Source organism: Pseudaminobacter salicylatoxidans, from assembly GCF_003148475.1.
Taxonomy (GTDB): Bacteria; Pseudomonadota; Alphaproteobacteria; order Rhizobiales; family Rhizobiaceae; genus Pseudaminobacter; species Pseudaminobacter salicylatoxidans.
Window position 1 is genome coordinate 1 of sequence record NZ_QGGG01000022.1, and the last position, 56544, is coordinate 56544.

The window sequence follows — 56544 nt, forward strand, 5'->3', positions numbered from 1 at the left end:
AGGCCTTCGCTAAAATCAAGCATTGGATGCGAATGGCCCAGAAGCGAACTATCGAGGACACCTGGCGCCAGGTCGGACACCTCGTAACAACCATCAAAGCTGACGAATGCCAAAACTATCTCGCAAACGCCGGATACGCTTCCGTCAAAACGTGAAGGACTCTAGCACGCATACGCTCACGCGAGCGTGTTCCGGCTTGATTTCCAATCCTGCCGCCCATCCTTTACTGGTGGAGGCAGGAGGAACGAGCCATGTTTCGCCACATCCTCGCAACCGGGGCGGCCGTGATCGCCTTCACCTTACCCGACGGTGTTGCGCTGGCGAAGGCGCAGACCGCCATCTTCGCCGGCGGCTGCTTCTGGTCGGTCGAAAGCGATTTTGGCCATGTGCCGGGCGTGATCTCGATGACGGCCGGCTATATCGGCGGCACCAGCGACCATCCCACCTATGAGGATCACGAAAACGCCGGCCACCGCGAGGCGGTCAAGATCGAGTTCGATGACACCAGGATCAGCTATGCGCAGATGCTCGACGCCTATTGGCATTCGATCGATCCGACCGACCGCGGCGGCCAGTTCTGCGACCGCGGCCACAGCTACACGACCGCGATCTATGCCACCGGCAAGGAGCAACTGGCGCTGGCCACGAAGTCCAAGGCGGTGGCCGCGACCCAGCTGAAGCAACCCCTCGCCACCGAGATCGCGATGGCGCCGACCTTCTGGCCGGCGGAGGACTATCACCAGCACTATGCGCGGAAGAACCCGGTCCGCTACTCGAACTATCGCGTCGGCTGCGGCCGCGACGCGCAGGTCGAGCGGGTCTGGGGGGCGACCGCCTATCACGGCATGGAGGCGGGGCACTGACCAGAGCATTTCCAGCAAAAATGCGAAGCGGCCTTGCGCCCGCAAATGCGTAAAAACAACGGACGGCCCGGTTCCAACGAATCGCAAACAGGAACCGCTCCAGGTTCCAAACAAAAACGGGCGCCACGCGGGCGCCCGTTTTCACATCAGCCGAAGCTGTCGGCAATCACATATGGATCGGCTTGAAGAAGGTGGCGAGTGCCGCCTCCTTCACCGCTTCCGACATGGTCGGATGCGCGTGGCAGGTGCGGGCGAGGTCTTCGGCCGAGCCGCCGAACTCCATCAGCACTACCGCCTCGTGGATCATCTCGCCGGCGCCGAAGCCGACGATATGCGCGCCGAGCACCTTGTCGGTGGCCTTGTCGGCCAGCACCTTCACGAAACCGTCGGTGTGCAGCATGGCGCGCGCGCGGCCATTGGCGGTGAAGGGGAACTTGCCGACCTTGTAGTCGATGCCGGCCTTCTTCAGCTCCTCCTCGGTCTTGCCGACGGAAGCCACTTCAGGGCTCGTATAGACGACGCTCGGGATGACGTCATAGTTCACGTGGCCGGCCTGGCCGGCGATGATCTCGGCAACCGCCACGCCCTCGTCCTCGGCCTTGTGTGCCAGCATGGGGCCGGCCACCACGTCGCCGATGGCATAGATGCCCGGCACGTTGGTGCGCAGATGGCCGTCGGTCCTGACGCGGCCGCGCTCGTCCATCTCCACGCCTGCTTCCTTGAGGCCGAGACCCTCGGTGTAGGGGCTGCGGCCGGTCGCCACCAGCACGACATCGGCCTCGATGGTTTCGGCATCGCCGCCCTTCACCGGCTCGAATGTCACCGAAGCGCCCTTCTTGCCCTTGGCCGCGCCCGTTACCTTAGAGCCGAGCTTGAAGGCGATGCCCTGCTTGGCCAGCATGCGCTGGAACTGCTTGGCCACCTCGCCGTCCATGCCGCCGAGAATGGTGTCGAGATATTCGACCACCGTGACCTTGGCGCCCAGGCGCGCCCAGACCGACCCCAGCTCCAGCCCGATGACGCCGCCGCCGACAACCACCAGCGTCTCCGGCACCTTGGGCAGCGACAGCGCGCCGGTGGAGGAAACGATGACTTTCTCGTCGAACTCGACCTTCACGCCCGGAATGCCGGCGACGTCCGAGCCGGTGGCGATGACGATGTTCTTCGCCTCGATCTCCTCGACCTTGCCGTCCTCGGCCGTGACCGCCACCTTGCCGGCCGCAACCACCTTGCCGGTGCCGCGAAAACTGTCGATCTTGTTCTTCTTGAACAGGAAGCCGACGCCGTTGACATTGGCCGAGACGGTGGTGTCCTTGTGCGCCATCATCTTCGAAAGATTGAGCTTCGGTTCCACCTCGACGCCCAGCGTGTCGAAGGAATGCTGCGCCTCGGCAAGCATTTCGGAGGCATGCAGCAGCGCTTTGGAGGGGATACAGCCGATGTTCAGGCAGGTGCCGCCGAAGGTCTCGCGCTTTTCGACCACGGCCGTCCTGAGGCCGAGCTGGGCTGCCTTGATGGCGCACACATAGCCGCCGGGTCCCGATCCGATCACCACCACATCATAAGCCATTTCGTCTTCCTTCTAGCTGATGTCAGCGTCCGCCGCTCACGTTCAAGATTGCGCCTGTCGCATAGGATGCCTTGTCCGACAAAAGCCAGAGCACGGCCTCCGCGACCTCCTCGGCCTTGCCTTCGCGCTTCATCGGCACGAGGCCGCGAATGGCCGCTATGCGATCCGGCTGGCCGCCGGAGGCATGGATTTCGGTATCGATGATGCCCGGCCGCACGGCGCTCACGCGCACGCCCTCCGTGGCGACCTCTCGGGCAAGCCCGATGGTGAAAGTGTCGATCGCGCCCTTGGAGGCGGCGTAGTCGACATATTCGCCCGCCGAACCGAGTTGCGCGGCGGCCGAAGAGACGTTGACGATCGCCCCGCCCGTGCCGCCATGCAGCGTCGACATGCGCTTCACCGCCTCGCGGGCGCACAGCATCGAGCCGATGACGTTGATGCGCATCATGCGCTCCAGCCGTGCCGCGCTCATCTCGTCCACGCGCGCCCTGGCGTCGACCACGCCGGCATTGTTGACCAGTGCGTCGAGCCGTCCGAAGCGCGCATCGACGGCCGCGAACATGGCCAGCACATCGGCCTCGCTGCCGACATCGCCTTTCACGGCGAAGGCTTTGCCGCCTTCGGCTTCGATCTCGCGCACCAGTGCCGCTGCCGCCGCTTCGTTGGAAACGTAGTTGACCGCCACGCGGTAGCCGGCCTTGGCGGCCAGCCGGCAAATGGCCGCGCCGATGCCGCGTCCGCCGCCCGTCACCAGCAGAACCCTTGCCGCGCCGCTCATTCCTGGCACCCCTGCAGGGTGAACACGTCCCAGGGCAGCCTGGAGAACCCGCCTTCGCCATAGGCCGACGAGAAGCGCAGCGAATAGGCCAGGTCGGGAAAGATCAATGTCTCGGGCGCATCGGCGCGCTCGGCCGGCAGGAGCCCGATCCTGCCCGACTTGTCGGCGGAATAGATGACGCCCTGCCATACCGTGCAGGCTTCAAGCTCCTCGCCGGTGACGTCGCCTTCCGGACATTTGTACATCAGCATGCCGTTGGGCCGCTCAACGTCGTCGGTCCACATGACGAGGCCGTCCAGCACGACACCCTTGTCGAGCGCCATGCGAAACTGGTTGGTGATCGCCGCCCCTTCCCCGCGTGGCGTGAAATCGACGGTTGCGGCCTTGTCGCGGTCACCATAGACGGCCAGTTCCATCGGGCAGGCGGCCTGCGCGGACGCGGTCGCCGCCAGCAACACCGGAACCGCCGCCGAGACGAAATGCGGGCAAAGGCCGGCCATGCGTCCCCTCAAAGCCGCTGTCGCGCGGAAGGCACGATGCCCGGCTTCACGGCTGCTGCTCCAGCGGCGCGTTGAAGGCCCAGACATGGCCGAAGGGATCGGTGATCTTGGCGTAGCGCGCGCCCCAGAACATATCATCGGCCGGCATGGTGACGGCGGCTCCGGCCGCCACCGCCTGCTCGACGGCGTGATCGACATCGCCGGGCTTTGGCAGGTTGATGTTGATGGTCAGCCCCGCGCCGCCGCGGCTGAGCGGCGACAGCACGTCGCTGGAAAATTCGGGGAACTCGTCATGCAGCATCACTTCCGAGCCGAACATGGAGAGATTGGCATGCAGCACGCGCTCGCCGTCCTCGGCCATCTGCTCATAGGTTTCGACCGCGTCGAACGCCTTTTCATAGAAGGCGATGGCCTCGCGGCCGCCCTTGACGCACAGATGCACCTGAATGGGGGGAATGTTCGGTTCGAAGGCCATGGGTCCGCTCCTTTCGGCGGCAGCCTAACGCATGGCTCCGCAAACCGAAATCGGTTTTGCGCAAGAGAGCCATGCGCCGTTTCGGGATACGCAAGCGCGGATGCCTTGCGTCACAAGGCATCCGCGTTCGTGGAAAAACGGATCTCAGAGATCCAGAACCAGACGCTCCGGGTCCTCCAGGCTTTCCTTCACGCGCACCAGGAAGGTCACGGCCTCCTTGCCGTCGACGATGCGGTGATCGTAGGAGAGCGCCAGATACATCATCGGGCGGATGACGATCTGGCCGCCGACCACCATCGGGCGCTCCTGGATCTTGTGCATGCCGAGAATGCCCGACTGCGGCGCGTTGAGGATCGGCGTCGACATCAGCGAGCCGTAGACGCCGCCATTGGAGATGGTGAAGGTGCCGCCCTGCATGTCGGCGACCGAGAGCTTGCCGTCGCGCGCGGCCACGCCCAGGCGGCCGATCTCCTTCTCGATCTCGGCGATAGACATCTGGTCGGCGTCACGCACCACCGGCACGACGAGGCCCTTCTCGGTGCCCACCGCCACGCCGATATGGGCGTAGTTCTTGTAGATGATGTCGGTGCCGTCGATCTCGGCGTTGACGGCCGGGATTTCCTTCAGCGCATGCGTCACGGCCTTGGTGAAGAAGCCCATGAAGCCGAGCTTCACGCCGTGCTTCTTCTCGAACACGTCCTTGTACTTGGCGCGCAGGTCCATCACCGCCTTCATGTCCACCTCGTTGAAGGTGGTCAGCATGGCGGCGGTCGACTGCGCATCTTTCAGGCGGCGCGCGATGGTCTGGCGCAGCTTAGTCATGCGCACGCGCTCCTCGCGCACCTCGTCGGCGCCCGAGGACGGCGCACGCGCGGCGGCGGGGGCCGCAGCCGGCGTGGCGGCCGGAGCCGTGATGCCCCTGGCGACGGCGTCAAGCACGTCGCCCTTCAGCACCTGCCCGCGCTTGCCCGAGCCCGCCACCTGATCGACCGACAGATTGGCTTCGGCGAGCAGCTTAGCGGCCGAAGGGGCCGGCGGCATCTTGCGTTCCTCGACCGGACCTTCGCCGGCGATGCTGGCGGTCTTCTCCGCCGCTTCCCTGACGGTGGCGGCACCGGCAGCACCGGCCGCCTGCGCGACCGCCTCGAGCTTCGTGGCCGGCTTGGCGGCAGCGCCCGCACCCTCGGCGATGGTGCCGAGAATGGCGCCGACGCCGACATTCTCGCCTTCCGGCGCGGCGATTTCCGACAGCGTGCCGGCGGCGGGCGCCGGCACTTCGATCGTCACCTTGTCGGTTTCGAGCTCGACCAGTGGCTCATCGACGGCAATGGCGTCGCCGACCTTCTTGAACCATTTGCCGATGGTCGCCTCGCTGACGGATTCGCCGAGGGTCGGGACGCGGATTTCGGTAGCCATTTTTCTTTGCCTATCCGTTTCTTGATCTGAAAACTATTCGCCGAGCGCATCGTCGAGGAACGCCTGGAGCTGGGCCAGGTGCTTCGACATCAGGCCGGTAGCCGGCGAAGCGGCGGCCGGCCGGCCGGTGTAGCGCACGCGCTGATGCTTGGCGTCGATATGGGCCAGCACCCATTCCAGATACGGGTCGATGAACGACCACGCACCCATGTTCTTGGGCTCTTCCTGGCACCATACCATCTCCGCATTGCGGAAGCGCGACAGCTCGGTGATGAGCGCCTTGGCCGGGAACGGGTAGAGCTGCTCGACGCGCAGCAGGTAGATGTCGTCGATGCCGCGCTTCTCGCGCTCCTCGTAGAGGTCGTAATAGACCTTGCCGGTGCACAGCACGACGCGGCGGATCTTGGAATCCTTCTGCAGCTTGATCGGCTGGTCCTTGAGATACTGCGCATCGTCCCACAGCAGGCGGTGGAACGAGCTTTCGCCCGACATCTCGGCCAGCGTCGAGACCGCGCGCTTGTGGCGCAGCAGCGACTTCGGCGTCATCAGGATCAGCGGCTTGCGGAAGTCGCGCTTGAGCTGCCGGCGCAGGATGTGGAAGTAGTTGGCCGGCGTCGTGCAGTAGGCGACCTGCATGTTGTCTTCCGCACAGAGCTGCAGGAAGCGTTCCAGGCGCGCCGACGAGTGCTCCGGCCCCTGCCCCTCATAGCCATGCGGCAGCAGGCACACGAGGCCCGACATGCGCAGCCACTTGCGCTCGCCCGACGAGATGAACTGGTCGAACACCACCTGCGCGCCGTTGGCGAAGTCGCCGAACTGGGCTTCCCACAGGGTCAGCGCCTTCGGGTCGGCAAGGCTGTAGCCATATTCGAAGCCGAGCACGGCTTCTTCCGACAGCATGGAGTTGATGACCTCGTAGTTCGCCTGCGCGGGCGAGAGGTTGTTGAGCGGAATGTAGCGGTTCTCGTCGCGCTGGTCGTAGAGCACCGAATGGCGCTGCGAGAAGGTGCCGCGCTCGGAGTCCTGGCCAGACAGGCGGATCGGGTTGCCGTCGAGCAGGATCGAGCCGAAGGCCAGCGCCTCAGCGGTCGACCAGTCGAGGCCTTCGCCCGATTCGATCATCTTGCGGCGCGCGTCGAGGAAGCGGCCTATGGTCCTGTGCGCCTCGAAGCCGGCCGGAATGTCGGTCAGCTTCTTGCCGATCTCCTTCAGCGTCTTGACCGGCACGGCGGTCTTGCCGCGGCGCAGCTCGTCCTGATTGTCGGCGGCGCGCAGGCCCGACCATGCGCCGTCCAGCCAGTCGGCCTTGTTGGGCTTGTAGGACTGGCCCGCCTCGAACTCGGCTTCCAGCGTGGCGCGCCACTCGGCGCGCATCGCGTCGACCTCGGCTTCGCTGACCAGCCCCTGGGCGATCAGCTTGTCGGCATAGAGCTGCACCGTCGTCTTATGGACGCGGATGTTGCGGTACATGATGGGCTGCGTGAACGCAGGCTCATCGCCCTCATTGTGGCCGAAGCGGCGATAGCAGAACATGTCTATCACCACCGGCTTGTGGAACTTCATGCGGAACTCGGTCGCCACCTTGGCCGCGAAGACCACGGCTTCCGGATCGTCGCCGTTCACATGGAAGATCGGCGCCTCGATCATCTTGGCCACGTCCGACGGATAGGGCGAAGAGCGCGAGAAGCGCGGATTGGTGGTGAAGCCGATCTGGTTGTTGATGATGAAATGCAGCGTGCCGGCAACGCGGTGGCCGCGCAGGCCCGACAGGCCGAGGATTTCGGCAACCACGCCCTGCCCGGCGAAAGCGGCGTCGCCATGGATCAGCAGCGGCAGCACCTTGGCGCGCTCCTCCAGCGGCACGATCTCGTGGCGCGGCGTGCGGTGGTGAAGCTGGTCCTGCTTGGCGCGGGCCTTGCCCATCACCACCGGATCGACGATTTCCAGATGCGAGGGGTTGGCGGTCAGCGACAGGTGCACGCTGTTGCCGTCGAACTCGCGGTCGGAGGAAGCGCCCAGATGGTACTTCACGTCGCCGGAGCCCTCCACATCGTCGGGCGCGAAAGAACCGCCCTTGAATTCATGGAAGATGGCGCGGTGCGGCTTGCCCATGACCTGGGAGAGCACGTTGAGACGGCCGCGATGGGCCATGCCCAACACGATCTCCTTCATGCCGAGCTGGCCGCCGCGCTTGACGATCTGCTCCAGCGCCGGGATCAGCGATTCACCGCCGTCGAGGCCGAAACGCTTGGTGCCCTTGTACTTGACGTCGATGAACTGCTCGAAGCCCTCGGCCTCGATCAGCTTGTGCAGGATCGCCTTCTTGCCTTCGGAGGTGAAGGCAATGCCCTTGTCCGGCCCCTCGATGCGTTCCTGGATCCAGGCCTTTTCCTCGGGGTTGGAGATGTGCATGAACTCGACGCCGAGCGTCGAGCAATAGGTGCGCTGGAGGATGTCGAGCATCTCGCGGATGGTCGCATATTCCAGCCCCAGCACGCGGTCGATGAAGATCTTGCGGTCGTAATCGGCCTCGGTGAAGCCGTAGGACGACGGCGACAGCTCGTCATAGTCCTCGATCGGATTGGCGATGTCGAGCGGATCGAGCTTGGCATGGAGATGGCCACGCATGCGATAGGCACGGATCATCATGATGGCGCGCACGGAATCGCGGGTCGCCTGCATGACGTCAATGTCGGACAGCGCCTCGCCCCTGGCGGCGGCCTTGTCCTTCACCTTCTTTTCGATCGTCTTTTCGACCAGCGCCCAATTGCCGTCGAGCGCCGAAACCAGCTCGCCATTGGCCTGCAGCGGCCAGTTGGCCCGCGCCCAGGAAGCGCCCCGCGCGTTCTTCTTCACATCGGCCGCATCATCCTTCAGCGACGCGAAGAAATCCTGCCATTCGGGATCGACGGAAGACGGATCGTTCTCATAGGCAGCATAAAGCGCGTCGATATAGTCGGCATTGCCGCCATAGAGAAACGAAGTGAGGGAAAACTGATCGTTGGCCTGATCTTGCCGTGCCATTTTTCTCATGCGGGGTCTGCCCCCGCCTCCTTTTCAAGAATGGTGAACAGTGGATGGTCAATGGTGAATGGCATCGGCCTCGAGACTCCGGGTGATGTCCATTCACCATTCACAATTCACAATTCACTTCATCCCTTGATCGCCTCGACCAGCGTGGTGCCGAGCCGCGCGGGCGAAGGCGACACGCGAATGCCCGCGGCTTCCATCGCCGCGATCTTGTCTTCCGCGCCGCCCTTGCCGCCGGAAATCACTGCGCCGGCATGGCCCATGGTGCGTCCGGGAGGGGCGGTGCGTCCGGCGATAAAGCCGGCCATCGGCTTGCTCCGGCCGCGCTTGGCCTCGTCGATGAGGAACTGCGCGGCGTCTTCTTCCGCCGAGCCGCCGATCTCGCCGATCATGATGATCGACTTGGTCGCGTCGTCGGCCAGGAACATTTCCAGGACGTCGATGAACTCCGTGCCCTTCACCGGATCGCCGCCGATGCCGACCGCCGTGGTCTGGCCAAGGCCGGCATTGGTGGTCTGGAACACCGCCTCATATGTAAGCGTGCCCGAGCGCGAGACAACGCCCACCGAACCCTTGCGGAAGATATTGCCGGGCATGATGCCGATCTTGCACTCGTCGGGGGTGACGATGCCGGGGCAGTTGGGGCCGATGAGGCGCGACTTCGACTTTTCGAGCCGGGCCTTGACCTTGACCATGTCCATGACCGGGATGCCCTCGGTGATGCACACGATCAGCGGGATCTCGGCCTCGATCGCCTCGATGATCGCGGCGGCCGCGCCTGCCGGCGGCACGTAGACGACGCTGGCGTCGGCGCCCGTCTTCTCCCGGCCCTCGGCAACGGAGGCGAAGATCGGCAGGGTCTCGCCCTTCGAGCCTTCCCAGGTCTCGCCGCCTTTCTTGGGGTTGATGCCGCCGACCATCCGCGTGCCGTGATAGGCAAGCGCCTGCTCGGTGTGGAAGGTTCCGGTCTTGCCGGTGAGGCCCTGAACCAGAACCTTGGTGTTCTTGTCGATGAGAATGGACATCAGCTCAGTTTCCCTTCACCGCCGCGACGATCTTCTTGGCGGCGTCGTCGAGGTCGTCGGCGGAAATGACGTTCAGCCCGCTCTCGTCGATGATCTTCTTGCCAAGTTCGACATTGGTGCCTTCCAGGCGCACGACCAGCGGAACCTTGAGGCCCACCTCCTTCACCGCGGCGACCACCCCCTCGGCGATGACGTCGCAGCGCATGATGCCGCCGAAGATGTTGACGAGAATGCCCTTCACGGCCGGATCGGCGGTGATGATCTTGAACGCCGCCGTGACCTTCTCCTTGGAAGCGCCGCCGCCGACATCGAGGAAGTTGGCGGGCTCGGCGCCGTAGAGCTTGATGATGTCCATCGTGGCCATGGCAAGGCCCGCGCCGTTGACCATGCAGCCGATATCGCCGTCGAGGGCGACATAGGCGAGGTCGTATTTCGACGCCTCGATTTCCTTCTCGTCCTCTTCGGTGGTGTCGCGCAGCTCGAGAATGTCGGCATGGCGGAACAGCGAGTTGTTGTCGAACGACACCTTGGCGTCGAGCACCCGCAGGCGGCCGTCGGTCATGACGATCAGCGGATTGACCTCAAGCAGGCTCATGTCCTTCTCGACGAAGGCCTTGTAGAGCGTCGGGAACAGCTTTTCGCCATCGCTTGCCGCCTCGCCCGTGAGCTCCAGCGCCGCGTTGAGCGCCGCCACGTCGGCGGCGGTGACGCCGGCTTCCGGGTCGATCGCCACGGTGACGATCTTCTCGGGCGTGTCATGCGCCACCTGCTCGATGTCCATGCCGCCCTCGGTGGAGACCACGAAGGCGACACGGCCGACGGTGCGGTCGACGAGGATCGACAGATAGAGTTCGCGGGCGATGTCGGCGCCATCCTCGATATAGAGGCGGTTGACCTGCTTGCCGGCCGGGCCGGTCTGCTTGGTCACCAGCGTGTTGCCGAGCATTTCCTTCGTGAAGGCGACGACCTCGTCGATCGACCTGGCCAGGCGCACGCCGCCCTTGGCATCGGCGGGCAGTTCCTTGAACTTGCCCTTGCCGCGACCGCCGGCATGGATCTGGCTCTTCACCACGTAAAGCGGTCCGGGCAGCTTCTTGGCCGCGGCTTCCGCCTCACCGGCGTTGAAGATGGCCACACCTTCGGCCACCGGTGCGCCGAAACCCTTCAGCAGCGCCTTGGCCTGATATTCATGGATGTTCATCGGCCGACCCTTACTTGTTGCCGAGGTTCGGAGCGATCGCCACGCAGGCTTCGCAGAGCGTCTTCACCGCGTCGACGGACTTCTCGAACATCTTCTCTTCAGCCTTGTTGAAGTCGATCTCGATGATGCGCTCGACGCCGTTGGCGCCGATCACCACCGGGACACCGACATACATGTCCTTGAGGCCGTACTGGCCGCTGAGATGGGCTGCGCAGGGCAGGACGCGCTTCTTGTCCTTCAGGTAGCTCTCGGCCATGGCGATCGCCGAGGCGGCCGGGGCGTAGTAGGCCGAGCCGGTCTTGAGCAGGCCGACGATCTCGCCGCCGCCCTTGCGGGTGCGCTCCACGATGGCGTCGAGCTTCTCCTGGCTGGTCCAGCCCATCTTGACGAGGTCCGGCAGCGGGATGCCGCCAACGGTGGAGTAGCGCACCATCGGCACCATGTCGTCGCCGTGGCCGCCGAGCGTCATGGCCGAAACGTCCTCGACCGAAACCTTGAATTCCTCGGCCAGGAAGTAGCGGAAGCGGGCGGAGTCGAGCACGCCGGCCATGCCGACCACATGGCTCTTGGGCAGGCCCGAGAACTTCTGCAGCGCCCAGACCATGGCGTCGAGCGGGTTGGTGATGCAGATGACGAAGGCGTTCGGGGCATATTTCTTGATGCCGGCGCCGACCTGCTCCATGACCTTGAGGTTGATGCCCAGCAGATCGTCGCGACTCATGCCCGGCTTGCGCGGCACGCCTGCGGTGACGATGCACACATCCGCGCCCTCGATGCCGGCATAGTCGTTGACGCCGACATAGCTCGCGTCAAAACCGTCAACGGGCGAGGATTCGGCGATGTCCAGCCCTTTGCCCTGCGGAAGACCTTCCGCAATGTCGAACAGAACGACGTCGCCAAGTTCCTTGAGACCGATCAGATGGGCGAGCGTGCCGCCGATCATGCCGGAACCGATGAGGGCTATCTTGTTGCGTGCCATGTGAGGAAATTTCCCTTTGCTGTGACCCGATGCGATGAAAACGCGGAGGAAGCTTTTAGGCCAGACTGGACAGGCGTATGCAGCCAGAATTCCGCCGGTGAGATAGCCTCGTACCAGTAAAAATTCAACCGATTATTTCGAGCCCAAATATTTCAATCGTTTAGAAACAATGGGATTTACGTAAACGTCAAAATTTCAGGGCGAAAAGACCTTCAGGCGGTCATTGTTTTGCCGGTTTCCGATGCTTCCGGCCGGGCGTGCCGGGCGGCCCAGCCGTCAAGCCAGTCGCGGCTCTGCATTTCGATGAGACGCGAGACGGTGCGGTCGAACTCGAACGCCTCGGTGCTGCCGGGCTTGCCGGCATAGAGCGCCTGCGGCGGCGCTTCGGCGCTGATCACCGTACGGATGTGATGATCGTAGAGCGTATCGACCAGCAGGATCAGGCGCTTGGTCTCGTTGCGCCTGGTCTCGTCCAGCACCGGCACATGGTCGATGAACACCGTGGCGTAGCGCCCGGCGATCGCCAGATAGTCGCGCGCGCCATGCGGCTGCGCGCACAGGTCGGCGAAGGTGAAGCGCGCGGCGTCTTCCGTCGCCAGCGGCACGATTATGCGACGGCCCTTGACCGTCACCGCGGCCGGTACGGCCGGCCGGCCATGCGTCATCGCCTGCCAGGCCTCGTCCATCTGGCGGTCGGCCGACAGTCCGAGCGGCGTCACATAGACGGGCACGCGGTTGAGCTTCTGCAGCCGGTAGTCGGTGTCGGCATCGAGGTCGAGCACCTGCGCATGGTGCTTCAGCACATCGATGAAGGGCAGGAACAGCGCGCGGTTGAGGCCGTCACGATAGAGATTGTCGGGGGCGACGTTGGAGGTGGCGACCAGCACAACGCCATTGGCGAAGAGCGCGGAAAACAGCCGCGACAGGATCATCGCGTCGGCGATGTCGGTGACGGTGAATTCGTCGAAGCACAGCACCCAGGCTTCTTCGGCAAGGGTGGCGGCGACCGGCGGGATCGGATCGTCTTCCTTCGTCTCGCCGTTCTTGCGCGCCAGCCTGTGCTTCTGGATGCGGTCCTGCGCATCGGCCATGAAGTCGTTGAAATGCATGCGCCGCTTGCGCCTGACCGGCACCAGCTCGAAGAACATGTCCATCAGCATGGTCTTGCCGCGGCCGACATCGCCATGGATGTAGAGACCCTTGACCGGCGCCTTCTTCTCGCGCTTCTTGCCGAACAGCCAGCCCAGCGCGCTGGACTTCTTGGCCAGCCGCTTCTCGGCGATTTCGTCGATGAGATGGTCGAGGGCGCCGACGATCTCTTCCTGCGCGGGGTCGCGCGCGATCGCACCGGTTTCGACAAGATGGTCGTAACGCTGCCTGACCGTTACACGCGTCTGGAGGCCGTCACGCACATGCATCGGTCATGTCTCTGAAAAAATCCGCCACACCGTAGACCATGATGCCGAAAAGTGTGAAGCGGTTTTCGGACGGCATCATGGTCTGTCTAATTGATCTTGCCGCATGCGTGCAACGCCAAGTAATTCCACTTGACTGCAACATGCTCTCGCGGCCTGCCTCGGCGGCAGGCCGAACCTGTGAAATAACCCGCCGCTGTCAGCGGCTGAGCGAGATCGGCAGGCCGCTTTCGGTCTGTCCGTCGAACTTTTCAGGGCCGGAGGAGTAGAGCCGGGCGAGCGTGCCGCCGTTCTCGTCATAGAGCGTAAGCTGCTTTCCGGCAACGTTCCACGACTTCACGCCGTCCACGGGAGCCGGGCAGCGCAGCGGGCCGGCGCGGTAGCCCTGGCCGAACTTGGTCTGCGGCGTGGCCACGCGGCAGCTCTGGCCGGAGATGTTGACGTTCCAGACGCCCGCGACACTGCCGGCGGTGAGGTCTGGAGCGCCGGCGGCGGGGCCTGAACTCGGCGGCAGCGCCGCCACCTGCGTTTCAGTGCCCGGCGCGGCGGGGAATTGCGAGGCGTCGGTCGAACCGGGAGCCACCGGCGGCGGCAACTGGCCCGTGGTGACCTGCCCCGTCGGCGCGGGCGTCAACGGCGCGGGCTGGCTGTCGAAAGACGACATTCGTGAACTCTGGCAGCCAGCTGCCACCAATGCCGCCAACGAAACCGCCAACAGGCCCGCTCTCGAAAAACTCATCTGGCATCCCTCCATCGGAACCGTTGTTCTGCCGATCAAAACATTGCGCCACAAACAGGGCAGTATCGGTCAAATTTCAACCAGTCATGATTAACATAGGGTTTCGCGACCCGAGATTGTTGCAGAAATGCCGCAAATGACCGACTGCCGCACGCCCTGTTCACGGGCCGCGCTCCCTTCTACGCTGCCCGGCACGAAGCCTCCGGCTTGCGCGGCGCGGCCCGGCCATTATCCTGCCGCTGTCGCGACCACACGCAGGAGCTTGCATGGCGAGAAAGCCGAAATCCGCCAATCCATACTACCACGGCCCTGTGAGCGACCATTTCGACGGGCGCATTTTCTTCAACCCGAACGGCAAGCCGCCGGCCACGCTGAAAGGCCTGCTGAAATGGCAGTTCGGCGGCGGCCACCGCGCCAAATGGCCCGCCGCCTGGCCGAGCCCGTTTGCGCATGCGGTTCCCGAGCCGGCCGTCCGCGATCACAATCTCAGGGTCACGATGGTGGGGCATGCCTCGCTGCTGGTGCAGGTGGCGGGCGTGAACATCCTCACCGATCCGGTGTGGTCGCAGCGCGTCTCGCCGTTCTCCTTCGCGGGGCCGAAGCGGGTCAACGCGCCGGGCATCGCCTTCGATGACCTGCCGCCGATCGGGATCGTGCTGCTCAGCCACAATCATTACGACCATCTCGACATCGCCACGCTGAAGCGGCTGCAGGCCGTGCATGACCCGCTGCTCGTCACGCCGCTCGGCAATGATGCGGTGGTGCGCGCCGGCGTGCCCGGGATGCGGATGATGACCGGCGACTGGGACGACCGCTTCGAGCTCGACGAACTCACCGTTCACATCGAGCCGGCCCACCACTGGTCGGCGCGCGGCACGAAAGACCGGCGCATGGCGCTGTGGGCGGGCTTCGTCATCGATACGCCCTCCGGCAAGATCTATTTCGCCGGTGACACCGGCTTTCACGACGGCATCATCTACCGGCGGCTGGCGCAAAAGCATGGCGGCTTCCGCCTCGCCATACTGCCCATCGGCGCCTATGAGCCACGCTGGTTCATGGAGCCGCACCACCAGAACCCGGACGAGGCGGTGCGCGGCATGAAGCTGTGCAACGCCGCCTTCGCCGCCGGTTGCCACTGGGGCACGTTCCGCCTCACCGACGAGCCGATCGAGGAACCGCGCGAGAAACTGCAGGAAGCGCTCGACCGGCGCGGCGTGCCGCGCGAGCGCTTTCGCGCCATGCGTGCGGGGGAGGTATGGGACATTCCAGAAACCGCGGAGGGGTGAAAGCGGCGTCGGCTGCGTGAAAATCGCGCATTCGGGAACGGAGTCCGGCGGTCTGCATTTCAGGAAGGCAACGCAAAACCGTTAGAGGGAGTCCCAATATGTCCGATACCAGCACCGCCAGGGCTCATCGCAAATCCCCCCTCACCACGCCGACCGGGCTTGGCGACAATGCGCGCCGCGACGTCACGGCCGCGCTCAACACGCTTCTGGCCGATGTTTTTGCACTCTACATGAAGACCAAGAATTTCCACTGGCACATGAGCGGCCCGCATTTCCGCGACTATCACCTCATGCTGGACGAACACAGCGAGCAGATATTCGGGATGACCGACATGCTGGCCGAGCGCGCCCGCAAGCTGGGCGGCACCACGCTGCACTCCATCGGCCACATCGCCCGGCTGCAGCGCATCCAGGACAACGATGCCGATTTCGTCACCCCGGAAGACATGCTGAGCGAGTTGCGCGAGGACAACGAGCAACTGATCGCCGCCATGCGCGAGGTGCACGACACCTGCGACGAGGCCAATGACGTCGCCACCGCAAGCGTGCTGGAAAACTATATCGACGAGGCCGAGCGCCGCGCCTGGTTCCTGTTCGAGGCGACGCGCAAGAACTGACCTGCCGGCGAGACTGACGGATTTTTGATGCAAAGGGCAGGGGCGGCGCGCCTGCCAGAGCCCTTCTCTACTGGTAATTCACCGTCGTTTCCGCCATATAGGGCCGCAATGAACAGGACAGCGCCCTTTGCCAGGATGAACGGGCTCGGCAACGAGATCATCGTTGCCGACATGCGTGGCCGCGCGGATCGCGTGACGCCGGCGGCCGCGATCGCGCTCAATGCCGATGCGGCGACGAAGTTCGACCAGATCATGGCCATCCACGACCCGCGCACCGCCGGCACGATCAACTATATCGAGATCATCAATTCCGACGGCACCCAGGCGCAGGCCTGCGGCAACGGCACGCGCTGCGTGGTGCAGGCGCTGGCCGCCGAGACCGGGCAGAAGGTGTTCACCTTCGAGACCGTCGCCGGCATCCTCAATGCCGAGGAACATGCCGACGGGCTGATTTCGGTGGACATGGGCGTGCCGCGCTTCGGCTGGCGCGACATTCCGCTTGCCGAGGAGTTTCGCGACACCCGCATGATCGAGCTGCAGGTCGGTCCGATCGACGCGCCGGTGCTGCACTCGCCATCCGTCGCCTCGATGGGCAATCCGCACGCCATCTTCTGGGTGGACCGAGACGTCTGGTCCTACGAGCTGGAACGTTTCGGGCCGCTGCTGGAAAACCATCCGGTCTTTCCCGAGCGCGCCAACATCTCCATCGCCCAGGTCACCGCGCGCGACGCCATCACGCTGCGCACATGGGAGCGCGGCGCGGGGCTGACGCGCGCCTGCGGCACGGCCGCCTGCGCTGCCGCCGTGTGCGGGGCGCGCACGCGTCGCACCGACCGCAAGGTCACCGTCACCGTTCCCGGCGGCCCGCTGGTGATCGAATGGCGCGACGACGACCATGTCGTCATGACCGGCCCGGCCGAATGGGAATTTTCCGGCAGCTTCGACCCCGCCACCGGTGCATGGCAGCGCGACACGCAGGACGTCGCCTGATGGGTATCGACATCATCACCTTCGGCTGCCGGCTCAACACCTATGAGTCGGAAGTGATGCGCCGCGAGGCGGAAGCCGCCGGGCTCGGCGCGCTGAAGAACGGCGCGGTGATCTTCAACACCTGCGCCGTAACCGCCGAGGCCGTGCGCCAGGCCAAGCAGTCGATCCGCAAGGCGCGGCGTGAAAACCCCGATGCGCGCATCATCGTCACCGGCTGCGCCGCCCAGACCGATCCGGACGCCTTCGTCGCCATGGGCGAGGTCGACCTCGTGCTCGGCAACGAGGAGAAGCTGAAGGCGCACAACTATCGCGCGCTGCCCGATTTCGGCGTCAACGACACCGAAAAAGCGCGCGTCAACGATATCTTTTCCGTGCGCGAGACGGCCGGTCATCTGGTCGATGCCATCGAGGGCCGCGCGCGCGCCTTCGTGCAGGTGCAGAACGGTTGCGACCATCGCTGCACCTTCTGCATCATCCCCTACGGGCGCGGCAATTCCCGCTCGGTGCCGATGGGCGCGGTGGTGGAGCAGGTCAAGCGGCTGGCCGGCAACGGCTATGCCGAGGTGGTGCTGAGCGGCGTCGACATGACCAGCTATGGCGCCGACCTGCCCGGCGCGCCCAAGCTCGGCAGGCTGGTGAAGACCATTCTGCGCCAGGTGCCGGACGTGAAGCGACTGCGGCTATCGTCCATCGATTCCATCGAGGCCGACGACGAACTCATGGAGGCCATCGCCACCGAGACGCGGCTGATGCCGCATCTGCATCTTTCGCTGCAGGCGGGCGACGACATGATCCTGAAGCGCATGAAGCGACGCCATCTGCGCGACGATTCCATCCGCTTCTGCGAGGAGGTGCGCCGCATGCGCCCCGACATCGTCTTCGGCGCCGACATCATCGCCGGCTTCCCGACCGAGACCGAGGCGATGTTCGAGAACTCGCTGAACATCGTCGAGGAATGCGGGCTGACGCATCTGCACGTCTTTCCGTTTTCCCCGCGCGAGGGGACGCCTGCGGCGCGCATGCCGCAGGTCGACGGCCGCGCCATCAAGGAACGCGCCGCGCGCCTGCGCGCCGCCGGCGAGGCGGCCTATCGCCGGCATCTGGAACAGCTGGTGGGCACCCGCCAGTCGATCCTGGTCGAGCGCGACGGGCTTGGCCGCACCGAGGGGTTCACGCTCGCCGCCATTGAAGGCGGCGCGCCCGGCAGCATCCTCGCCGCCACCATTACCGGTCAGGACGGCGCCCGGCTGATCGCCGCGCCCACCGCCATGGCCGCCGCCTGAGAAGAGACAGCATGGCATTCGGCTTCATCAAGAAAGTCTTTTCCTTCGGCAAGAAGGAAGTGCGGGAGACGCCCCCCGAGGCGGAAGCAGCGGTAACGCCGTCCCTCGAGCAGCCGCAGCCCGAGACCGAGGCGCCGGCCGCTCCATCCCCCTCGAAGGAAGGGGGCATCGATGCAGTCGATCGGGATGAGGTTGCCCGATCGTCTGACGCGACCGAAGTGAACGCTGTCGCCGAGGCGCCGGTGGTTGCGGAAGCGCCGGCGGCGGTGGAAGAAACTCCCTCTGGTCCTTCGGACCATCTCCCCCTAGACGGGGCAGAAGAGGTCGAGCCGGTTTCCCCCTCCCCGGAACCCGAGTTCGTCCCGGAAGAGCCTGCGCCCGCGCCCACACCCGTGGAGCCGGAGCCGGTGGAGCCTGCTCCATCCGAACCCGAAATTCCGGTGACGCCCGGCGAGGTTCCAACCGAGCCGGAAGAAACGCCGGTCGCGCCACCGGCCGAAATCCCCGTGCCTGCCCAGCCGCAGGAAGTGCCGGCCGAGCCTGTCGAGGTTCCCGAGCCACCGCAGGAGACCGCGCCGACGTCCCCCTCCCCCTTGAGGCAGGAGCCGGTCAAGGCAATCGACCGGGATGGGCTCGCCGGATCGCCGGACGCGGCAGACGCGAACGCTACCGCCGAAGCGCCTGTTGTTGCGGAAGCGCCGGTTGCGCCGGAAGTGCCGGCGGTGGTGGAAAAAACCCCCTCTGATCCTTCGGACCATCTCGCCCTCGAGCGGGAAGAGGAGGTCGTGGCGCCCGCCCCCGGCAAGGTCACTGTTTCCAAAAAGGTCGAGCAGAAGGCCGAGCCCGTCGCGCCGCAGGCAGCACCCGAGCCGAGGCCGAGCTGGTTCCAGCGTCTGCGGCAGGGGCTGTCGCGTTCCTCGAAGGAGCTTTCCGGCTCGATTGCCGGCGTCTTCACCAAGCGCAAGCTGGACGAGGATACGCTGGAGGAGCTGGAGGATGTGCTGATCCGCGCCGATCTGGGCATGGAAACCGCCATCCGCATCACCGATACGCTGTCGGCCAGCCGCTACGGCAAGGATGTGTCCGACACGGAAGTGCGCGCCATCATGGCGACCGAGGTGGAGAAGGTGCTGACCCCGGTGGCGATGCCGCTGGAGCTCGACCTGTCGCACAAGCCGCATGTCATCCTCGTCGTCGGCGTCAACGGCACCGGCAAGACCACGACCATCGGCAAGCTGGCCGCCAAGCTCACCGAGGGCGGGCTGTCGGTGATGCTGGCGGCGGGCGACACGTTCCGTGCGGCCGCCATCGAACAGCTCAGGATCTGGGGCGAGCGCACCGGCTCGCCGGTCGTGTCCTCCAAGCTCGGCGCGGACGCGGCGGGCCTCGCCTATGACGCCTTCGAAAAGGCCAAGGCGGCCGGCTCCGACGTGCTCATCATCGACACCGCCGGCCGGCTGCAGAACAAGGCCGAGCTGATGGCCGAGCTGGAGAAGATCGTGCGCGTGCTGGGCAAGCTCGATCCGGAAGCGCCGCACACCGTGCTGCAGACGGTCGATGCCACCACCGGCCAGAACGCTCTCAACCAGGTCGAGATTTTCCGCAATGTCGCGGGCGTCAACGGGCTGGTGATGACCAAGCTCGACGGCACCGCGCGCGGCGGCATCCTGGTAGCGATCGCCGCCAAATACCGCCTGCCGGTCTATTTCATCGGCGTCGGCGAGCAGGTGGACGATCTCGAACCGTTTTCCGCCGGCGATTTCGCCAAGGCGATCGCAGGGGTAGCTTGAACATCATGAACGAACCGATCCTCGAACGCGACCCGTCGGACCCGAAGAAGAAGGAAGTGAACCCGCTGCTCAAGCTGGTGCTGGAGTTGGGGCCGCTGCTGGTCTTCTTCTTCGCCAATGCGCGCGGCGCGTGGCTGGTGGAACAATTCCCCATCCTCGGCGATTTCGGCGGGCCGATCTTCGTGGCGACCGGCCTGTTCATGATTGCGACGGCGGTTGCGCTCATCATCTCCTGGGTGCTGATGCGCTCGCTGCCGATCATGCCGCTGGTGTCGGGCGTCGTCGTCTTCATCTTCGGGGCGCTGACACTGTGGCTGCAGGACGATGTCTTCATCAAGATGAAGCCGACCATCGTCAACACGCTGTTCGGCGCCGTGCTGCTGGGCGGGCTGCTGTTTGGCAAGTCGCTGCTGGGCTATGTCTTCGACAGCGCCTTCCGGCTCGATGAGGAAGGCTGGAAAGTGCTCACCCTGCGCTGGGGACTTTTCTTCCTGTTCCTGGCCGTGGCCAATGAGGTGGTGTGGCGCAATTTCTCCACCGACGCCTGGGTGGCGTTCAAGGTGTGGGGCATCATGCCCATCACGCTGGTCTTCACCTTCAGCCAGATGCCGCTGATCATGCGGCATTCGCTGGACGACAGGTTCAAGAAATAATCGACACAGGCAAGGCGCGTCGGGACCGTTAACCCGGCATGCGATCTCCGCATTGCTGCATTGCGGCAATGAATGTTGCATTGCAGCATAACTCTGGCAAACTCCTTACCGTCATCTGGGAGGAGCCGAACCGCCGACGGAATGCGGCGGCCCAGAAGGAGAACTTGCCATGATCTTTTCAAACGTCATCACCACCGCCCGCGACCGCATTGCCAAGCGCCGCCGCTACAATGCGCTTGTCGCCGAAATCGAGAGCCTGAGCCCGCGCGATCTTGCCGACTTCAACGGCAACCGCAGCGAAATGCTCTATCACGCCTACCGCGAAATCTACGGCTGAGCCGCTTTTGCCCCATGCGACGCTGCCGACAGGCAGTCCGCGTTTTCCGGGCAAATGGGAGTTGCCGGAAATTATCCGAATGGAGCGTTGCGCGATGGCGCGGCGCTCCTTTTCTGTTGCGGAAAGCTCACAACCAGTCGATCCAGCGGCCGTGATAGTCGCATCTGGCGAGATGCCGCGTCTCGCCATCAGGCCACAGAGTCAGGCTGAGGGTTGCATGAGGATCGCTGGTGGCGAGCGGCTCCATGCGCAGCCAGGCGATAGGCGCATCGGCCGTCGCATTCCGTCCGGCCATTTCGAGCACCCCGGAAATGTCCGCACGCGTCGTCTGCGGCATATATTGCCACATGATCGAATGAAACAGCACGAAGGCCGCGCCGGGCTGGCGTGACGCCAGACGCGTGCGCACGAACCCGGCGGCGTCGACCTGCTCCAGCGAGAAAGGCACGCCTGCCGCCAGCCCGATTGCGGCATCGAGCCTTTCGAGCCGCAATGCCTGATCCGCCCAGATGTAGGAGCGCAGGCGCAGCCTGTCGGCCGGATTGCCGATATCGACCGGGGCGATGTCGCAGCCATGGCGGCCGGTCACGACCAGATCGCCGTCCAGCTTCGGCAGCTTGCCGCGCAGTTCCGGCGCAAGCCGCACCGGCGAACCTGCGTCACCCCATTCAGCCTCCCCATAGCGATAGTGGAAGCGATCGAACAGCAGGTTGAGCGCAGCGCTTGAGCCGATCTCGTGCAGCGCCAGCGGCAGGCCGGTTTCGCGCGCGACCGTCAGAAAACCTGGAAGCAGCATGCCCGACCGCGCGATCTCATTGGTCTGCGGCGCATTGACGAGAGCCGCAAGCAGCACGGCGTCATGGCGGGCGATGGCATCGGCAAGGATGGCGCGAAGAGTTTCGTCGTCGATCCGGTTTGGCGGATAGATGTTCGCGAGGCGGCGGTCGGAACCGGACAGGACGAGTGCGTGCAGGCCGCCGCACAGGCGCAGCGCCAAGGCGTCGTCGCGCGGATCGCCCTGCCAGTCGAGTATGCGGCGGCCCGTCCCGGTCGCGCGGTCAAGCAACCTGGCAAGGGCGCGGCACAGCCTTGCGGTGAAGGACGAGCCGAGCGTGTCGCAGGCCTTCGCCTGCGCCTCGAAATGGGCGCGGACGGCCGGAGCATCGTCGGAGAGGAAAAATTCGCTCATTGCAATGCTCCGGGATTCGGCTGGTATTTTTCGGGGCTATGAGGTCGGAGCCGCGAGCGCCTTTTCCACTTCCGGCAGCAGCACGCTGCGCGCCGATTCCGGCGAGAGCGGGCCGACATGCTTGTAGGCGATCTTGCCGTCGCGGCCGATGACGAAGGTTTCCGGCACGCCGTAGACGCCCCAGTCGATCGCGGCGCGGCCGTTCTCGTCAACGCCGACGGCGTGGTAGGGATTGCCGAGATCGCCGAGGAAGCGGCGGGCGTTTTCGGGCTTGTCCTTGTAGTTCAGCCCGACGATGTCGAAGCGCTTGTCCTGCGACAGCGCCATGAAGACGGGATGTTCCTCGCGGCACGGCGCGCACCAGGAAGCGAACACGTTGACCAGCGTGACCTTGCCGGCAAAATTCGCCGAATCGATGCCCGGCAGCGAAATGCCTTCCAGCGGCGGCAGCTTCGTTTCCGGCGCCGTATGGCCGATGAGAGCCGAGGGAATGGCCGAAACGTCGCGACCTGACATGAGCTGCGTCAGGAAAATGCCGGCCAGCACCAGAAAGATCACCAGCGGCAACAAAAGGAGAAGCCGGCGGCGGGGCGGCTTCGGCTCCTGGGTTTCGACGCTCATGCGGCAGCCCCCCTGCGGTCGGAGCGGCGGCGCGCGCCGCTGGCTTCCAGTTCGGCCAGCTCGCGCCGGCGTGCGCGCTGGTCGAGCAGAATCCACCCCACGAGCGCGGCAAGCACCAGCGCCGACACGCTGTAGGCAGCCAGAACGTAAAGCGCATGAACGGTCATGAAAATCTCCTGCGCGGCGCGGCAAAGCCGGTATCCGTCATGCGGTGGAAAGTCGCCTGTTTCATGGCCGTTACATATAGCATGTCGCAGCCAAGTGAAATCACTTGGCGTCGCACACATGCGGCAAAATCAATCAGATAGACCATGATGTCGTCCGAAACCGCTTCACGCTTTTCAGCATCACGGTCTAACCGCGTCCATGCGGTCGTGCAATCGATCCGCGCGATCGGGGACCGACGATGAACGGATCGTGACCGCCAGCACTCATCCGCCCGCGCGATAGTAGACGGATGGCTTGACCGACTGGTCGCGCGACACGGCGTAGACGTCATAGACCGCCCTGGGGTCGTTCCCCATTCCGAGCGATCCCTCCGGCATGCCGGGAACCGCGATGCCGGCGATGTCCGGCTTTTCGGAGAGCAGCTTGCCCATGGCCTCGAGCGGCACATGACCTTCGAGGAAATAACCGTCTATCGCCGCGACATGGCAGCCTTCCATGCCCGCAGGCACGCCAGCCATCTTCCTGACCTGCGACAGATCCTCCAGATCCATCGACTTGACCTCGTAGCCGGCCTTTTCCACGGCCTGCGCCCACAGCTCGCAGCAGCCACACCAGGGCGTCTTGTAGACCATGACTGTCCCGTTCGCCTCCCCGGCCACGGCAACCAATGGCGACCCAAGCAGCAGCGCGCCGGCCAGCAATGCTTTTCGGATGGAAGTCATGGTCGCGGTCTCCTTGTCACGGCATGAAATGCGTCGCCCATGCTACCGGACGCTGCCCGGCATTGCAGCGGTCACGTCCGGGTGAAATTGCCGCACACTGCCCGCCGGGGGACCGGATCGGGGATTTAATCCGTTCCATGGCGCAGCGCCAGGGCCGCGGCCACGGGCCCGATCACCGCGAGGAACAGGCTCAGCGCGCACAGGATGAGGAAGGGTTGCAGGAACGGATTCGGCGAATTCACCGCGCCATAGCTTGCCGAAACGCCGAAGATCAGCACCGGGATCACCAGCGGCAGCACCAGCACCGAAACCAGCAGGCCGCCACGCGGCAACGCCACCGCAACGGCGGCACCCGCCGCGCCGATAAAGGTGATGGCCGGCGTGCCGACCAGCAGCGTCAGCGCGGCAGCACCGATGCCGATCGGCTCCATGTTCATGAACAGGCCGAAGAGCGGGGCCGCCACCACCAGCGGCAGCACGCTGGCCGTCCAGTGCGCGAGGCATTTGACGAAGACGGTGGCAGCCAGCATGTGGCGGTCGTGGTTGAGCACGATGAGGTCGAGCGAGCCGTCCTCGCGCTCGGCCTGGAACAGCCTGTCGAGGCCGAGCAGCGAGGCGAGCAGCGCGCCGATCCACAGGATGGCCGGGCCGATGCGGGCAAGCAGGTTGAGATCCGGCCCGACGCCAAACGGTATGGTGGCGATGACGGCGAGGAAGAACAGCACGCCGACCAGCGCGCCGCCGCCAGCGCGGATGCCAAGCCTGACATCGCGGATGTAGAGGGCCAGCATCAGGCGATTTCTCCGGAAATGTGGCAGGCCCCGGCTGCGCGAGGAACGCACCCTGCGTTGCCCCCCTCTGGTGTAAAGGAACGCGCCATCTCGCTGTCGGCATGTGGTGAAAACGTCACTGATGTCCCTCCATGCGCAACTCCTGCACGCTCTCGAGCCCGAGCGGCAGGTGGGTGGCGGCGACGATGATGCCGCCCTCTTCCAGATGGGTGCGCATCAGTTCCGAAAAATGTGCTTCCGACCGCTTGTCGAGGCCCGAGGTCGGCTCATCGAGCAGCCAGACCGGCCGGTGGCTGACCAGCAGCTTGGCGATCGACACGCGCCGGCGTTGGCCGGTCGACAGGTAGCCGAAGGGAAGGTGGCCGATCGTTTCCAGCCCGACCGTTTCCAACGCCTCCATGACCGAAACCTGCGGTCGCCCGAAGAAGGACTGCCAGAAGCCGAGATTTTCCGAAACCGTCAGCGCCGTCTTCATCGCATTGTCGGGGCCGAGATAGTGACAGGCTGATTCGACGGACGGAAACTCCTCGCCGCCCCCTTCCAGCGAAAGCCGCCCCGCCGCATGCGGCAAAAGGCCCCCCACCACCCGCAGCAGCGTGGATTTGCCCGCGCCGTTCGGGCCGGTGACGACCAGTGCTTCGCCCGCTCCCAGCGTGAAGCCGATGCCGGAGAAGATGGTTTCCCCGCCACGGCGGCCTTCGATATTTTCGGCGGACAGCCGCATCGGGTTCCTTTCGCAAACGTCCTGGGTGGTTATCGCGTTGCAGCAAATTTGCCTTTATCGCTCTAGAACTATTCTGAAAAATTCTCTATATGCCAGCCAACCACGCCAGCGGTCGGCATGGTATCAGAATTAGCGCCGAACCAGCGCGCGCGCCGCCTTGAACGGCCGGGTCGCAGGAAGCGGACAGCGGAAATGGCCGTACCCGCACCTTTGCGCGTGATTGCATGCACTGGCGTCCGTTTCCCCCATCGGCAACCGACAGTTAGGGATCGCACGTGTCCAAATCACTCGACAGTTTCAATTGCCGCAGAACCCTCAAGGCAGGGGATGCGGAATATGTGTATTACAGCCTGCCCGAAGCCGAGAAGAACGGCCTCGCCGGCGTTGCCCGGCTGCCCTACTCGATGAAGGTGCTGCTGGAAAACCTCCTGCGCAACGAGGACGGCCGCTCCGTCACCAAGGAATCGATCCAGGCCATCGCCGCCTGGCTGACCGACAAGGGCACCGCCGGCGTCGAGATCGCCTACCGCCCGGCCCGCGTGCTGATGCAGGACTTCACCGGCGTTCCGGCCGTGGTTGACCTTGCGGCCATGCGCGACGGCATCAGGAACCTCGGCGGCGACCCGGAGAAGATCAATCCGCTGGTGCCCGTCGATCTGGTCATCGACCACTCGGTGATCGTCGACGAGTTCGGCACGCCGCGCGCCTTCGCCCGCAACGTCGAGCTCGAATATGAGCGCAACGAAGAGCGCTACAAGTTCCTGAAGTGGGGCCAGCAGGCGTTCCGCAACTTCCGCGTGGTGCCGCCCGGCACCGGCATCTGCCATCAGGTCAATCTCGAATATCTCGCCCAGACGGTGTGGACCAACACCGAGGACGGCGTGACGACCGCCTATCCGGACACCTGCGTGGGCACCGATTCGCACACCACCATGGTCAACGGCCTGGGCGTTCTGGGCTGGGGCGTGGGCGGCATCGAGGCCGAAGCGGCCATGCTCGGCCAGCCGGTTTCCATGCTGCTGCCGGAAGTCATCGGCTTCCGCCTCACCGGCAAGCTGAAGGAAGGCGTCACCGCCACCGACCTGGTGCTGACCGTCACCCAGATGCTGCGCAAGAAGGGCGTGGTAGGCAAGTTCGTCGAGTTCTTCGGCCCCGGCCTCTCCAACATGACGCTCGCCGACCGGGCGACCATCGGCAACATGGCGCCGGAATATGGCGCGACCTGCGGCTTCTTCCCGGTCGATTCGGAAACGGTTCGCTATCTCACCATGTCGGGCCGCGCCGAAGACCGCATCGCGCTGGTCGAGGAATACAGCAAGGCGCAAGGCATGTGGCGCACGGCCGATTCGGCCGACCCGGTCTTCACCGACACGCTGGAACTCGACCTCGGCGAAGTCGTGCCCTCCATGGCCGGCCCGAAGCGCCCCGAAGGCCGCGCAGCACTCGAAACCATCCCGGCCGGCTTCGCCGCGGCGATGGAAACCGAGTACAAGAAGACCGTCGACGTGGCCAAGCGCTACGCCGTCGAGGGTGCCGATTTCGACCTCGGCCACGGCGACGTGGTGATCGCGGCGATCACCTCCTGCACCAACACCTCGAACCCGAGCGTGCTGATCGGCGCCGGCCTTCTCGCCCGCAACGCCAACCGCCTCGGCCTCAAGCAGAAGCCGTGGGTGAAGACCTCGCTGGCCCCCGGCTCGCAGGTCGTGGCCGAATATCTGGAGAAGTCGGGCCTGCAGACGGAGCTCGACCAGATCGGCTTCAACCTCGTCGGCTTCGGCTGCACCACCTGTATCGGCAATTCCGGCCCGCTGCCGGCGCCGATCTCCAGGACCATCAACGACAAGGGCCTGATCGGCGCGGCGGTGCTTTCGGGCAACCGCAACTTCGAAGGCCGCGTGTCGCCCGACGTGCAGGCCAACTACCTCGCCTCGCCGCCGCTGGTGGTCGCCTATGCGCTGGCCGGCACCGTCACCAGGGACCTCACCACCGAGCCGATCGGCGAGGACAGGGACGGCAAGCCGGTGTTCCTCAAGGACATCTGGCCGTCCAGCCAGGAAATCGAGGAGTTCATCGCCAGAAACGTCACGCGCGAGCTGTTCGCCCGCAAATATGCCGACGTGTTCAAGGGCGACGAGAACTGGCAGAAGGTGCAGGCCCCGAGCGGCCAGACCTACACCTGGGACGACAACTCGACCTATGTGCAGAACCCGCCCTATTTCGTCGGCATGGGCATCAAGCCCGGCGCCGTCAGCGATATCAAGGGCGCGCGCGTGCTCGGTCTGTTCGGCGACAAGATCACCACCGACCACATCTCGCCGGCCGGTTCGATCAAGGCGGCTTCGCCCGCGGGCAAGTACCTCACCGACAATGGCGTGGCGGTTGCCGACTTCAACCAGTACGGCACGCGTCGCGGCAACCATGAGGTGATGATGCGCGGCACCTTCGCCAATATCCGCATCCGCAACCACATGCTGGGCGAAAACGGACGCGAAGGCGGCTACACCATCCACTACCCGTCCAAGGAAGAGATGCCGATCTACGATGCGGCCATGCAGTATCGCCAGGAAGGCGTGCCGCTGGTCATCTTCGCCGGCATCGAATACGGCAACGGCTCCTCGCGCGACTGGGCTGCCAAGGGCACCAACCTGCTCGGCGTGCGCGCGGTGATCGCCCAGTCCTTCGAGCGCATCCACCGCTCGAACCTGGTCGGCATGGGCGTCGTCCCCTTCGTCTTCGAGGAAGGCACGTCCTGGGCCTCGCTCGGCCTCAAGGGCGACGAGACCGTGACGATCGACGGGCTGGAAACCATCCGTCCGCGCCAGAAGATGGTCGCCAAAGTCACCTTCGCCGACGGTACGGTGAAGGACGTGCCGATCCTGTGCCGCATCGATACGGTCGACGAACTCGACTACTACAAGAACGGCGGCATCCTGCAATACGTGCTGCGCGATCTCGCGGCCTGATCCGCCTGCCGCCGCACACGTGAAACAAGCCGCCGGTGCCCACGCTCCGGCGGCTTTTTCGTGCCTTGTCCGCCTTTGGTACAAGGGCGCCCCCCAATCCGGTTCATTTCAGGCACATAACGCGATTATCACGCTGATCGCCCGTGTCTGTCACCGCAACGTGACTTCACCTTGAAGTCGCCATCTGCCTATTGTTTTGGCAAAGATAAGCCGGCGTCTCGCCGGCACCGGTTGGAACGGATATGAAATTGTATTTTGTCACTCGCCTGGCGGTGTTGGCGCTGGTGCTGCCGACGCTTGGTGCCGCTGCCAGCGCCCGCGACCTTGCACGCCCCGACGGCGTTATCGAACTTTTCACGAGCCAGGGCTGCAGCACCTGCCCGCCCGCCGACAAGCTGTTCGAGGAATTCGCCACCAAAGGCAATCTGGTGGCGCTGGCCTATCACGTCGACTACTGGGACTATCTGGGCTGGCGCGATACGCTGAGCAATCCCGACAGCACCGATCGTCAATATGCCTATTCGCGCGCCTTCGGCACCCGCTCGGTCTACACCCCGCAGGCGGTGATCAATGGCCGCATCCACGTCAATGGCGCCAAGCGGGACGACATCGCCGATGCCTTCGACGAACTCAACAAGGCCGGCGAAGGCCTCAGTGTCGATGTCGCCATCCATGAGACCGGCGACAGCATGATGATCGAGACCGGCGCAGCCGGCAAGGCGCCGGCGCGCAAGGCGCATGTGCTGCTGATCTTCTTTGCGCCGCCGCAGTCGGTGGGCATGAAGAAGGGCGAGAACGAAGGCCGCACCATCACCTACTGGAACGCGGTGACCAATGTGCAAACTGCCGGCGTGTGGCGCGGGGAGCCGGCAAAATACGAGATTCCCGATGGCAACATCCCGCCCGATGGCGGCTGCGCGGTGCTGTTGCAGGCCGTCGGCAAGGATGGCGCGCCCGGCCCCATTCTCGGCGCCGCGATCTACCGCAAGGCTGCCGCCGGGGACGAAACCTCGCTGCACGAGAACGCCGCCGCCCAGTGAGCGGCGAAAGCTTCGTGCGGGAGATGTGGCGCGCGGATAGAAAAAACCGGCGCCTGTGACTGCTGGCACCGGTCAGTTGGTTTGGGATCGTCGCGCTCGGCTCCTCACAAGGAGGCCGAGGTTGGTTCGATCCGACGCAGACCCGTGGGCGGGGGGCTTGGGGTTTACAGGCCGGTGCCGGACCGAACCGTCTCAGGCAACGATGACAAGTTCGTCTGACATTGGGGCGTGATCGCGGATAAAAGGCGGCAGAAATGTGGCGGGGAATCACCATTGAAAACAAGGCGTGCCTGTTCGTGACCGTTTTGCCGCTCGGCGGTTGCCGTTTGCCGACCCCGAGACCACCAGCAGTTGCATGAAGCGGTTGGCAGGGCTTGCAATTGAGGCGCGAAAGCGCGACCCTGTCTTTCATCGAACTGTCATGAGAGGCGCTTGGATGAGCAATCGCGCAAATTCAGGGGAGGGTGGGGAGGAATCAGCAATATTGATCCCTCTTCAGGAAGCCAGACGTGAAAGACAGACGATGCCGGTTTGCTTCGACCGGCGCGAACTCGATCAGATCCTGAAAGTTTACGGCCGTATGGTCGCCGCCAATGAATGGCGCGACTACGCCATCGACCATCTCGCCGACCGGGCGGTTTTTTCGGTGTTCCGGCGGACCAGCGAAACCCCGCTTTACCAGATCGTCAAGGACCCGAAACTGGCGCGCAAGCAGGGCGCTTTCAGCGTCGTGGCGATGGGCGGCCTGATTCTCAAGCGCGGGCATGAGCTGGCGCGGGTGCTGGGCGTGTTCGACAACAAGCTGAAGCTGGTGCGCCAGGCCTGAGGCCGTCGCCACCGCGCATCGGCAGGCCGCGCGAGCGGCAGCAAAGCGCCTGTTCTGGCGAACTACCTGCCCTTGGCCGCAAAATTGCGCTCCGGCAACGAGGCCGGATCAGGCGCGAGGCGATTGCCGCCATTCATCTCGAACTGCATGAACACCGTGTCCAGCCAGCGTCCGTGCTTGTAGCCCGATCCTTCGAGCACGCCGCTATGGCGGAAGCCGGCCCGTTCGTGCAGCCTCACCGACGGGCTTTCGGGCGAACCATCGCCGATCACCGCCACCATCTGGCGAAAGCCGAGCGCCGTTGATTCGGAAATCAGCCGTTCCAGCAGCCGGCGGCCGATGCCCTGCCCCTTCGCCGCCGGCGCCACATAGATCGAATTCTCGACCATGAAGCGATAGGCGGGACGCGCCCGGAACGGACCCGCATAGGCATAGCCGACCACGCTCCCGTCGCGCTCCGCGACCAGATAGGGATAGGCGTCTTCGCGCAGGCCGGCGAAACGCGCGGCCATCTCCTCCCTTGTCGGAGGATCCAGTTCGTAGCTTGCGGCGCCGTGGATCACCGCGTCGGCATAGATGGCGGTGATGGCGTCGAGGTCTTCCGGCGTGGCGGCGCGGATGGTGGTACTGCTCATTTTTTAGGCACCTTTGCTACATGCCTGAATTTAAGCAAAGAGTGCGGCAAAAGAAAAGGGCGGCCGCCTGGCCGCCCCGATCCTGTTCCGGTTTCGTGGCCCGCAAGCCACGCAATCCCGCCTTTATTCGCGGTTGCCCATGAACTGCAGCAGGAAGGTGAACAGGTTGATGAAGTCGAGATAGAGCGTCAGCGCGCCCATGATGGCCTTGCGACCGGCGACCAGAACGTCGTCGCCCTCGAAATACATCTCCTTGATCTTCTGCGTGTCGTAGGCGGTGAGGCCTGCGAACACCAGAACGCCGATCGCCGAGATGGCGAACTGCAGCGCCGAGGACTGCAGGAAGATGTTGACCACCATGGCGATGATGAGGCCGAACACGCCCATCACCAGGAAGGTGCCCATGCCGGTGAGGTCACGACGGGTCGTGTAGCCCCACAGCGACAGCGCGCCGAAGGCGGTGGCGGTGATGAAGAAGGTCTGCACGATGCTCTGCGCGGTGAAGACCAGGAAGATCGACGACAGCGACAGACCCATCAGGGCCGAGAACACCCAGAAAGCGGTCTGCGCGCCGGAAACCGTCATGGTGTGGACGCGTGCGCTCAGGAAGAACACGACACCGAGCGGCGCCAGCATGACCAGCCATTTCAGCGGCGAGCCGTAGAGCGCCACGCCGGCGCTGGTCAGCATCTTGCCGTTGGCGAGCGTGGCGACGGCGGTCGCCGGATCGTTGGTGGTGGCCATCATCATCGTGGCCAGTGCGGCCACGCCAGTGATTGCGAGGCCAAGCGCCATCAGGTTGTAAACCTTGAGCATGTAGGCGCGCAGGCCCTCGTCGATCGCGCTGTCGGCGCGGGAACCCGCGGGCGCGACGCGCGTCTGATAGTTGCGAAGGTCAGCCATTGATTTCCTCTGTTGCTTCTGCCCCGTCGGGTGTCGGATTTCCTGCGAACCCAGGCGCCGCTGGCGGGACTCCAGCATGCCTACGGCAAATATGATGATTCTTTTGGGCAAGAACAAGACCCGTTACACGGTGCAATCCCTTGTGATTGCAGGGAATATCCCGAAATTCGACCCGATTGCGAAGATTTGATGCCCGCCAGCCCGGCCGCCGCCTTGCACGCTACAGCTCCCGCAGCACCGGCGCAGCCTTGTGACCCAGCACCCTCCAGGTGCCGACAAGCCCGACGCCGACCGTCACGACAAGCGCGATCAGCAGCGTTACCACGGCCACTTCCGGCAGGAACAGCCATGGCAGTTTCATCACCCGTGCGACAACAAACCACGCCGCCACACCACCCGCCGCGAGCGCGAAAACGGCGGTCGCAAGCCCGATCAGCATATATTCGAGGGAAAAGGCGGCAATCAGCGTGCGCCGCGTGGCGCCGAGCGTCTTCAGCACCACCGCGTCATGGATGCGGGCGCGGTTGCCGGCGGCCAGCGCCCCGGCCAGCACCAGCACCGAGGCGACCAGCGCGACGCCGGCGGCCACGCGGATGGCGGTGCCGAGCTGGTCGATCAGGTGGTTTATGACCTCCAGCGCATCCTTCACCCGCACGCTGGTGACGGCCGGGAAGGCGCGCGTCACAGCGTTCAGCACGCGCGCATCGTCGGCGGTGCCGGTGCCGGGCGTCAGCAGCGTCGCCAGCCAGGAATGCGGGGCGCCGGCGAAGGTGTTGGGCGAGAACACCATGACGAAATTGATGCCCATCGATTCCCACTTCACTTCGCGGAAGCTGGCGATCTTCGCCGTCACGTTGCGGCCCAGCACATTGACGGTGACGGTGTCGCCGAGCTTCAGCCCCAGCTCACCGCCCTCCTGAGCGGAAAAGGACACCAGCGGCTCGCCCTGATAATCCGGCGGCCACCATTCGCCGGCCGACAGCGTCGAGTTTTCCGGCAGGTTCTTCGCATAGGTCAGGCCGCGGTCGCCGCGCAGCACCCAGGCGCCGGCCGGCGGCACGTCCAGTTTCTGCACCTCCACGCCGTTCAGCGCCATCACGCGGCCGCGCAGCATGGGCACGCGCACCAGCTTGCCGCCCGGCGCTTCCCTGGCGATAAGGTCGGCGAAGGCATCGACTTCGGTCGGCTGGATGTCGACGAAGAAGAAATTGGGCGCATCCTTCGGCAGGCTGCCCGAAATCTGCCGGCGCAGATTGCCGTCGATCAGCGCCAGCGTGACGAGCAGGGTGAGCCCGAGGCCGAGCGACAGCACCACCGAAGGCGTCAGCGCGCCGGGACGATGGATATTGCCCAGTGCCAGCCTGAGCGCGGTGGAGCGTACGCGCGGGCTGCGGCGCGCCAGCCATTGCACGCCGAGCCCCACCACGCGCAGCACGATGAAGGAAAACACCGCCGCGCCGACGAAGATCAGCGCCAGCCGCCGGTCGCTGGAAAACCACACCGCGAGCGCTGCAAGCAGCACGGCGAGCCCGCCAGCGGCAGCGACATAGCCGAGCTTCGGCAGGCCGCCGCCAAAGCCCATCTCGCGGAACAGCGCGGTCGCCGGCACGTTGCGCGCGCGGCCGAGCGGCAACAGCGCGAAGGCGAGCGTCACCAGGAAGCCGAACAGCGCGCCCATCGCCAGGGCGCCGGGATAGACGCCGCCTTCGGCCGGCACGGGGATGACGCTGGCAAGGGCAGCGGCCGCCGCAAAGGGCATCAGCGCGCCAAGCACAAGGCCGATCGCCACGCCGATCGCCGCGATCAGCAGGATCTGCACCAGATAGACGGTGAAGACGAAGCCGCCGGACGCGCCGAGGCTCTTGAAGGTGGCGATGACCGCGCGCTTGCTGTCGAGATAGGCGCGCACCGCATTGGCCACGCCCACGCCGCCGACCACCAGCGCGGTCAAGCCCACCAGCGTCAGGAACTGCGAAAAGCGCTCGATATTGGCCGAAAGGGCGGGGGCCGCATTGCTGCGGGTGCGGATGCTCCAGCCGGCCTGCGGAAATTTCTCGCCGGCCTCGGTACGGATATCGGCAAGCCGGGCTTCGCTCACGCCATCGGGCAGGCGGATCTTGTAGGCGTGCTCGACAAGGCTGCCGGGCTGGATGAGCCCGGAGGCGCGCAGGCCCTCCAGCGACACCATCAGGCGCGGCGCGAAGCCGAACCCTTCGGAAATGGCGTCCGGCTCGTTCACGATCGTCGCGCGCAGTTCGAAGACGGCATTGCCGAGCATGACGCGGTCGCCCACCTTCAGGCCGAGCCGCTCCAGCAGGAGATCGGCGGCCGCCGCGCCATAGACGCCGCCCGTCTCGCCGAACAGGTCTTCGCGGGAAAGAGCCGGCGCGGTTTCCAGCGCGCCGAACAGCGGGTAGGCGGCATCCACCGCCTTGACCTCGGCCAGCGACTGGTCCGCCCCGTCCGGCAGGCGCACCATGGAGCGCATATTGGCGCTGCGCGACAGGGCGCCCAGGCTTTCCAGATAGGCGGCCTCATCGGCGGTCGCCTCACGCTGGTTGAGCTGGAAGCGCAGGTCGCCGCCGAGCAGCACCTGACCCTGACTGGCGACGCCGGCGGTGATCGACCGGGCGACGGAATTCACGCCGCCGATGGCCGCCACGCCGAGCGTGATGCAGGTGAGGAAGATGAGGAAGCCGCGCAACCCCCCGCGCATTTCGCGCAGCGAGAAGCGGAAGGCGAGCCGCAAGGCCTTTGCCGTCGTCATGCGCACGCCCCCGCGATGGCGAGCGGTGCGCGGACTGGAGAGGAAGGCGCTCTGCGTTGCCCCTCTCTGGTCAGAGGGGAGTGTGAAGGGGCGAGACGTTTTTCCATCAAACTCGACCTACGCGCTGACGGCAACCGCCGCGCCCGCCTCGATGCGGCCCGAGCGCATGGCGACCTGCCGCGAGCAGCGCGCGGCGAGGGCCGGATCGTGCGTGACCAGCACCAGCGTCATGCCGCGCTCGCGCGCCTTGTCGAACAGCAGGTCGGCGATCTGCCGGCCCGTCGCCTGGTCGAGATTGCCGGTAGGTTCGTCGGCGATGAGGATGCGCGGCTCCGGCGCCAGTGCGCGCGCGATCGCCACGCGCTGCTGCTCGCCGCCCGAAAGCTCGCCCGGATAATGCGTGACGCGGTCGGCCAGCCCCACCGCCGCCAGTTCGCGCGCGGCAATTTCGAAGGCGTCGTGGCGGCCGGCAAGCTCCAGCGGCACCGCCACGTTTTCCAGCGCCGTCATGTTGGGGATGAGGTGGAAGGACTGGAAGATGATGCCGACGTTGCGGCCGCGAAAGGCGGCAATGCTGTCCTCACTCCTGCCGTTCAGCAACTCGCCCGCGATGCGCACCGAGCCGGCATCGACCCCTTCCAGCCCGGCCAGCACCATGAGCAGCGTGGACTTGCCCGAGCCCGACGGCCCGACGATGCCGACCGCCTCGCCCGACGCCACCGAAAGGCTGACGCCCTTCAGCACATGCACCATGGAAGCCCCGCTTCCCAGGGTCAGCGAGACGTCCTTCAGGTCGATGACGGTTTCTGTCACGGCGATCCGATCCTATATGAGAAAGGAAAAGGCGGAATTTCTGGACATAATTTCTGGACATATGGGCGGTGCGGCATGGCATTGAAACATCTGATAATTGCACTTTTTGCCGCATTCCTTTCCCTTCCGGCCCTGCAGCCCGCCGTGGCGGAGCCGTTCCGCATCGTCGGCTTCGGCGACAGCCTCATGGCGGGCTACGGCCTCGATGCCGGGCAGAGCTTTCCCGAAAAACTGGAGGCGGCGCTACGCAAGGATGGTCACGATGTCGTGATCGCCAATGCCGGCGTTTCGGGCGACACCACCAGCGGCGGGTTGTCACGGCTCGACTGGTCGGTGCCGGACGGAACGCAACTGGTGATCCTCGAACTCGGCGCAAATGACATGCTGCGCGGCATTTCGCCCGAACTCAGCGAAAAGAACCTCGACACCATGATCGCCCGGCTGAAGGAACGCGGCATCCCGGTGCTGCTGGCCGGCATGCGCGCCGCGCCCAATCTCGGCGCCGACTATGGGCGGAAGTTCGATGCGATCTATCCGCGGCTCGCGCAAAAATATGACGTTGCGCTTTATCCGTTCTTCCTCGACGGCGTCGCCGCAGATCAGAGCGTGCTGCTGGAGGACGGAATGCACCCGAACGCCGCCGGCATCGACCGCATGGTCGAGCGTATGATGCCGGTGGTGGAACAGGCGATAACCGCCGCGCTGCAAGCCGAAGCCGGATAACCTTCCGGCCGCAGCGGTTACGCTTGTTGAGTGGAGAGAGCGAATTAGCGGTTGCCCCGATGTGGAAACAATGATTCGCTCAAGTACAGAAAGTCGATTCGGGGAGGCTGCGATGCCAAGACTTTTCACCGCCCTCGAAATCCCGCGAGATGCAGCGCTTTCACTTTCATTGCTGCGCGGAGGCCTTCCGGGAGCCCGCTGGATAGACGTCGAAAACTACCACCTGACCTTGCGCTTCATTGGAGATGTCGAAGGCCATATGGCCGACGAGATTGCCAGCGCGCTCGACCGGGTGCGGCGTCCCGCCTTCCAGCTCAGGCTTTCGGGTGTCGGCGCTTTCGGCTCCAAGAAGCCGCATGCGGTGTGGGCCGGCGTGGCCTCTTCGCCGGACCTGATGGCGCTGCAGGCCGAGATCGAGCGCATCTGCCAGCGTCTCGGCGTGCCGTCCGACCCGCGCAAATTCTCGCCTCATGTCACGCTGGCGCGGCTGCGCAACCCCAATCCGCTGGACGTCGCCAAATATCTGTCGGCGCACGGCAATTTCTCGGCCGCGCCCTTCAAGGTCGGCCGCTTCGTGCTGATGTCGTCGCGCGATTCGGTCGGCGGCGGCCCTTACATCGTCGAGGAAGCCTGGCCGCTTTCCGGCGCCGGGGCGCGGTCCGGCAACCTGCCCGCCAGCGACTCCGACGCATTGCGGATCATGCGGTAGACATTCTCGAAGTCCTTCGCATCGCCATAATAGGGGTCGGGCACATCGCTCGCCCGGCCCTGCGCGAAATCGAGATAGAGATGGATTTTCGCGCGTGTCGGCGCCGGCGCGATGCGCTGCAGATCGGCGACGTTCGCGCGGTCCATGCCAAGGATAATATCGAAGCGGTGAAAATCGTCGGCCATGATCTTGCGCGCCCGTAAGCCAGATATGTCGAGGCCGTTACGGGCAGCCACGGCGATGGAACGACGGTCCGGCGGCGAGCCGATGTGCCAGCCGCCGGTGCCGGCCGAATCGAGCAGGAAGCCGCCACGCGTGCCGTGCTCTTCCAGCACATGGCCGAACACGCCCTCCGCCAGCGGCGAGCGGCAGATATTGCCGAGGCAGACGAACAGGATCGAGGTCTTGGGCTGTGCTGTCATGAGGGCTTGGGCCTGTTATCTGTCTGGCTCCGGTTTGCTGCGCAAACCACCATTCCGGGGCGAGCCGCGGGTCTCGCCCGTCCTTCGGACCCCCGATCGACGGGGGAGAGGAAATGCTGTCCGCGAGCCTGGCTCCCTTCCTCTCCCCTTTTGAAGGGGAAAGGTGCCGACCCCGGATTTGATCCGCGAGAGGCGAAGTGGGGGTAGATCACGGCCGTATATGATCGCCCCCGCACGGTCGCAGCCTCGCGGCAAATCCCCGACCGGCGGCAGCGCCGGGTTTCCTAAAGCGCCTCGCCACGCAGCAGCCTGGGCATGTCGCCGCTCAGGCCCGATGCCTGCCGGATGAAGAAGGACTTCATGGCCGGCATGCGGTCCACCAGCCCGAGCCCGAAATCGCGCAGCGCACGAACCGGGCCGAAATCGTTGGAGAACAGGCGGGTGAGCACGTCGGTGGTCACGCCCATCTGCACCGTGTCGAAGCGACGCCAGGCCTGATAGCGCTGCAGCACGTCGAGCGCGCCGATGTCCTGACCGAGCCGATCGGCCTCCACCACGGTCTCCGCAAGGGCGGCCACGTCCTTGAAGCCGAGGTTGAGGCCCTGCCCGGCGATGGGGTGGATGCCGTGGGCGGCGTCGCCCGCCAACGCGAAGCGCGGCGCCACGAAGTCGCGCGCCAGCGTCAGCCCGAGCGGCCAGGCGCGCGGCTTGCCTTCCACGCGCAGCTCGCCGAGCTGCAGGCCGAAGCGCTGCTCCAGCTCGCTCTCGAACACCAGCTCGTCGCTGGCGACCAGCCTGTCGGCGTCTTCCGTGCGCTCCGACCAGACGATGGACGAGCGGTTGCCCTTCAAGGGCAGGATGGCGAAGGGACCGGCGGGCAGGAAATGCTCTTCGGCGCGGCCATTGTGCGGACGCTCATGCGCAACGGTGCAGACGATGCCCGACTGGCCGTATTCCCAGCGCACGGTCTTGATGCCGGCCATGTCGCGCAGGCGCGACTTGACGCCATCGGCCGCCACCAGCAGGCGCGCATCGAGCGAGGTGCCGTCGGCCAGATGCACGGCGACGCTGGCAAGCCCGGTCTCGAAGGCCTGCACGGCCATGCCCTCGATGAGGTCGATGCCGAGTTCGTGCGCGCGGCGGCGCAGCGCCCCGTTCAGCACCTTGTTTTCCACCATATGGGCAAAGGGCTCGCCCGGCGCGACCTCGCCGTCGAAGGTGAGATAGACCGGCCGCACCGGGTCGGCGATGCGCGAATCGGTGATGACCATGTCGGTGATGGGCTGCGCTTCGGGCAGGATCTCGTCCCAGCAGCCGAGCTGGCGCAGCATGCGGCAGGCGGCTGCTGCAATCGCGGAAGCGCGGGTGTCGCGCTGCCAGACGCCTTCGGGCGCGGCATCGACGATGGCGACGGACATGCTGGGCCGCGCCTGCTTTATCGAAACGGCGGCGGCGAGGCCGACATAGCCCGCTCCGGCGATCAGAACATCGAGCGCCAGCTTGTCGTCCGCGGATTTCCTCTCGACCATCGCCCTCACCTCCAGCTCTTCGATTCCGACTTGCCTTGACTTGGCCGGACGTCCGTTCGAAACCTTCCGCACACATATTGTTGGAAGGTTTTCGGACATGACGGCGGCCATGCAAGAGCTTCTGGCCATTCTCGACCTCGAGGAGCTGGAACACAACCTCTATCGTGGTCGCAGCCCCCAGCTCGACTGGCAGCGAGTCTTTGGCGGCCAGACCATAGCACAGGCGCTTGTAGCCGCCCAGCGCACCGTCGCGCCCAACCGCCATGTCCACTCCCTGCACGGCTATTTCATGCGGCCCGGCGACACCAAGGTGCCGATCATCTATCAGGTGGACCGCATCCGCGACGGCAGCTCCTTCACCACGCGCCGCGTGGTGGCGATCCAGCACGGCCAGGCCATTTTTTCGCTGGAAGCATCCTTCCAGAAAGACGAGCCCGGTCTCGACCACCAGTTCCCCATGCCGCTCGACGTGCCGGCGCCCGAAACGCTGGGCACGCAGCAGGAGCTGATCGCCCGTTTCGGCGACGCCGTGCCCGAAGGCATTCGCCGCTATTGGGAGCGCGACCGGCCGATCGAGATGAAGCCGGTGGTGCTGAAGCACTATACCAGCCGCGAGAAGCTGGCGCCGGAGCAGAAGATCTGGATCCGCACCACCGGCCCGGTGCCGGACAACCGCGCCACGCAGGCCACCGTGCTGGCCTATCTGTCCGACATGACGCTGCTCGACACCTCCACCTTCGCCCATGGCCGGGCGATCTTCGACCGCGACATCCAGGCAGCCAGCCTCGACCATGCCATGTGGTTCCATCGCAGCCATCCGCTCGACGACTGGCTGCTCTACACGCAGGACAGCCCCTCCACTTCCGGCGCGCGCGGCTTCACCCGCGGCCTGCTCTATGCGCGCGACGGCACGCTGATCGCCTCGGTGGCGCAGGAAGGCCTGATCCGGCTTCGACAGCCCGAAAATTAGGCAAATCCAAAAGCCTGCACATTTTATAATCAGCCTTATTCGCCCCGGATTGCCATCCGCAATCGGGAAGGCGAAAAATATCACGCATTTTCAAATGGCTGGGCTGCTTCGGCGGAACTGGCACGAAGCTTGATTTACCCAAGACACTCACCGGCTGCTCTCGCATCCCGGCGATGTCATGCACGCGCGGGATTGCGCACAGCAAAGGGGTAAAGCGGATGAAAATCGTGATGGCCATCATCAAGCCATTCAAGCTCGACGAGGTGCGCCAGGCGCTCACCGCGGTCGGCATCGAGGGCCTGACCGTCACCGAGGTCAAGGGCTACGGCCGCCAGAAGGGACACACGGAAATCTATCGCGGCGCCGAATATGCGGTGAGCTTCCTGCCCAAGGTGAAGGTCGAGGTCGCGGTTGCCACCGACATGGTCGACAAGGCGATCGAAGCGATCATCGGCGCGGCCAAGACCGGCCAGATCGGCGACGGCAAGATCTTCGTTTTCGGCATCGACCAGGCCGTGCGCATCCGCACCGGTGAAACCGACACCGACGCGCTCTGACATTTCCGGCTGCGCGCTCGCGGCCGGCGCGCTGCGCCGCGAAAACGCACCCGTCGATCACCACCACATCCGAATGGAGACCTCGATGAGAATTCCAACCTGTTTTGCACAAATGGCCCGCGCCGCCCTCACCGGCCCGGTGGCGCTGGCCGCGCTGGGTGTCCTGCCCGCACTGGCGCAGGAAACCGCGCCCGAGGCCGCGCCGGCCGATGCGGCGGCACCCGCGCTCAATTCCGGCGACACCGCCTGGATGCTCGTCTCGACCGCGCTCGTGCTCTTCATGATCCTGCCGGGCCTGGCGCTGTTCTATGGCGGCCTGGTGCGCGCCAAGAACATCCTCTCCGTCCTGATGCAGTGCACGATGATCACCGCGGTCGTCATTGTCGTGTGGGTGCTGTGGGGCTACTCCTTCGCCTTCGGCGGCGGCCAGAGCCCCTTCTGGGGCGGCTTCGGCAAGGCTTTCCTTGCCGGTGTAACGCCGCAATCCATAAGCGGCAGCATTCCCGAATATGTCTTCATCTGCTTCCAGATGACCTTCGCCTGCATCACGCCGGCGCTGATCATCGGTGGCTTTGCCGAGCGGATAAAATTCTCGGCCGTCATCCTCTTCGTGGTGCTGTGGGCCACCTTCGTCTATTTCCCGATCGCCCATATGGCGTGGGATAGTGCCGGCCTGTTCTTCAACTGGGGAACGATGGACTTCGCCGGCGGCACTGTCGTCCACATCAATGCCGGCATCGCCGCCCTCGTCGGAGCCGTCATGATCGGCAGGCGCGCCGGCTATGGCCGCGACAACATGGCCCCGCATGCCCTGCCGCTGACGCTGACCGGCGCAGGCATATTGTGGGTCGGCTGGTTCGGCTTCAACGCCGGCTCCGCGCTCGCGGCCAATGGCAGCGCCGCACTTGCCATGATCAACACCTTCACCGCCACCGCCGGCGCGGTCATCGCATGGTCGGCGATCGAGAAACTGGTGCGCGGCAAGGCCTCCATGCTGGGTGGCGCCTCGGGCGTGGTTGCCGGCCTCGTCGCCGTCACGCCGGCGGCCGGCTTCGTCGGCCCGGTCGGCGCCATCGTGCTCGGCATGATCGCCAGCGCGGTGGCCTACTACTTCGTCACCGTGGTGAAGATCAGGTTTGGCTACGACGATTCGCTCGACGTGTTCGGCATCCACGGCGTTGCCGGCATCATCGGCGCCATCGGCACCGGCGTGCTGGCCTCGTCCTCGCTCGGCGGTGTCGGCTATGCCGAAGGCGTAAGCATGGGCGCGCAGGTCTGGACCCAGTTCGTCGCGGTGGCCGTCACCGTCGTCTGGTGCGGCGTGGTCTCGGCCATCCTCTACAAGATCGTGGATCTGGCGGTGGGGCTGCGCCCGGTGCCGGAAGCCGAATCCCAGGGCCTCGACATCACCTCGCACGGCGAAGTGGCCTACCACACATAGGCACGCCTCGGTTGCGGCCGACTAAAAAGATCCCGTCGTTGGCCGATTGAAGGAGCGGACCACACGCTTGAGGCCCGGTTCATTCCGGGCCTCCTTTTTATGCGCGAGGCGAATCGAATCAACCTGGGTACAGGCTATCTATCTGGATGGTATGAATAAAATGACCGTATAGTCTGAAAAAAATGACCAAAGCGACCAGGTCCGAAATTATGACATATCTGCCACACTTGCCTTGGATTGGCCCTCAATGTGGCGAGAAAAATCGCATTTCAGGGTTGAGTGCGGAGACGCTGCGGGCGACCTCAGCCACGAGGAAGCGCGCCTCCCACGCGCCCCTCATCGAAACCGGTCAGGGTTATGTGGGTCCTCCAGCGCACACCCCTGGCCAAGTTTAAAATGTGTTTTTGATTGGAATACAAAATGAACATCAAGAGCCTTCTTCTCGGCTCCGCTGCGGCTCTCGTCGCAGTTTCCGGCGCCCGCGCCGCTGACGCGGTTGTCGTCGCCGAGCCCGAGCCGATGGAATACGTCCGCGTTTGCGACGTCTACGGCGCCGGCTACTACTACATCCCGGGCACCGAGACCTGCCTGCGCGTCGGCGGCTACCTGCGCTACGACATCGGCGTCGGCAAGGGCGGCTACGGCGGCCTGATCGACGTTGCCGACAAGATGGGTGACGGCCTGAACGACACCTACTACAAGCGCGCCCGCGCCGCCCTGCAGCTCGATGCCCGTTCGGAAACCGAACTCGGCACCCTGCGCGCCTACATGCACATCAACTTCGACTGGAACGCCGGCGTCACCGCCGACAACCTGACCTCCACGGGCACCAATGTCGGCATCAACCATGCCTACATCGAACTCGGCGGCTTCCGCGTCGGTAAGACCGATTCGCTGTTCGCCACGATGACCGGCTACACCGGCAACGTCATCCAGGACGACCTGATTTCGTACGCTGGCGGCGCTGGCGCCGACTACGGCACGCACCAGATCGCCTACACCTATGTCGGCAGCAACGGCTTCTCGGCGGCGGTCGCCGTGGAAGAAGGCGCCTACGACAACGCGATCGACTCCTATGTTCCGCACGTGGTTGCCGGCGCTGCCTTCACGCAGGGCTGGGGCGGTGTCTCGGGCGTCGTCGGCTACGACTCGAACTACGAAGAGTGGGCCGGTAAGGTTCGCCTCGACGTCAACGTCAACGAGCAGCTGTCGCTGTTCGTGATGGGCGGCTACGGCACCGACGACAATGTCACCCGCAACTTCTACAAGGGTTGGGGCGGCAACTGGGCTGTCTGGGGCGGCGGTACCTACCGCTTCAACGAGAAGGCTTCGTTCAACGCTCAGGTTTCCTATGCCGAGAACAAGGACGTCGCCGTGGTCGCCAACGTCGCCTACCAGCTCGTTCCGGGCCTGACGATCACCCCGGAAGTTGCCTGGAACTCCTGGCACACCGAGAACAAGGTCAAGATCGACGACGGTTTCGGCGGCTTCCTCCGCTTCCAGCGTTCGTTCTAATCGGCTTAAAAGTCGATTTGAGAAACCCGGCGGGCAACCGCCGGGTTTTTTGTTTCAAGGGCCTGCGGCGAGCAGTTGCCCGGCCTCCATCCATGGTTAATGCGACCTTAACTTTCCCGCAGCTATTCTGACGCCGACTCCGGCTCTGGGTGCGCTCGCCCCAGGCCCTTCAATTGCGGACGGGGAAGCAGAATGCGTTCAGCCACACATCTCGCGCTGACCGATACGGGACATGGCCTGAAGGATTTCGCCAGGCGGCAGGCAGCACGGCTGGCCGGTTTCGGCCTGTTCGGCTTCGTGGCCTTTGCGCTGGCCAGCCTCGGCACGTGGAACGTGGCCGATCCGAGCTTCAGCCACGCCACCGACAACCCCGTCACCAATGCGATGGGCTATCCGGGCGCGGTGTTTTCCGATCTCGCCATGCAGTTCTACGGCCTGTCGTCCGTGGCGGCGCTGGTGCCTGCGGTGATCTGGGGTTTCTTCTTTGCCACCGCGCGCGGCGTGGACCGCATGCCACGTCGCGCGCTGGCCTGGTTCGGCGCCTCGCTGCTGGCTGCCGGCATGGCCGGTTGCGCCACGCCCCCGCCCACCTGGCCGCTGCCGACCGGCCTCGGCGGTGTGTTCGGCGACATGGTGCTGAAGCTGCCCGGCATGTTCACCGGCGGCTATCCGAAGGGTGTCGTCGCCAGCGTGATCGTGGTGGTGCTTGCCGGTCCCGCGCTTTGGCTCGCCGCCTTCGGCGCCGGGCTTCTTTCGCGCGGCAGTGCCGCCGAACACGATGCGGTCGACGCGCGCGAGCAGGACTTTGCCGCCATGCTCGACGAGGACGACGAAAGCGACGGCAACGCCATCCTTGGCGTGCTGGTCCATTGGTGGCTGTCCTTCCGCGCTTTCCTGCATCGCCGCTTCGGCCAGCGGCACCGGCATGACGACTATGCGGACATGCCGACCGAACCCAGCGCGTGGCGCCGCGCCGCCGAGCGGGTGGAGGTCGCCGAGCGTGCCGAGGCGCGCGTCACCGCGCATGGGCGCACGCGCGTCGATCCGGAATTCCATGCCCGGGAGGATGAAGACGACGAACTCGATTTCGTCCCCGACGGCATCATCCCCGAAACGCCTCGTCGTCAGCCCACGCGGGTGCAGAATTTCCGCACCCCCGCCAATCCCGACGCACCGCTCGCCACCGGCGCGCGCGTGGCAAATCCCGCGCCGCGCCCTGCCCCGGGCGGGCGCGTAGAGCGCGAGGCGCAAACCTCGCTGATCGCTTCGGGCAGCTTCGAGATGCCGTCGCTGCATTTCCTGTCGGAGCCGAAAAACGTCGCGCGCGACCCCAGCCTGTCGAAGGACGCGCTTGAGCAGAATGCGCGTCTGCTGGAAGGCGTTCTGGAAGACTTCGGCGTCAAGGGCGAGATCATCCATGTCCGGCCCGGCCCTGTCGTCACGCTTTATGAACTGGAACCCGCGCCGGGCATCAAGTCGAGCCGCGTCATCGGCCTTGCCGACGACATCGCCCGCTCGATGAGCGCGATCGCCGCGCGCGTGGCCGTCGTGCCGGGACGCAATGCCATCGGCATCGAACTGCCCAACGCCAAGCGCGAAACCGTCTATCTGCGCGAAATCCTCGCCAGTCGCGATTTCGAGACCACCAAGGCCAAGCTGGCGCTGGCGCTCGGCAAGACCATCAATGGCGAAGCCGTGATCGTGGACATCGCCAAGATGCCGCACGTGCTGGTGGCCGGCACCACCGGCTCGGGCAAGTCGGTGGCCATCAACACCATGATCCTGTCGCTGCTCTATCGCATGACCCCGGAGGAGTGCCGCCTGATCATGATCGACCCCAAGATGCTGGAACTGTCCGTCTATGACGGCATCCCGCACCTGCTGACGCCCGTCGTCACCGATCCGAAGAAGGCCGTGGTCGCGCTGAAATGGACCGTGCGGGAGATGGAGGACCGCTACCGCAAGATGTCCAAGGTGGGCGTGCGCAATATCGACGGCTTCAACGCCCGCGTCGCGCAGGCGAAAAAGAAGGGCGAGCAGATCAGCCGCACCGTGCAGACCGGCTTCGACCGCCAGACCGGCGAGGCGATCTACGAAACCGAGGAGCTGGATCTCGAGCCGCTGCCCTACATCGTCGTCATCATCGACGAGATGGCCGACCTCATGATGGTCGCCGGCAAGGACATCGAAGGCGCGGTGCAGCGCCTGGCACAGATGGCGCGCGCCGCCGGCATCCATGTCATCATGGCCACCCAGCGCCCGTCGGTGGACGTCATCACCGGCACCATCAAGGCGAATTTCCCGACCCGCATCTCCTTCCAGGTGACGTCGAAGATCGACAGCCGCACCATTCTGGGCGAGCAGGGCGCCGAGCAGCTTCTGGGCATGGGTGACATGCTCTACATGGCTGGCGGCGGCCGCATCCAGCGCGTGCACGGCCCCTTCGTCTCCGACGACGAGGTCGAGAAAGTCGTCGGCCACCTCAAACTGCAGGGCGTGCCGGAATATCTCGACGCCATCACCGAGGACGATGACGAAGACGAGGGCGAATCGTCCTCGAAGGGCGGCGGCGGCAATCTGGAAGATTCGGACGACCCCTACGATCAGGCCGTGGCCGTGGTGCTGCGCGACGGCAAGGCCTCGACCAGCTATATCCAGCGCCGCCTCGGCATCGGCTACAACCGCGCCGCCTCGATCATCGAGCGCATGGAGCAGGAAGGCGTGGTCGGCCCGGCCAACCATGCCGGAAAACGCGAAATCCTCGTGCCGACGGAAGAGGAGCAGTTCTGAAGCCCGCCCAGCTCCGGAGGCGCTGACGCGACTTTGATCGGCCCGCCTCTTGCCAAGGCCAAACTTCAGCCCAACTAGGGCAGTATCCGCTCTGGCGAACGCATGAAAACCCCAAGGTGAAGACCGGCATGACCAGAAATGCTTTGACCCCGACCTGGAAGCAGAAGGCACGCGTGGGCCTGCTTGGCCTTGGCCTCGCGGCTTTCGGTCTGGCAACGCTGCCGGCGATGCCCGGCTTCGAGGCACACGCGCAATCCGCCGGCATGGCGGAAGCCCAGAAGATCGCCGACCACTTCGCCAGCGTGCGCACCATGGCCGGCGAGTTCGTGCAGTTCGGCCCGCGCGGCGAGCAGACCGGCGGCAAGTTCTACATCGAGCGGCCGGGCAAGATCCGCTTCGACTATGACGGCTCGTCCCGCTTCCAGGTGGTTTCGGACGGCCAGTCGGTGGTGCTCGACAACCGCAAGATGAACACGGTCGATCTCTATCCGCTGTCGAAGACGCCGCTGAAGCTTTTGCTCGACACCCATATCGATCTCTCCGGCGACAAGGTCCGGAGCGTCAAGCAGGATGACGACCTGACCACCATCCAGCTTGCCGACAAGTCGGTGTTCGGCAATTCGCGCATCACCATGATGTTCGACCCGAAGACCTATGAGCTGCGTCAGTGGACCATCACCGACGCGCAGGGCAAGGACACCACCGTCATGGTGTTCAACGTGCGCGAAGGCGTGCAGCTGGACGCCAGCCTGTTCAAGATCGACTATCGCCGCAATATCGAAGTCAACAAGCGCAAGCGTGGCGGCTAGGATCAGGACCTGAGCCCGTTGGTGCGGGTTTTGCCCGCGCACTTGTAATTGTCGGCCGTGCCTGCCAATTTCCGGCGCAAATTCGTCAGCACCGGAAAATCCCCTCATGTCTTTTTCAATCGTCACCTGGAACATCAACTCCGTGCGGCTGCGCATGCCGCTGGTCGAGAAGTTCCTGCTGGAAAAGGCGCCGGATGTTCTGTGCCTGCAGGAGACCAAGTGCCCGGACGATCTGTTTCCGGCCAAGGCCTTCCGCAAGCTCGGCTACGAACACATCGCGATCCATGGCCAGAAGGGCTATCACGGCGTCGCCACCGTCGCCCGCCGGCCGATCGAGATGGTCGAGAAGCGGCGCTTCTGCGAGATCGAGGACAGCCGTCACCTGTCCGTGCGGTTCGAGGCCGGCGGCAAGCAGATCCTGCTGCACAATTTCTACGTGCCCGCAGGCGGCGACGAGCCCGATCCGGAAATCAATCCGAAATTCCGCCACAAGCTCGATTTCGTGGCCGAGATGAACGCCGTGCGCGCGGACCATGACGAGGGATCGGCATCCATCCTCGTCGGCGACCTCAACATCGCGCCGCTGGAGCATGATGTCTGGTCGCACAAGCAGCTTTTGAAGGTGGTCAGCCACACGCCGGTCGAAACGGAAAACTTCGAGGCGATGCGCAAGGCCGGCGACTGGGTCGATCTGATGCGGCTCAACGTGCCCCATGAGCAGAAAATCTACACCTGGTGGAGTTACCGCGCCAAGGACTGGGAGACTTCCGACCGTGGCCGCCGGCTCGACCATATCTGGTCGTCGCAAAATCTGGTGCCGAGCTTCAGCGGCTACGAGATCCTGCGCGAGGCGCGCGGCTGGGACCGGCCATCGGACCATGTGCCGGTGGTGGCGCGCTTCGACCTCGGCTGAGTTTTTGTTCCCGGAGCGAGACGGCGTTCCCGGATTTGTCGCCTCGGTCTATCTTTTTGGGAGCATGTCCGGAAAGTCTGCAACCTTTCGCTGCCGCGGACCTTCGGTTCGGGATCAAGGCTCAGCGTCGCTGGCGCTGGCGCGCGCTTTCCACCGCAATGCCGAGCAGCGCCTGCCGCGCGATTGCCGCGGCGAGATCGGGGCGGCGGCGGGTCTGGAGCACCGCATCCTGCAAACGCGCCAGCGCACGAATGAGGGCAGGTCCGCTCCAGCGCTCCACCGCGCCTTCCACGATCTTGCGGCGGGAGAAGAAGACCGGCGGCCGGGCGGCGGCGACGATGGCGCCGGCGTTGCGGGCGCCGCTATTGTCCATCGCGCCGCGCATGAGCTGGATGGCCTGAAACTGCCGCATCGCGGCCGCCAGCATCAGGAAGGGCTGCGCGCCGGTCTGGGTGTGGCGGGTGAAGACTGTGTCGAAGGCCTCGATCCGGCCTTCCAGCACGGCGTCGATGGCATCGTCGAAGGAGATGCCGGACACGTCGCCGATCATCGCCTTCACGTCCTCCAGATCTATCTGGCTCTTGCCCATGGCGTAGAGCGTGAGCTTCTGGATCTCGCCGCGCGAAGCCAGCCGGTCGCCACCGAGGTTTTTGCGCAGCGCCTGCCGCGCTTCCAGCGTCAGCGACATGCCGGCCTTCTGCATCTCCTCGTCGATCACCTGATCGATGCCGCGCGCCTCGTCGGCATAGCAGGGCAGCGCCATACCCCAGTCGCAGCCCTCGACCACCGTGCGCAGGGCGGCGCCCTTCTTCAGGTCGCCGGCCTCGATCAACACGATGGCGTCGCGTGGCGCTTCCTTCGCAAGCAGCTTCACATCGTCGGCCAGCCCTTTCTGGCCGGCGGCATTGCGCACCCACAGCAGGCGGCGCGTAGAAAACATCGGCACGGTGTGCGCCTCGTCGAGCAGGCGGCCGCTTTCCTTCTCCACCTCCGAGCCTTCGAGACGGACGACCGTGAACGGATCGTCGAGCGGCAGCCCGGTCTTTGCGGCAAAGGCGCGCGCGCGTTCGGCCACCAGCCCGCGATCCGGGCCGTAGATCAGGATGATGACGGCCCTGGAATCGGGCCGCGCCAGCCAATTGTCGACTTCATGCGCTTTCTTCTGTGCCATGAGCTTCGGTTAGCACGGCCGCGCGCGCGGGCAAAACGCAAAGCTTCGGGAGCGTGCCTTGTCAGGTGCTGTGCCTGAGCTTTGGCGCAGCCGCCACCAGCGCCTGTCCCGTGTCGGACTGCGGGTTGGCGATCACCTCGGCGGCCCTGCCTGTCTCCACGATCCGGCCGTGATCCATGATGGCGATGCGATGGGCGACGGCCCGCACCACGCCGAGATCATGCGAGATGAACAGATAAGCGATGTTTTGCGCGCGCTGCAGGTCGAGCAACAATTGCAGAATCTGCCCGCGCACGGACACGTCGAGCGCCGACACAGCCTCGTCAAGCACGATCAAACGCGGGCGCGTGGCGATGGCGCGGGCAATCGCCACACGCTGGCGCTGGCCGCCGGAAATTTCGTGGAGCGCGCGCGCCTCAAGATCGGGCGACAGGCCGACACGCTGGAGAAGCTGCGCAATCGCCTCCGGCCGCTCCCTGCGTGGCACGATGCCATGGATGCGCAGCGGGTCGTCCAGCACCCGCGCAACGGTCGCACGCGGGTTGAAGGCCGCGCGCGGGTCCTGGAACACCATCTGCAACCGGGCGCGGACGGCACGCAGCCGCGCTCCCCTGAGCGCCAGCAGATCCTCGCCCTCGAAGCGGATGTCACCGCCGTCGAGCTCGGTCAGTCGCACTAGGGCGCGGGCGGCGGTGGTCTTGCCGCTGCCCGAGGGGCCGACCAGCGCCAGCGTCTCGCCCGGCGCAACCTCGAAGCTGACATCGTCCAATGCGGCGACAGTGCGGCCGCGACTGTCAAAGCGCTTGCTCAGGTTCGTGGCTGTGAGAAGCGGCGCGCTCATGCAGCACCTTCGGGCGCGAGCAGCGACGGCGTGTCGAGCCCCATATGCGCGGCAAGCAGGCTTTTGGTGTAGGCTTCGCGTGGTGCCCCGACGATCTGCCCCGCCTTGCCGATCTCGACCAGCCGGCCGTTGCGGAACACCGCAATGTGGTCGGCAATCTGGCTGGCCAGCGCAATATCGTGGCTGATGAACAGAAGCGACATGCCGTCTTCGGCCGTCAGTTCCTCGATCAGCCGCACGATCTCTGCCTGCACGATGGTGTCGAGCGCGCTGGTCGCCTCATCGGCGATCAGCAGGCCCGGTCGCGCCGCGATAGCCTCGGCAATCGCCACGCGCTGGCGCTGGCCGCCGGAAAGCTGGTGCGGGAATGCTTTCAGCATGGACGACGGGTCGGGCAGGCGCACGCGGCCCAGCAGCATTTCGGCACGGGCATAAGCCTGCCGCCAGCCAAGCCCCAGATGCGCGCGCGCCACCTCGGCGATCTGCTCGCCGATGGTCAGCACCGGGTTGAAGCTGGAGGATGGGTCCTGGAAGACAAAACCGAGGTCGCGGCCATTGGCCGGAAGCCTCCCGAGTTCGGGCCAGCGGATGCTGCCGTCCACGCGGGCCGTCGCCGGCAGCAGGCCGGCAATTGCCAGCGCCAGCGTGCTCTTGCCCGAGCCGCTTTCGCCGATGATGGCGAGCCGCTCGCCGGCGCCGAGTTCGAAAGAGACGTCCTTCAGCACCTCGGTCTCGCGACCGTCGCCGCGATAGCCGACGCCGAGCTTTTCCACCGCAAGACGAACGCTCATGACTGGCGCTTCCTTGCGGCGGAGGCTTCGACAACACCCTCGCCTGCGAGATAGACGCCGAGCACGGTGAGAACCAGCGCGATGCCGGGGATGATCGACAGGAAAGGCGCGGAGCGCAGCACGGCGCGGCCCTCGGCGATCATGCCGCCCCAGGTCACGCGGTTGGGGTCGCCGAGGCCGAGGAAGGAAAGGGCTGCTTCGACGAGGATGGCGGCCGCCACGATGATGGACGACAGTGCCAGCACCGGCGGCAGCGCATTGGGCAGCACCTCGCGGAAAGCGATTTCCAGCGGGTGCATGCCGATCACACGGGCGCTGGCGACATAGTCGCGTTCGCGGATCGACAGAACTTCGGCCCGCGCCACCCGCGCCGGGCCGGTCCAGGCGCCGAGCGCGATCGCGATCACCACCACGGCCAGCGACGGCCCGACGACGCTGACGAAGGCCAGCGCCAACAGAAAGCCCGGCACGGTCTGGAAGGCGTCGGTAATGCGCATCAGCACCTCGTCGGTCAGGCCGCCGGCAAAGCCGGCCAGCGTACCGACGATTGCGCCGATGGCGATGGAGGTTGCCGCCGCCGCAAGCCCGACGGCAATCGAGGTGCGCGCGCCATGAAAGAGTTCGGCCAGCACGTCGCGGCCGAGCCTGTCCGTGCCGAGCGGTAGCGACCAGTCCTGGAAAGGCGGTAGCAGTGCGGGTCCTGCAATCGACAGCGGATCGCGCGGAAACAGCAGCGGTGCCGTCAGCGCCATGGCCACGAGTGCGGCGAGGATCAGCGCGCCGGCCACTGCCTCGGGCGTGCGCAGGAAGTGGTGCCCAAAACTCATGCGCGCTCCTCGCTCGCGCCGACGCGCGGGTCGAGCACGGCATAAAGCATATCCACCACGAGATTGATGAGGATGACCAGCACGGCGCTGACCAGGATGATGCCGAGCAGCAGCGGCGTGTCGCGCGAGCCGACCGCCTCCTGCGCCAGCCGGCCGAGGCCGGGAATGGAAAACACGCTTTCGATGACCACGCTGCCGCCCAGCATGGCCGCCGATTGCAGGCCGAGCATGGTGACGAGCGGCAAAAGCGCGTTGCGCGCCACATGCCGCCAGACGATGCGTCGGCGGGAAATGCCCTTGGCGCGGGCGGCAAGAACAAAATCCATGCGCCAGACCTCGGCCATGCCGGCGCGCATGACGCGCAGATAGAGCGCCAGATAGATGATGCCGAGTGCCGTCACTGGCAACACGAGGTGCCGGGCAATGTCGAGCGCGCGCGAAAACCCGGTCTTGCCCGAGGCGATGGTTTCGATGCCGCTTGAGGGGAACCATCGCAGTTGCACCGAAAACAGCACCGTCAGCACCAGCCCGAGCCAGAAACCCGGCACGGCATAAAGCGCCAGCGAGCTGATGGACAGGAAGCGGTCGCGAAAGCTGCCCGGTCGTGCGCCGGCAGCAATGCCGAGCAGGGAGCCGATGCCGAAGGAGAGCGCGGTGGCGCTGCCCATCAAGAGCAGCGTGTTGGGCAGCCGCTCCAGAATCACGTCACGGATCGGTCGCGAGAAGCTGACCGAATAGCCGAGATCGAGATGCGCAAGGGACCAGAGATAGGCCGCCAGTCGCATCAGCGCCGGCTGGTCGAGGCCCCAGGTCTGGCGCAGCTCCGCGATCAGCCCGGCATCGCCGCCGGTCATGCCGACATAGGCGTCCACCGCGTCGCCGGGCGCGGCTTCGAGCAGCAGGAAGGTTCCGATGATCACGATCAGCAGCACCGGAATGGCGCCGACCAGCCGCCGGCGCAGGAGGCGAAGCGCGCGGGTCATGGGCGGATGGACTCCGCCTGGGTTGCAGGCGTCCTTGTACCCCCACCCCCAGCCCCTCCCCACAAGGGGGAGGGGAATTGCTTCACCGTAAACGCCACCCCATTCGGCGGCGACCGGAACTGGGCGGTGGTGCGGCAGAGTTCCTCCCCCCTTTGTGGCAGGGCTGCCGCATATGGACTTCGACCCCCACTCCGGTTTGCTTCGCAAACCACCTCTCCCCCGATCGACTGGGGAGAGGAAAGACAGTCCACGCGCTTGGCACCCTTCCTCTCCCCTTTTGAGGGGGAGAGGTGCCGAGCGGAGCGAGGCGGAATGGGGGTGCTAACCCGTGCCCCAAATAGCCGCCGCCCCCGCAAAAGCGCAGGCAATGGCGGCCTGGTCGGCCGCCCGGACAAGCAAAGGCGATGCAAGCTGTTCACGACGCGACTTCAGCACCCACGGCAATGCGTTGCAAGACGTTGCGTCGCTCAGCTCTCCACCCAGGTGTCGGCCCAGTTCGACACCGCCCAGCGCGGATTGTTGGAGACGTTCTTCACCGTGTCGCGGGCAACCGTGATAAAGCTCCATTCGGCCACGTTGATAAGCGGCAGGTCTTCCACCACCTTTTTCTGGAACTCGCGATAGAGCTCGGTACGGGCGTCCGCATCGATGGTCTCGGAGGCCTTTTCGATCAGCGCGTCGATTTCGGCATTCTTGTAGCCGCCCTGATTGGAGAAGGGCACGCCGTCGGGAATGCCGCTCTGCACCAGGATGGTGGTGGAGATGGCCGGATCGCCGCGGAACACCGGCGGCGCGACCGCGAGGTCGAAATCATGGTCGGTATAGACCGCCTTCTGGTGCGCGGCTGCGTCGTTGTTGACGAGCTGCGCGTCGATGCCGATGGCGGCCAACGCCTGCCGCAGATAGTCGCCGAACTGCTTCGTCTCGTTGAAGTATGGCGCGGGCAGCAGCTTCAGCTTGAAGCGTATGCCATCGGCGCCGCGCGTGTAGCCAGCCTCGTCGAGCAGCGCATTGGCCCTGGCCGGGTCGAAGGCGTAGGCCGGCACGTCCTTGGTGTGGAACTGCTTGTCGTTCTGCGGCACAGGTCCGGTCGCGGGCGTGGCATAGCCGAGGAAGACCGTCTTGACGACGAAATCCTTGTCGATGGCGTGGGCGATGGCCTGACGCACCTTCAGGTCGGCCAGCTCCTTGCGGCGGTGGTTGATCTCGACCACGAGCTGATAGGTGAGGCCCTCATAACCCTTCGTCACCACCTCGATGCCCGGCACCTTGGAAATGCGGGCAAGGTCGGCCAGCGGCACGGCCGAGAAGGCGGCAAGGTGGATTTCCTCCGCCTCCAGCGCCCCCGCTGCCGCCGCGCGGTCGGGCAGCACGCGATAGACGATTTCGTCGAGATTGGGCTCGCCCTCGCCCCAATATGTGTCGTTGCGCTCCAGCCGGTAATATTCGCCGGCCTTGTGCTCGGCGAACTTGAACGGCCCGGTCCCGATAAGCGCGGTGTTGGCCGGATTTTCGGCAATGTCGCTGCCTTCATAGATGTGTCTGGCGACCACGCTGGTGAGCGCCGGCAGCGCATTGCGGATGAGCTGGAACGGCGTCGGCCTGGAGAAGCGGAACACGGCGGTGTGGTCGTCGGGCGTATCGACCGCCTCGAGGTCCTTGAACACGACGCGGCCGAGATTCTGCAGCGGTTTCCACACCTGCAGCGCCGAGAAGGCGACGTCAGCCGAGGTGAACGGCTTGCCGTCGTGCCAGGTCACGTTGTCGCGCAGCTTGAAGGTGACTGTGAGGCCGTCATCCGAGCCTTCCCAACTGAGCGCAAGGCGCGGCTCCAGCCCATCCTTGCCGTCATAGGAGGCTTCCGCCAGCGGCTCGATGACCTTGCTGGCGACGAAGAACACGCCGTTGGAGGCGACGATGGCCGGGTTGAGATTGCGCGGCTCGGAGTCCGACGCCACGACCAGCCGCCCGCCCTTCACCGGCGTCTGCGCCCACAGCGTGCCCGGCAGCGCGGTGGAGGCGAGCAAACAGGCCGAGCCGGCCAGAACGCCGCGCCGGGAAATCCTGAAATCTGACATCACATGCTCCATTGCGTTAGATGCCCGTTCCCCCTCCGGGAGCCGGCATTTTGAAATGCTGATGACCGAATGTGTCAGCGAGATTAATCGAATATCGGCATTATCGATATGGCCGGGCATTAAGCCAGCGACGGAATTGCCCCGATCCATCGGCGTGGGAGAATTTCCGTTTCAACCGGCTTCGTTCCGGAGCAGGTTTGCACCACCGGCTTGCCGTTACAGCAGTGGCCCGAGCATGGCGATGGTGTTGTTCCACAACCGGCGCGGCCAGCGCCATTGCGCCACCTCGGCCAGTTCGACCGGCACGGAAGCCTCGATATAACTTTGCTGGCGCGCGCGCATGTCGGCCGTCAGTTCCGGATCGCAGAACAGGATGTTGTTTTCCGAGTTCAGCTCGAAGCTGCGCCTGTCCATATTGGCCGAGCCGATCAGCGTGACCTCGCCGTCCACGGTCATGGACTTGGTGTGCAGCAGGCCGCCGACATATTCATGGATGCGCACGCCCGCTTCCAGAAGCTCCCGATAGTAGCTGCGGCTGGCACCCGCCACGATCCAGGAATCGTTGCGGCGCGGGAAGATGATGGTGGTGGCCACGCCGCGATGCGCGCTGGCGCACAGTGCGGCCTGTATCGGCTCGTCGGGCACGTAATAGGGCGTGGTGATGACCAGTTCGCGCCGCGCCGCGTTCATCATGGCCACGAACATTTCCGGCATGGCCGAATAACGCACCGTCGCGCCGGTGCCGACGACCTGCGCGGCAAAGCCCGGTTCGCTCTCCGCGATCGGCTGGCGCAGCAGGTCGCTCAGGTCCTCGTTGACATGCCCCATCCAGTCGCTGGCGAACAGGTGCTGGTTCTGGCGCACGACAGGCCCCTCGAAGCGCATCATGATGTCCACCCAGGGCGCGAACCTGGCCTTCACGGCAAAGGCGGCATCGGCGCAATTCTGACTGCCGCAATAGGTGACGCGGTTGTCGATCACCACGATCTTGCGGTGGTTGCGCATGTCGATGCGGCCCTTGAAGGGGCGCGACAACGGGTTGCCGATGGGAAGGGCGCGGGCCAGCCGCACGCCCGCGGCGGCCATATCCTTCCAGTGGACGGAGCGGATCAGCGCGCGCGAGCCGAGGTCGTCCACCATCGCGCGGCAGGTCACGCCGCGTGCGGCGGCGCGCTTCAGCGCCTCCACCATCTTCAAGCCGTTATTGTCGGCGAGCCAGATGTAGAACAGCAGATGCACATGGTCGGTCGCCGCGTCGATGTCGTCCACCATGGCAGTGATCGACGCATCCGAATCCTCCAGCAGCCGCGCGCTGTTGCCACCCACCGGGGGATAGCTGCTGATCGACTGTCCCACCCGGAAAAGCGGCGTATAGCGCTTGGGGATCGCGCGGTAGCGCCTGTGGCGCCCGTTCTGGCCACCGCTGATTTCGGACAGCGACGGCAGACGCTTCAGCGCCGCGCGCATGCGGGCAATGCGGCGGCGGCCGATATTGGCGTCGCCGAACAGCACATAGGCCAAGATGCCCACCACCGGGGCGACCGCGATGACCACGATCCAGGCAAGCCGCGAGGCCGGCTCGCGATAGGGCCGCAGCAGGGCGCGAATGATGAAGGTGATCTGCAGGATGATGTGCAGGGCCACCAGTATTGAGCCGATATACGCGGTTCCGATCATGCGGGAGGACTACCTTCGGGCATGGCTGGAAACGGTTCGATCACCTTCGGATAAAAGATTCAACCATGTCGTGCGGCCGGCACGACATATGCGGCCGCAATCGCCGGGGCAAGCCTGCCGCTAGGATCTGGCGAACGGCGCCAGCAGCCGCTGCTGCGTCTCTTCGGCCAGCGCCAGCAGCACCTGCCCATGTCGGTCCATGACCCAGAGCGAGGCCATGGCTGCGGCCAGGCCGACGATGATGGAGCCGACCATGTCGAGCGGATAATGGACACCGATATAGATGCGCGACCACGCCATGACGAGGCCCAACCCTGTAGCGACCCAGGCGACCGTCTTGCGCCGGAGCATGAACAGAACCGCCGCGCAGGTGGCGAAGGCAAGGCCGTGATTGCTCGGGAAGGAGGCGTTCGGCCGGTGTTCGACCAGCGCATGGCCCAGGCCGACCATGAACGGGCGCGGCCTGAACATGACCAGGCCGACCAGATAGCTGAGGACAATGGCGATCACCAGCGCGAGCAACAGCGCGATTGCCGTCAGCCGCCGCCGGCGGCCGCCAAGCAGCCAGAGAACGACGAGATAGAGCGGGATCAGCAGCAACAGCACCTTGGTGGCGGAGATCGCCAGCCAGGAAACGATGGCATTGGGAGTGGCCCCGGCGTTCAGGAGCAGGAACAGGTTGCTGT

Annotated in this window: 52 protein-coding genes and 1 pseudogene (1 of these 53 only partly in view); 21 read left to right on the top strand and 32 right to left on the bottom strand. The window is 65.2% G+C overall.

Annotated elements, in window-relative coordinates; translation table 11 throughout:
- Both C7441_RS21665 and msrA read left to right on the top strand, forming a co-directional pair.
- Window positions 1-155 (top strand): annotated as a pseudogene (locus C7441_RS21665) (IS630 family transposase); the annotation flags it as partial.
- A 96-nt stretch (window positions 156-251) separates the two neighbouring features.
- The gene (gene msrA / locus C7441_RS21670) at window positions 252-863 is read left to right on the top strand and encodes a peptide-methionine (S)-S-oxide reductase MsrA (protein ID WP_109614649.1); all 612 of its coding nucleotides are present in this window, start codon (window positions 252-254) and stop codon (window positions 861-863) included.
- A gap of 166 nt (window positions 864-1029) precedes the next feature.
- Here msrA and lpdA read toward each other — a convergent pair whose 3' ends face one another.
- From lpdA to C7441_RS21730, 11 genes are all read right to left on the bottom strand, one after another.
- Complete coding sequence (gene lpdA, locus C7441_RS21675) at window positions 1030-2433, bottom strand: dihydrolipoyl dehydrogenase (RefSeq protein ID WP_109614650.1); 1404 nt, start codon at window positions 2431-2433, stop codon at window positions 1030-1032.
- Between the two features lie 22 nt (window positions 2434-2455).
- Window positions 2456-3211, bottom strand: coding sequence for an SDR family oxidoreductase (locus C7441_RS21680; protein ID WP_109614651.1), 756 nt, complete (start codon window positions 3209-3211; stop codon window positions 2456-2458).
- On the bottom strand, window positions 3208-3711 hold the full coding sequence (locus C7441_RS21685) for a hypothetical protein (RefSeq protein WP_109614652.1): 504 nt from the start codon (window positions 3709-3711) through the stop codon (window positions 3208-3210). Before C7441_RS21685 ends, C7441_RS21680 begins: the two co-directional genes overlap by 4 nt.
- 46 nt (window positions 3712-3757) lie before the next feature.
- Window positions 3758-4186, bottom strand: coding sequence for a VOC family protein (locus tag C7441_RS21690; protein WP_019170750.1), 429 nt, complete (start codon window positions 4184-4186; stop codon window positions 3758-3760).
- A 144-nt stretch (window positions 4187-4330) separates the two neighbouring features.
- The gene (gene odhB, locus C7441_RS21695) at window positions 4331-5602 is read right to left on the bottom strand and encodes a 2-oxoglutarate dehydrogenase complex dihydrolipoyllysine-residue succinyltransferase (RefSeq protein WP_109614653.1); all 1272 of its coding nucleotides are present in this window, start codon (window positions 5600-5602) and stop codon (window positions 4331-4333) included.
- A 33-nt stretch (window positions 5603-5635) separates the two neighbouring features.
- Window positions 5636-8626 (bottom strand): 2-oxoglutarate dehydrogenase E1 component, encoded by a 2991-nt coding sequence (locus C7441_RS21700; protein WP_109614696.1) that lies wholly within the window; start codon window positions 8624-8626, stop codon window positions 5636-5638.
- Window positions 8627-8754: 128 nt separating this feature from the next.
- A complete protein-coding gene (sucD, locus tag C7441_RS21705) occupies window positions 8755-9657 on the bottom strand; it encodes a succinate--CoA ligase subunit alpha (protein WP_019170753.1) in 903 nt (300 codons plus the stop codon).
- Window positions 9658-9661: 4 nt separating this feature from the next.
- A complete protein-coding gene (gene sucC / locus C7441_RS21710; protein ID WP_109614654.1) occupies window positions 9662-10858 on the bottom strand; it encodes an ADP-forming succinate--CoA ligase subunit beta in 1197 nt (398 codons plus the stop codon).
- A gap of 10 nt (window positions 10859-10868) precedes the next feature.
- Window positions 10869-11837 carry a malate dehydrogenase gene (gene mdh / locus C7441_RS21715; RefSeq protein WP_109614655.1) on the bottom strand — a complete coding sequence of 323 codons (969 nt, stop codon included), beginning with the start codon at window positions 11835-11837 and terminating at the stop codon, window positions 10869-10871.
- Between the two features lie 212 nt (window positions 11838-12049).
- A complete protein-coding gene (gene zapE / locus C7441_RS21720; protein ID WP_109614656.1) occupies window positions 12050-13255 on the bottom strand; it encodes a cell division protein ZapE in 1206 nt (401 codons plus the stop codon).
- Window positions 13256-13451: 196 nt separating this feature from the next.
- The gene (locus C7441_RS21730) at window positions 13452-13991 is read right to left on the bottom strand and encodes a protease inhibitor Inh/omp19 family protein (protein ID WP_026060110.1); all 540 of its coding nucleotides are present in this window, start codon (window positions 13989-13991) and stop codon (window positions 13452-13454) included.
- A 266-nt stretch (window positions 13992-14257) separates the two neighbouring features.
- On the opposite strand from C7441_RS21730, the gene C7441_RS21735 reads away from it, so the two are divergent.
- The 7 genes from C7441_RS21735 to C7441_RS24185 all read left to right on the top strand — a co-directional run bounded on the left by C7441_RS21735 (window position 14258) and on the right by C7441_RS24185 (window position 20947).
- Entirely contained in the window at window positions 14258-15277 is a 1020-nt protein-coding gene (locus tag C7441_RS21735) for an MBL fold metallo-hydrolase (protein ID WP_109614658.1), read from the top strand.
- 98 nt (window positions 15278-15375) lie between these two features.
- Window positions 15376-15894: a Dps family protein gene (locus C7441_RS21740; RefSeq protein WP_109614659.1), complete on the top strand. Its 519-nt coding sequence runs from the start codon at window positions 15376-15378 to the stop codon at window positions 15892-15894.
- 108 nt (window positions 15895-16002) lie between these two features.
- A complete protein-coding gene (dapF, locus tag C7441_RS21745; protein ID WP_109614660.1) occupies window positions 16003-16884 on the top strand; it encodes a diaminopimelate epimerase in 882 nt (293 codons plus the stop codon).
- Window positions 16884-18167: a tRNA (N(6)-L-threonylcarbamoyladenosine(37)-C(2))-methylthiotransferase MtaB gene (gene mtaB, locus C7441_RS21750; RefSeq protein ID WP_170125224.1), complete on the top strand. Its 1284-nt coding sequence runs from the start codon at window positions 16884-16886 to the stop codon at window positions 18165-18167. Before dapF ends, mtaB begins: the two co-directional genes overlap by 1 nt.
- 11 nt (window positions 18168-18178) lie before the next feature.
- Window positions 18179-19957 (top strand): signal recognition particle-docking protein FtsY, encoded by a 1779-nt coding sequence (gene ftsY / locus C7441_RS21755; RefSeq protein WP_109614662.1) that lies wholly within the window; start codon window positions 18179-18181, stop codon window positions 19955-19957.
- Between the two features lie 5 nt (window positions 19958-19962).
- Window positions 19963-20610 (top strand): septation protein A, encoded by a 648-nt coding sequence (locus C7441_RS21760; protein WP_109614697.1) that lies wholly within the window; start codon window positions 19963-19965, stop codon window positions 20608-20610.
- 169 nt (window positions 20611-20779) lie between these two features.
- Window positions 20780-20947, top strand: a complete 168-nt coding sequence (locus C7441_RS24185; protein WP_019170765.1) for a hypothetical protein — start codon at window positions 20780-20782, stop codon at window positions 20945-20947.
- 127 nt (window positions 20948-21074) lie between these two features.
- On the opposite strand, the gene C7441_RS21765 is transcribed toward C7441_RS24185, so the two are convergent.
- From C7441_RS21765 to ccmA, 7 genes are all read right to left on the bottom strand, one after another.
- Entirely contained in the window at window positions 21075-22136 is a 1062-nt protein-coding gene (locus C7441_RS21765; RefSeq protein ID WP_109614663.1) for a DUF2332 domain-containing protein, read from the bottom strand.
- A gap of 36 nt (window positions 22137-22172) precedes the next feature.
- Entirely contained in the window at window positions 22173-22757 is a 585-nt protein-coding gene (locus C7441_RS21770; RefSeq protein WP_109614664.1) for a DsbE family thiol:disulfide interchange protein, read from the bottom strand.
- Window positions 22754-22924 (bottom strand): heme exporter protein CcmD, encoded by a 171-nt coding sequence (gene ccmD, locus C7441_RS21775; protein ID WP_109614665.1) that lies wholly within the window; start codon window positions 22922-22924, stop codon window positions 22754-22756. Before ccmD ends, C7441_RS21770 begins: the two co-directional genes overlap by 4 nt.
- Window positions 22921-23070 carry a hypothetical protein gene (locus C7441_RS24190; RefSeq protein ID WP_170125225.1) on the bottom strand — a complete coding sequence of 50 codons (150 nt, stop codon included), beginning with the start codon at window positions 23068-23070 and terminating at the stop codon, window positions 22921-22923. The genes ccmD and C7441_RS24190 overlap by 4 nt, the downstream gene beginning before the upstream one ends.
- Before the next feature lie 118 nt (window positions 23071-23188).
- A complete protein-coding gene (locus tag C7441_RS21780; protein ID WP_109614666.1) occupies window positions 23189-23647 on the bottom strand; it encodes a DUF411 domain-containing protein in 459 nt (152 codons plus the stop codon).
- Between the two features lie 125 nt (window positions 23648-23772).
- Window positions 23773-24438, bottom strand: a complete 666-nt coding sequence (gene ccmB, locus C7441_RS21785) for a heme exporter protein CcmB (RefSeq protein ID WP_019170771.1) — start codon at window positions 24436-24438, stop codon at window positions 23773-23775.
- Window positions 24439-24553: 115 nt separating this feature from the next.
- On the bottom strand, window positions 24554-25162 hold the full coding sequence (gene ccmA / locus C7441_RS21790) for a heme ABC exporter ATP-binding protein CcmA (protein WP_109614667.1): 609 nt from the start codon (window positions 25160-25162) through the stop codon (window positions 24554-24556).
- Window positions 25163-25437: 275 nt separating this feature from the next.
- On the opposite strand from ccmA, the gene acnA reads away from it, so the two are divergent.
- The 3 genes from acnA (at window position 25438) to C7441_RS21805 (ending at window position 29994) form a co-directional block, all read left to right on the top strand.
- The gene (gene acnA / locus C7441_RS21795; RefSeq protein WP_109614668.1) at window positions 25438-28128 is read left to right on the top strand and encodes an aconitate hydratase AcnA; all 2691 of its coding nucleotides are present in this window, start codon (window positions 25438-25440) and stop codon (window positions 28126-28128) included.
- A gap of 242 nt (window positions 28129-28370) precedes the next feature.
- Window positions 28371-29168 carry a DUF1223 domain-containing protein gene (locus tag C7441_RS21800; protein WP_109614669.1) on the top strand — a complete coding sequence of 266 codons (798 nt, stop codon included), beginning with the start codon at window positions 28371-28373 and terminating at the stop codon, window positions 29166-29168.
- A gap of 436 nt (window positions 29169-29604) precedes the next feature.
- On the top strand, window positions 29605-29994 hold the full coding sequence (locus C7441_RS21805; protein WP_109614670.1) for a DUF2794 domain-containing protein: 390 nt from the start codon (window positions 29605-29607) through the stop codon (window positions 29992-29994).
- 62 nt (window positions 29995-30056) lie between these two features.
- Here C7441_RS21805 and C7441_RS21810 read toward each other — a convergent pair whose 3' ends face one another.
- The 4 genes from C7441_RS21810 to C7441_RS21825 form a co-directional block, all read right to left on the bottom strand.
- The gene (locus C7441_RS21810; protein ID WP_109614671.1) at window positions 30057-30629 is read right to left on the bottom strand and encodes a GNAT family N-acetyltransferase; all 573 of its coding nucleotides are present in this window, start codon (window positions 30627-30629) and stop codon (window positions 30057-30059) included.
- A 123-nt stretch (window positions 30630-30752) separates the two neighbouring features.
- Complete coding sequence (locus C7441_RS21815) at window positions 30753-31532, bottom strand: Bax inhibitor-1/YccA family protein (RefSeq protein WP_109614672.1); 780 nt, start codon at window positions 31530-31532, stop codon at window positions 30753-30755.
- A 220-nt stretch (window positions 31533-31752) separates the two neighbouring features.
- On the bottom strand, window positions 31753-34299 hold the full coding sequence (locus C7441_RS21820; RefSeq protein WP_109614673.1) for an ABC transporter permease: 2547 nt from the start codon (window positions 34297-34299) through the stop codon (window positions 31753-31755).
- A 117-nt stretch (window positions 34300-34416) separates the two neighbouring features.
- Window positions 34417-35112, bottom strand: a complete 696-nt coding sequence (locus C7441_RS21825; RefSeq protein ID WP_109614674.1) for an ABC transporter ATP-binding protein — start codon at window positions 35110-35112, stop codon at window positions 34417-34419.
- A gap of 75 nt (window positions 35113-35187) precedes the next feature.
- Here C7441_RS21825 and C7441_RS21830 point away from each other — a divergent pair, with 75 nt between their 5' ends.
- Window positions 35188-35835 carry an arylesterase gene (locus C7441_RS21830; RefSeq protein ID WP_109614675.1) on the top strand — a complete coding sequence of 216 codons (648 nt, stop codon included), beginning with the start codon at window positions 35188-35190 and terminating at the stop codon, window positions 35833-35835.
- A gap of 112 nt (window positions 35836-35947) precedes the next feature.
- Entirely contained in the window at window positions 35948-36544 is a 597-nt protein-coding gene (gene thpR, locus C7441_RS21835) for an RNA 2',3'-cyclic phosphodiesterase (RefSeq protein WP_109614676.1), read from the top strand.
- Here thpR and C7441_RS21840 read toward each other — a convergent pair.
- Window positions 36448-36966 carry a low molecular weight protein-tyrosine-phosphatase gene (locus C7441_RS21840; RefSeq protein ID WP_109614677.1) on the bottom strand — a complete coding sequence of 173 codons (519 nt, stop codon included), beginning with the start codon at window positions 36964-36966 and terminating at the stop codon, window positions 36448-36450. The genes thpR and C7441_RS21840 overlap by 97 nt on opposite strands.
- Before the next feature lie 284 nt (window positions 36967-37250).
- A complete protein-coding gene (locus tag C7441_RS21845; protein WP_026060116.1) occupies window positions 37251-38495 on the bottom strand; it encodes a ubiquinone biosynthesis hydroxylase in 1245 nt (414 codons plus the stop codon).
- A gap of 97 nt (window positions 38496-38592) precedes the next feature.
- On the opposite strand from C7441_RS21845, the gene C7441_RS21850 reads away from it, so the two are divergent.
- The 7 genes from C7441_RS21850 to C7441_RS21880 all read left to right on the top strand — a co-directional run bounded on the left by C7441_RS21850 (window position 38593) and on the right by C7441_RS21880 (window position 47490).
- The gene (locus C7441_RS21850) at window positions 38593-39465 is read left to right on the top strand and encodes an acyl-CoA thioesterase (RefSeq protein ID WP_109614678.1); all 873 of its coding nucleotides are present in this window, start codon (window positions 38593-38595) and stop codon (window positions 39463-39465) included.
- Between the two features lie 218 nt (window positions 39466-39683).
- On the top strand, window positions 39684-40022 hold the full coding sequence (locus C7441_RS21855) for a P-II family nitrogen regulator (protein ID WP_109614679.1): 339 nt from the start codon (window positions 39684-39686) through the stop codon (window positions 40020-40022).
- Window positions 40023-40107: 85 nt separating this feature from the next.
- Entirely contained in the window at window positions 40108-41463 is a 1356-nt protein-coding gene (locus tag C7441_RS21860; protein ID WP_170125226.1) for an ammonium transporter, read from the top strand.
- A 420-nt stretch (window positions 41464-41883) separates the two neighbouring features.
- On the top strand, window positions 41884-42978 hold the full coding sequence (locus C7441_RS21865) for a porin (RefSeq protein WP_109614681.1): 1095 nt from the start codon (window positions 41884-41886) through the stop codon (window positions 42976-42978).
- A 192-nt stretch (window positions 42979-43170) separates the two neighbouring features.
- Window positions 43171-45768, top strand: a complete 2598-nt coding sequence (locus C7441_RS21870; RefSeq protein WP_109614682.1) for an FtsK/SpoIIIE family DNA translocase — start codon at window positions 43171-43173, stop codon at window positions 45766-45768.
- Between the two features lie 128 nt (window positions 45769-45896).
- Window positions 45897-46577, top strand: a complete 681-nt coding sequence (locus tag C7441_RS21875) for an outer membrane lipoprotein carrier protein LolA (protein WP_109614698.1) — start codon at window positions 45897-45899, stop codon at window positions 46575-46577.
- Window positions 46578-46683: 106 nt separating this feature from the next.
- On the top strand, window positions 46684-47490 hold the full coding sequence (locus C7441_RS21880) for an exodeoxyribonuclease III (protein ID WP_109614683.1): 807 nt from the start codon (window positions 46684-46686) through the stop codon (window positions 47488-47490).
- 121 nt (window positions 47491-47611) lie between these two features.
- Here C7441_RS21880 and holA read toward each other — a convergent pair whose 3' ends face one another.
- The 8 genes from holA to C7441_RS21920 all read right to left on the bottom strand — a co-directional run.
- Window positions 47612-48661 carry a DNA polymerase III subunit delta gene (gene holA, locus C7441_RS21885; RefSeq protein WP_109614684.1) on the bottom strand — a complete coding sequence of 350 codons (1050 nt, stop codon included), beginning with the start codon at window positions 48659-48661 and terminating at the stop codon, window positions 47612-47614.
- Between the two features lie 61 nt (window positions 48662-48722).
- Entirely contained in the window at window positions 48723-49502 is a 780-nt protein-coding gene (locus C7441_RS21890) for an ATP-binding cassette domain-containing protein (RefSeq protein ID WP_109614685.1), read from the bottom strand.
- Window positions 49499-50293 carry an ABC transporter ATP-binding protein gene (locus C7441_RS21895; protein ID WP_109614686.1) on the bottom strand — a complete coding sequence of 265 codons (795 nt, stop codon included), beginning with the start codon at window positions 50291-50293 and terminating at the stop codon, window positions 49499-49501. The genes C7441_RS21890 and C7441_RS21895 overlap by 4 nt, the downstream gene beginning before the upstream one ends.
- A complete protein-coding gene (locus C7441_RS21900) occupies window positions 50290-51120 on the bottom strand; it encodes an ABC transporter permease (protein ID WP_109614687.1) in 831 nt (276 codons plus the stop codon). The genes C7441_RS21895 and C7441_RS21900 overlap by 4 nt, the downstream gene beginning before the upstream one ends.
- Window positions 51117-52103: an ABC transporter permease gene (locus tag C7441_RS21905; RefSeq protein WP_109614688.1), complete on the bottom strand. Its 987-nt coding sequence runs from the start codon at window positions 52101-52103 to the stop codon at window positions 51117-51119. Before C7441_RS21905 ends, C7441_RS21900 begins: the two co-directional genes overlap by 4 nt.
- Before the next feature lie 467 nt (window positions 52104-52570).
- Window positions 52571-54181, bottom strand: coding sequence for an ABC transporter substrate-binding protein (locus C7441_RS21910; RefSeq protein WP_109614699.1), 1611 nt, complete (start codon window positions 54179-54181; stop codon window positions 52571-52573).
- A 216-nt stretch (window positions 54182-54397) separates the two neighbouring features.
- Window positions 54398-55858: a cardiolipin synthase gene (cls, locus tag C7441_RS21915; RefSeq protein ID WP_109614689.1), complete on the bottom strand. Its 1461-nt coding sequence runs from the start codon at window positions 55856-55858 to the stop codon at window positions 54398-54400.
- Between the two features lie 120 nt (window positions 55859-55978).
- A protein-coding gene (locus C7441_RS21920; protein WP_109614690.1) for an undecaprenyl-diphosphatase crosses the window boundary here: on the bottom strand, window positions 55979-56544 show its 3' portion. Its footprint extends 13 nt past the window's final position; only the last 566 of its 579 coding nucleotides appear in the window; its start codon lies beyond the right edge, outside the window; it ends in the stop codon at window positions 55979-55981.

Excerpts from the sequence above, each read along its gene's own strand:
- msrA (WP_109614649.1), top strand. The coding sequence starts at position 252 with ATGTTTCGCCACATCCTCGCAACCGGGGCGGCCGTGATCGCCTTCACC.
- lpdA (WP_109614650.1), bottom strand. The coding sequence starts at position 2,433 with ATGGCTTATGATGTGGTGGTGATCGGATCGGGACCCGGCGGCTATGTG.
- C7441_RS21680 (WP_109614651.1), bottom strand. The coding sequence starts at position 3,211 with ATGAGCGGCGCGGCAAGGGTTCTGCTGGTGACGGGCGGCGGACGCGGC.
- C7441_RS21685 (WP_109614652.1), bottom strand. The coding sequence starts at position 3,711 with ATGGCCGGCCTTTGCCCGCATTTCGTCTCGGCGGCGGTTCCGGTGTTG.
- C7441_RS21690 (WP_019170750.1), bottom strand. The coding sequence starts at position 4,186 with ATGGCCTTCGAACCGAACATTCCCCCCATTCAGGTGCATCTGTGCGTC.
- odhB (WP_109614653.1), bottom strand. The coding sequence starts at position 5,602 with ATGGCTACCGAAATCCGCGTCCCGACCCTCGGCGAATCCGTCAGCGAG.
- C7441_RS21700 (WP_109614696.1), bottom strand. The coding sequence starts at position 8,626 with ATGGCACGGCAAGATCAGGCCAACGATCAGTTTTCCCTCACTTCGTTT.
- sucD (WP_019170753.1), bottom strand. The coding sequence starts at position 9,657 with ATGTCCATTCTCATCGACAAGAACACCAAGGTTCTGGTTCAGGGCCTC.
- sucC (WP_109614654.1), bottom strand. The coding sequence starts at position 10,858 with ATGAACATCCATGAATATCAGGCCAAGGCGCTGCTGAAGGGTTTCGGC.
- mdh (WP_109614655.1), bottom strand. The coding sequence starts at position 11,837 with ATGGCACGCAACAAGATAGCCCTCATCGGTTCCGGCATGATCGGCGGC.
- zapE (WP_109614656.1), bottom strand. The coding sequence starts at position 13,255 with ATGCATGTGCGTGACGGCCTCCAGACGCGTGTAACGGTCAGGCAGCGT.
- C7441_RS21730 (WP_026060110.1), bottom strand. The coding sequence starts at position 13,991 with ATGAGTTTTTCGAGAGCGGGCCTGTTGGCGGTTTCGTTGGCGGCATTG.
- C7441_RS21735 (WP_109614658.1), top strand. The coding sequence starts at position 14,258 with ATGGCGAGAAAGCCGAAATCCGCCAATCCATACTACCACGGCCCTGTG.
- C7441_RS21740 (WP_109614659.1), top strand. The coding sequence starts at position 15,376 with ATGTCCGATACCAGCACCGCCAGGGCTCATCGCAAATCCCCCCTCACC.
- dapF (WP_109614660.1), top strand. The coding sequence starts at position 16,003 with ATGAACAGGACAGCGCCCTTTGCCAGGATGAACGGGCTCGGCAACGAG.
- mtaB (WP_170125224.1), top strand. The coding sequence starts at position 16,884 with ATGGGTATCGACATCATCACCTTCGGCTGCCGGCTCAACACCTATGAG.
- ftsY (WP_109614662.1), top strand. The coding sequence starts at position 18,179 with ATGGCATTCGGCTTCATCAAGAAAGTCTTTTCCTTCGGCAAGAAGGAA.
- C7441_RS21760 (WP_109614697.1), top strand. The coding sequence starts at position 19,963 with ATGAACGAACCGATCCTCGAACGCGACCCGTCGGACCCGAAGAAGAAG.
- C7441_RS24185 (WP_019170765.1), top strand. The coding sequence starts at position 20,780 with ATGATCTTTTCAAACGTCATCACCACCGCCCGCGACCGCATTGCCAAG.
- C7441_RS21765 (WP_109614663.1), bottom strand. The coding sequence starts at position 22,136 with ATGAGCGAATTTTTCCTCTCCGACGATGCTCCGGCCGTCCGCGCCCAT.
- C7441_RS21770 (WP_109614664.1), bottom strand. The coding sequence starts at position 22,757 with ATGAGCGTCGAAACCCAGGAGCCGAAGCCGCCCCGCCGCCGGCTTCTC.
- ccmD (WP_109614665.1), bottom strand. The coding sequence starts at position 22,924 with ATGACCGTTCATGCGCTTTACGTTCTGGCTGCCTACAGCGTGTCGGCG.
- C7441_RS24190 (WP_170125225.1), bottom strand. The coding sequence starts at position 23,070 with ATGGTCTATCTGATTGATTTTGCCGCATGTGTGCGACGCCAAGTGATT.
- C7441_RS21780 (WP_109614666.1), bottom strand. The coding sequence starts at position 23,647 with ATGACTTCCATCCGAAAAGCATTGCTGGCCGGCGCGCTGCTGCTTGGG.
- ccmB (WP_019170771.1), bottom strand. The coding sequence starts at position 24,438 with ATGCTGGCCCTCTACATCCGCGATGTCAGGCTTGGCATCCGCGCTGGC.
- ccmA (WP_109614667.1), bottom strand. The coding sequence starts at position 25,162 with ATGCGGCTGTCCGCCGAAAATATCGAAGGCCGCCGTGGCGGGGAAACC.
- C7441_RS21800 (WP_109614669.1), top strand. The coding sequence starts at position 28,371 with ATGAAATTGTATTTTGTCACTCGCCTGGCGGTGTTGGCGCTGGTGCTG.
- C7441_RS21805 (WP_109614670.1), top strand. The coding sequence starts at position 29,605 with ATGAGCAATCGCGCAAATTCAGGGGAGGGTGGGGAGGAATCAGCAATA.
- C7441_RS21810 (WP_109614671.1), bottom strand. The coding sequence starts at position 30,629 with ATGAGCAGTACCACCATCCGCGCCGCCACGCCGGAAGACCTCGACGCC.
- C7441_RS21815 (WP_109614672.1), bottom strand. The coding sequence starts at position 31,532 with ATGGCTGACCTTCGCAACTATCAGACGCGCGTCGCGCCCGCGGGTTCC.
- C7441_RS21820 (WP_109614673.1), bottom strand. The coding sequence starts at position 34,299 with ATGACGACGGCAAAGGCCTTGCGGCTCGCCTTCCGCTTCTCGCTGCGC.
- C7441_RS21830 (WP_109614675.1), top strand. The coding sequence starts at position 35,188 with ATGGCATTGAAACATCTGATAATTGCACTTTTTGCCGCATTCCTTTCC.
- thpR (WP_109614676.1), top strand. The coding sequence starts at position 35,948 with ATGCCAAGACTTTTCACCGCCCTCGAAATCCCGCGAGATGCAGCGCTT.
- C7441_RS21840 (WP_109614677.1), bottom strand. The coding sequence starts at position 36,966 with ATGACAGCACAGCCCAAGACCTCGATCCTGTTCGTCTGCCTCGGCAAT.
- C7441_RS21845 (WP_026060116.1), bottom strand. The coding sequence starts at position 38,495 with ATGGTCGAGAGGAAATCCGCGGACGACAAGCTGGCGCTCGATGTTCTG.
- C7441_RS21850 (WP_109614678.1), top strand. The coding sequence starts at position 38,593 with ATGACGGCGGCCATGCAAGAGCTTCTGGCCATTCTCGACCTCGAGGAG.
- C7441_RS21855 (WP_109614679.1), top strand. The coding sequence starts at position 39,684 with ATGAAAATCGTGATGGCCATCATCAAGCCATTCAAGCTCGACGAGGTG.
- C7441_RS21860 (WP_170125226.1), top strand. The coding sequence starts at position 40,108 with ATGAGAATTCCAACCTGTTTTGCACAAATGGCCCGCGCCGCCCTCACC.
- C7441_RS21865 (WP_109614681.1), top strand. The coding sequence starts at position 41,884 with ATGAACATCAAGAGCCTTCTTCTCGGCTCCGCTGCGGCTCTCGTCGCA.
- C7441_RS21870 (WP_109614682.1), top strand. The coding sequence starts at position 43,171 with ATGCGTTCAGCCACACATCTCGCGCTGACCGATACGGGACATGGCCTG.
- C7441_RS21875 (WP_109614698.1), top strand. The coding sequence starts at position 45,897 with ATGACCAGAAATGCTTTGACCCCGACCTGGAAGCAGAAGGCACGCGTG.
- C7441_RS21880 (WP_109614683.1), top strand. The coding sequence starts at position 46,684 with ATGTCTTTTTCAATCGTCACCTGGAACATCAACTCCGTGCGGCTGCGC.
- holA (WP_109614684.1), bottom strand. The coding sequence starts at position 48,661 with ATGGCACAGAAGAAAGCGCATGAAGTCGACAATTGGCTGGCGCGGCCC.
- C7441_RS21890 (WP_109614685.1), bottom strand. The coding sequence starts at position 49,502 with ATGAGCGCGCCGCTTCTCACAGCCACGAACCTGAGCAAGCGCTTTGAC.
- C7441_RS21895 (WP_109614686.1), bottom strand. The coding sequence starts at position 50,293 with ATGAGCGTTCGTCTTGCGGTGGAAAAGCTCGGCGTCGGCTATCGCGGC.
- C7441_RS21900 (WP_109614687.1), bottom strand. The coding sequence starts at position 51,120 with ATGAGTTTTGGGCACCACTTCCTGCGCACGCCCGAGGCAGTGGCCGGC.
- C7441_RS21905 (WP_109614688.1), bottom strand. The coding sequence starts at position 52,103 with ATGACCCGCGCGCTTCGCCTCCTGCGCCGGCGGCTGGTCGGCGCCATT.
- C7441_RS21910 (WP_109614699.1), bottom strand. The coding sequence starts at position 54,181 with ATGTCAGATTTCAGGATTTCCCGGCGCGGCGTTCTGGCCGGCTCGGCC.
- cls (WP_109614689.1), bottom strand. The coding sequence starts at position 55,858 with ATGATCGGAACCGCGTATATCGGCTCAATACTGGTGGCCCTGCACATC.